The sequence below is a fragment of the Streptococcus sp. HMSC065C01 genome, assembly GCF_001813525.1.
GTDB classification, from domain to species: Bacteria; Bacillota; Bacilli; order Lactobacillales; family Streptococcaceae; genus Streptococcus; species Streptococcus parasanguinis_V.
The window spans coordinates 89028-133479 of record NZ_KV812859.1; the positions used below are offsets into that span (position 1 = coordinate 89028).

The 44452-nt window shown below is 42.9% G+C and carries 45 protein-coding genes, 1 pseudogene and 1 riboswitch; of the genes and pseudogenes, 7 read left to right on the forward strand and 39 right to left on the reverse strand.

Annotation, left to right across the window (positions count from 1 at the left end; genetic code table 11):
• Positions 1 to 52: 52 nt before the first annotated feature.
• The 7 genes from HMPREF2918_RS09045 to trmL form a co-directional block, all read right to left on the reverse strand.
• Positions 53 to 2107 (reverse strand): cation:proton antiporter, encoded by a 2055-nt coding sequence (locus HMPREF2918_RS09045; RefSeq protein ID WP_070595313.1) that lies wholly within the window; start codon positions 2105 to 2107, stop codon positions 53 to 55.
• Between the two features lie 12 nt (positions 2108 to 2119).
• Complete coding sequence (locus HMPREF2918_RS09050; RefSeq protein ID WP_023918874.1) at positions 2120 to 2374, reverse strand: hypothetical protein; 255 nt, start codon at positions 2372 to 2374, stop codon at positions 2120 to 2122.
• Positions 2367 to 2924, reverse strand: a complete 558-nt coding sequence (locus tag HMPREF2918_RS09055; protein ID WP_070595315.1) for a tRNA 5-(aminomethyl)-2-thiouridylate-methyltransferase MnmM — start codon at positions 2922 to 2924, stop codon at positions 2367 to 2369. Before HMPREF2918_RS09055 ends, HMPREF2918_RS09050 begins: the two co-directional genes overlap by 8 nt.
• On the reverse strand, positions 2908 to 3867 hold the full coding sequence (locus HMPREF2918_RS09060) for a tRNA modification radical SAM protein MnmL/YtqA (protein WP_023918876.1): 960 nt from the start codon (positions 3865 to 3867) through the stop codon (positions 2908 to 2910). The genes HMPREF2918_RS09055 and HMPREF2918_RS09060 overlap by 17 nt, the downstream gene beginning before the upstream one ends.
• A 57-nt stretch (positions 3868 to 3924) precedes the next feature.
• Positions 3925 to 4575, reverse strand: coding sequence for a phosphatase PAP2 family protein (locus tag HMPREF2918_RS09065; protein ID WP_070595317.1), 651 nt, complete (start codon positions 4573 to 4575; stop codon positions 3925 to 3927).
• On the reverse strand, positions 4565 to 5122 hold the full coding sequence (locus HMPREF2918_RS09070) for an ECF transporter S component (RefSeq protein ID WP_070595319.1): 558 nt from the start codon (positions 5120 to 5122) through the stop codon (positions 4565 to 4567). Before HMPREF2918_RS09070 ends, HMPREF2918_RS09065 begins: the two co-directional genes overlap by 11 nt.
• Positions 5123 to 5339: 217 nt before the next feature.
• Positions 5340 to 5489, reverse strand: a riboswitch (FMN riboswitch).
• Between the two features lie 81 nt (positions 5490 to 5570).
• Complete coding sequence (trmL, locus tag HMPREF2918_RS09075; protein WP_070595322.1) at positions 5571 to 6113, reverse strand: tRNA (uridine(34)/cytosine(34)/5-carboxymethylaminomethyluridine(34)-2'-O)-methyltransferase TrmL; 543 nt, start codon at positions 6111 to 6113, stop codon at positions 5571 to 5573.
• 333 nt (positions 6114 to 6446) lie between these two features.
• Between trmL and trkA the strand changes: the two genes are divergently transcribed.
• Together trkA and HMPREF2918_RS09085 are read left to right on the forward strand one after the other, a co-directional pair.
• Positions 6447 to 7802 (forward strand): Trk system potassium transporter TrkA, encoded by a 1356-nt coding sequence (trkA, locus tag HMPREF2918_RS09080; protein ID WP_070595324.1) that lies wholly within the window; start codon positions 6447 to 6449, stop codon positions 7800 to 7802.
• 5 nt (positions 7803 to 7807) lie between these two features.
• A complete protein-coding gene (locus tag HMPREF2918_RS09085) occupies positions 7808 to 9247 on the forward strand; it encodes a TrkH family potassium uptake protein (protein WP_070595327.1) in 1440 nt (479 codons plus the stop codon).
• 75 nt (positions 9248 to 9322) lie between these two features.
• On the opposite strand, the gene yidD is transcribed toward HMPREF2918_RS09085, so the two are convergent.
• From yidD to HMPREF2918_RS09155, 14 genes are all read right to left on the reverse strand, one after another.
• A complete protein-coding gene (gene yidD, locus HMPREF2918_RS09090) occupies positions 9323 to 9565 on the reverse strand; it encodes a membrane protein insertion efficiency factor YidD (protein WP_023918885.1) in 243 nt (80 codons plus the stop codon).
• Positions 9562 to 10293, reverse strand: a complete 732-nt coding sequence (locus tag HMPREF2918_RS09095; protein WP_003005375.1) for a pseudouridine synthase — start codon at positions 10291 to 10293, stop codon at positions 9562 to 9564. Before HMPREF2918_RS09095 ends, yidD begins: the two co-directional genes overlap by 4 nt.
• On the reverse strand, positions 10283 to 10852 hold the full coding sequence (scpB, locus tag HMPREF2918_RS09100) for an SMC-Scp complex subunit ScpB (protein WP_003017403.1): 570 nt from the start codon (positions 10850 to 10852) through the stop codon (positions 10283 to 10285). Before scpB ends, HMPREF2918_RS09095 begins: the two co-directional genes overlap by 11 nt.
• A complete protein-coding gene (locus HMPREF2918_RS09105; RefSeq protein ID WP_070595328.1) occupies positions 10836 to 11555 on the reverse strand; it encodes a segregation/condensation protein A in 720 nt (239 codons plus the stop codon). The genes scpB and HMPREF2918_RS09105 overlap by 17 nt, the downstream gene beginning before the upstream one ends.
• Positions 11555 to 12286 carry a site-specific tyrosine recombinase XerD gene (gene xerD / locus HMPREF2918_RS09110; protein ID WP_009731506.1) on the reverse strand — a complete coding sequence of 244 codons (732 nt, stop codon included), beginning with the start codon at positions 12284 to 12286 and terminating at the stop codon, positions 11555 to 11557. The genes HMPREF2918_RS09105 and xerD overlap by 1 nt, the downstream gene beginning before the upstream one ends.
• Positions 12283 to 12744 (reverse strand): cyclic-di-AMP-binding protein CbpB, encoded by a 462-nt coding sequence (cbpB, locus tag HMPREF2918_RS09115; RefSeq protein WP_070595329.1) that lies wholly within the window; start codon positions 12742 to 12744, stop codon positions 12283 to 12285. The genes xerD and cbpB overlap by 4 nt, the downstream gene beginning before the upstream one ends.
• Positions 12741 to 13262, reverse strand: a complete 522-nt coding sequence (locus HMPREF2918_RS09120) for a metallophosphoesterase (protein ID WP_003008356.1) — start codon at positions 13260 to 13262, stop codon at positions 12741 to 12743. The genes cbpB and HMPREF2918_RS09120 overlap by 4 nt, the downstream gene beginning before the upstream one ends.
• On the reverse strand, positions 13235 to 14215 hold the full coding sequence (locus tag HMPREF2918_RS09125; RefSeq protein ID WP_070595332.1) for a nucleoside-triphosphate diphosphatase: 981 nt from the start codon (positions 14213 to 14215) through the stop codon (positions 13235 to 13237). The genes HMPREF2918_RS09120 and HMPREF2918_RS09125 overlap by 28 nt, the downstream gene beginning before the upstream one ends.
• The gene (racE, locus tag HMPREF2918_RS09130) at positions 14212 to 15006 is read right to left on the reverse strand and encodes a glutamate racemase (protein ID WP_070595334.1); all 795 of its coding nucleotides are present in this window, start codon (positions 15004 to 15006) and stop codon (positions 14212 to 14214) included. The genes HMPREF2918_RS09125 and racE overlap by 4 nt, the downstream gene beginning before the upstream one ends.
• 77 nt (positions 15007 to 15083) lie before the next feature.
• Positions 15084 to 15329 carry a YneF family protein gene (locus HMPREF2918_RS09135; protein ID WP_003005109.1) on the reverse strand — a complete coding sequence of 82 codons (246 nt, stop codon included), beginning with the start codon at positions 15327 to 15329 and terminating at the stop codon, positions 15084 to 15086.
• Positions 15330 to 15384: 55 nt separating this feature from the next.
• The gene (locus tag HMPREF2918_RS09140) at positions 15385 to 16635 is read right to left on the reverse strand and encodes a diaminopimelate decarboxylase (protein WP_003008367.1); all 1251 of its coding nucleotides are present in this window, start codon (positions 16633 to 16635) and stop codon (positions 15385 to 15387) included.
• A 95-nt stretch (positions 16636 to 16730) separates the two neighbouring features.
• Complete coding sequence (locus HMPREF2918_RS09145) at positions 16731 to 17417, reverse strand: Bax inhibitor-1/YccA family protein (RefSeq protein ID WP_070595336.1); 687 nt, start codon at positions 17415 to 17417, stop codon at positions 16731 to 16733.
• A gap of 28 nt (positions 17418 to 17445) precedes the next feature.
• Positions 17446 to 17937 carry an HDIG domain-containing metalloprotein gene (locus HMPREF2918_RS09150; RefSeq protein WP_003005617.1) on the reverse strand — a complete coding sequence of 164 codons (492 nt, stop codon included), beginning with the start codon at positions 17935 to 17937 and terminating at the stop codon, positions 17446 to 17448.
• 82 nt (positions 17938 to 18019) lie between these two features.
• Positions 18020 to 18766 (reverse strand): TrmH family RNA methyltransferase, encoded by a 747-nt coding sequence (locus HMPREF2918_RS09155; protein WP_070595552.1) that lies wholly within the window; start codon positions 18764 to 18766, stop codon positions 18020 to 18022.
• 73 nt (positions 18767 to 18839) lie between these two features.
• On the opposite strand from HMPREF2918_RS09155, the gene HMPREF2918_RS09160 reads away from it, so the two are divergent.
• A complete protein-coding gene (locus HMPREF2918_RS09160) occupies positions 18840 to 19118 on the forward strand; it encodes an acylphosphatase (RefSeq protein WP_070595338.1) in 279 nt (92 codons plus the stop codon).
• A 77-nt stretch (positions 19119 to 19195) separates the two neighbouring features.
• On the forward strand, positions 19196 to 20113 hold the full coding sequence (gene yidC, locus HMPREF2918_RS09165) for a membrane protein insertase YidC (protein ID WP_003008377.1): 918 nt from the start codon (positions 19196 to 19198) through the stop codon (positions 20111 to 20113).
• Positions 20114 to 20270: 157 nt separating this feature from the next.
• On the opposite strand, the gene greA is transcribed toward yidC, so the two are convergent.
• From greA to HMPREF2918_RS09255, 18 genes and pseudogenes are all read right to left on the reverse strand, one after another.
• Complete coding sequence (gene greA, locus HMPREF2918_RS09170; protein ID WP_003005389.1) at positions 20271 to 20753, reverse strand: transcription elongation factor GreA; 483 nt, start codon at positions 20751 to 20753, stop codon at positions 20271 to 20273.
• Between the two features lie 57 nt (positions 20754 to 20810).
• Positions 20811 to 22328, reverse strand: a complete 1518-nt coding sequence (mltG, locus tag HMPREF2918_RS09175; protein WP_176745998.1) for an endolytic transglycosylase MltG — start codon at positions 22326 to 22328, stop codon at positions 20811 to 20813.
• Positions 22329 to 22399: 71 nt separating this feature from the next.
• Positions 22400 to 22909: a GNAT family N-acetyltransferase gene (locus tag HMPREF2918_RS09180; protein ID WP_176745999.1), complete on the reverse strand. Its 510-nt coding sequence runs from the start codon at positions 22907 to 22909 to the stop codon at positions 22400 to 22402.
• A gap of 12 nt (positions 22910 to 22921) precedes the next feature.
• Positions 22922 to 23338, reverse strand: coding sequence for a GNAT family N-acetyltransferase (locus tag HMPREF2918_RS09185; RefSeq protein WP_070595347.1), 417 nt, complete (start codon positions 23336 to 23338; stop codon positions 22922 to 22924).
• Between the two features lie 81 nt (positions 23339 to 23419).
• Positions 23420 to 24754, reverse strand: coding sequence for a UDP-N-acetylmuramate--L-alanine ligase (murC, locus tag HMPREF2918_RS09190; RefSeq protein WP_003005130.1), 1335 nt, complete (start codon positions 24752 to 24754; stop codon positions 23420 to 23422).
• Positions 24755 to 24763: 9 nt separating this feature from the next.
• Positions 24764 to 25414, reverse strand: a complete 651-nt coding sequence (locus tag HMPREF2918_RS09195) for a divisome accessory protein ZapJ (protein ID WP_003017389.1) — start codon at positions 25412 to 25414, stop codon at positions 24764 to 24766.
• A gap of 55 nt (positions 25415 to 25469) precedes the next feature.
• Positions 25470 to 28568, reverse strand: a complete 3099-nt coding sequence (locus tag HMPREF2918_RS09200) for a pilus expression-regulating Snf2 family helicase (RefSeq protein ID WP_070595349.1) — start codon at positions 28566 to 28568, stop codon at positions 25470 to 25472.
• 608 nt (positions 28569 to 29176) lie between these two features.
• Positions 29177 to 30487 carry a ribosome biogenesis GTPase Der gene (der, locus tag HMPREF2918_RS09205; RefSeq protein ID WP_031575509.1) on the reverse strand — a complete coding sequence of 437 codons (1311 nt, stop codon included), beginning with the start codon at positions 30485 to 30487 and terminating at the stop codon, positions 29177 to 29179.
• Between the two features lie 57 nt (positions 30488 to 30544).
• Positions 30545 to 31259, reverse strand: a pseudogene (locus HMPREF2918_RS09210) (nitroreductase family protein).
• Positions 31256 to 32155 carry a primosomal protein DnaI gene (dnaI, locus tag HMPREF2918_RS09215; RefSeq protein WP_070595352.1) on the reverse strand — a complete coding sequence of 300 codons (900 nt, stop codon included), beginning with the start codon at positions 32153 to 32155 and terminating at the stop codon, positions 31256 to 31258. The pseudogene HMPREF2918_RS09210 and the gene dnaI overlap by 4 nt, the downstream one beginning before the upstream one ends.
• Positions 32156 to 33334 carry a replication initiation and membrane attachment family protein gene (locus tag HMPREF2918_RS09220; protein ID WP_070595354.1) on the reverse strand — a complete coding sequence of 393 codons (1179 nt, stop codon included), beginning with the start codon at positions 33332 to 33334 and terminating at the stop codon, positions 32156 to 32158.
• Complete coding sequence (gene nrdR / locus HMPREF2918_RS09225) at positions 33335 to 33808, reverse strand: transcriptional regulator NrdR (protein WP_003005476.1); 474 nt, start codon at positions 33806 to 33808, stop codon at positions 33335 to 33337.
• Positions 33809 to 33972: 164 nt separating this feature from the next.
• Complete coding sequence (locus HMPREF2918_RS09230) at positions 33973 to 34785, reverse strand: endonuclease/exonuclease/phosphatase family protein (RefSeq protein WP_070595355.1); 813 nt, start codon at positions 34783 to 34785, stop codon at positions 33973 to 33975.
• An 85-nt stretch (positions 34786 to 34870) separates the two neighbouring features.
• The gene (locus HMPREF2918_RS09235; RefSeq protein WP_141751598.1) at positions 34871 to 37066 is read right to left on the reverse strand and encodes a PTS transporter subunit IIBC; all 2196 of its coding nucleotides are present in this window, start codon (positions 37064 to 37066) and stop codon (positions 34871 to 34873) included.
• A 233-nt stretch (positions 37067 to 37299) separates the two neighbouring features.
• Entirely contained in the window at positions 37300 to 37998 is a 699-nt protein-coding gene (locus tag HMPREF2918_RS09240; protein WP_070595357.1) for a response regulator transcription factor, read from the reverse strand.
• Positions 37999 to 38007: 9 nt separating this feature from the next.
• Positions 38008 to 39432: an NADP-dependent phosphogluconate dehydrogenase gene (gene gndA / locus HMPREF2918_RS09245; protein WP_003008422.1), complete on the reverse strand. Its 1425-nt coding sequence runs from the start codon at positions 39430 to 39432 to the stop codon at positions 38008 to 38010.
• A 169-nt stretch (positions 39433 to 39601) separates the two neighbouring features.
• Positions 39602 to 41080 (reverse strand): flotillin family protein, encoded by a 1479-nt coding sequence (locus HMPREF2918_RS09250; protein ID WP_070595359.1) that lies wholly within the window; start codon positions 41078 to 41080, stop codon positions 39602 to 39604.
• Positions 41081 to 41204: 124 nt separating this feature from the next.
• Complete coding sequence (locus HMPREF2918_RS09255; protein ID WP_070595361.1) at positions 41205 to 41744, reverse strand: YceD family protein; 540 nt, start codon at positions 41742 to 41744, stop codon at positions 41205 to 41207.
• A 204-nt stretch (positions 41745 to 41948) separates the two neighbouring features.
• Here HMPREF2918_RS09255 and HMPREF2918_RS09260 point away from each other — a divergent pair, with 204 nt between their 5' ends.
• The 3 genes from HMPREF2918_RS09260 (at position 41949) to HMPREF2918_RS09265 (ending at position 44310) form a co-directional block, all read left to right on the forward strand.
• Entirely contained in the window at positions 41949 to 42809 is an 861-nt protein-coding gene (locus tag HMPREF2918_RS09260; protein WP_070588744.1) for a helix-turn-helix domain-containing protein, read from the forward strand.
• Positions 42810 to 42919: 110 nt separating this feature from the next.
• Positions 42920 to 43096, forward strand: coding sequence for a hypothetical protein (locus tag HMPREF2918_RS11400; RefSeq protein ID WP_162837396.1), 177 nt, complete (start codon positions 42920 to 42922; stop codon positions 43094 to 43096).
• The gene (locus HMPREF2918_RS09265; RefSeq protein WP_049483334.1) at positions 43093 to 44310 is read left to right on the forward strand and encodes an MFS transporter; all 1218 of its coding nucleotides are present in this window, start codon (positions 43093 to 43095) and stop codon (positions 44308 to 44310) included. Before HMPREF2918_RS11400 ends, HMPREF2918_RS09265 begins: the two co-directional genes overlap by 4 nt.
• Positions 44311 to 44452: the final 142 nt, after the last annotated feature.

The following is a 44452-nucleotide window of genomic DNA, read 5'->3' on the forward strand; positions in this document are numbered from 1 at the left end:
CAAAAATAATTGAGAGGCTAGGATTTTTGTCCTAGCCTCTTTTACTCTTATCTCAACGATTCCGTGCATACTCGATCAAATCGTATGGAAGCGTATTGGCACTTTCTCTTAGGGAATAGCTTTCTAATTCATTGACATTTTGCCGCATACGGCGCGCTTGCTTAGCGGTAATCAGGTGTTGCGCTTCATATTCAAAAATAATCTTACGCTCCAAATAATAGCCTCTCAACATTTCATCGATATTATTTGGTTTCACGCGATTAATAACCCGCTCCACAAAGGCCCCACTGGTAATAATAGCTGTCTCTCTCAGACGAGATTCTTGTAGGAAAGAAATCAAACTGCTCCGATAAACCCCCTTGAGGTCTTCCAAACTTTCGATGATGATTTCCGTATTGGCCAGATAAAGGGCCGCAATCTGGTCATAATCAATGGCCTCTAACTTGCTGTCTTCTCGGGCCCACCAGTTTCGCAAGCCAGACCCAAAAGTTAAGATCTCATGAACTAATAAACGCAAAAGGCGGAAAGACACCAAGAGGTAATAGGTTAAGCGAGACGAAAGATTGCGATTGACACGTTGCTCCATATTGCGAAGATAGCGTTGATAGACGCGGTAGCCCCGCTCTCGAATCTTCCCTTCTTCATAAGCCTGTTCCAAGCCGTCACTTTCAATACTCAAAATCAGGAGCTTCAACTGTTCCCAGTCCTTTTGAATGAGCCTGTTTTCTTGGCCCAGAATCAAGTTTTCTATGCGACCATGGTAGTTATCAATCGCCGCATACAAGGGTCCCTTGTGCTTGCTATTCTTTAGGTCTGCTTCTAATTCCATGACGACATCATTTAAAATCGCGATCTGCATCAGGTAGTCATTGGTTTCTTCCTTTTCTTCTGATAATTTTGGAAGTACCACTAAGCCAGCAATAAAGCTGACAAGGGTAACTCCTGCCACTAAAAAGAGTAGGATAGGGTATTCTTTTTCGATCTTGGTTGGAATCAAAAGAATCGTCGCAATCGAAACCGTTCCCTTCACACCCGAAAAAGTCAGCAATAAGGCATCTTTTAGATAATTTCTCAACGATTTTTTTAGTCGAGCCGTTCGGAACCAATAAAAGAGGTAAACCATGACAAAACGAATCAAAAAGAGCAAGGCTGTCAACAGAAAGACAGAAAGAACTAAAAGAAGATTATTGTAAATGGGACTACTTAAGATGGGCTTGGAAATCATTTCCAATTCCATTCCTAAGATGACAAAGACCGACCCATTTAAGATAAAGTTGACCGTATTCCAGACAGTATGACTCACAGTATCTACCCGCGCTTCAAGGAGGGTAATGTGCTTAAAGCGACTGGCTTTTAGGATCCCAGAGACAACCACTGCAATAATGCCAGAGACATGGAGTTCTTCTGCTAGGAAGAAGGTCAACAGAGGGAGGCTCAGTTCTAATAACAATTCACTGGCAATATCACTAGCGCGAACACTCAAGAGCAAAGTTTGCAACCAACGGTTCACAAAGGCCGTCAAGATCCCCACCGCAAATCCTCCAATGATGGAGATTCCCAAGGAAACCCCTGCCTCTCCAAGAGAGAAACTTCCGGTCGCAAGGGCTGCCAAGGCCACTCGAAAGGCGACTAGACCAGAGGCATCATTTAGTAACCCTTCGCCTTTTAAGATATTCGAAACCCGCTTTGGAAAGCTAAAGCGCTCAGACAGGGAAGCAAAGGCTACTAAGTCTGTTGGTCCAAGGGCTGCCCCTACTGCCATACAGGCTGCTAAAGGAAGGCTCAGCCACAAGGAGTGAGCTGCCCAGCCCAAACTAATGGTGGAGATAAAAATCACTGGGAAAATCAAATAGAGGATGACCCGCCAGTGCTTTAAGACGGAAGTGATATCTGCTTCTTCTGCTTCTCGAAATAAGAGAGGACCAATGACCAAGGCCAAAAAGAGCTCGGTATCCAGATGAAAATTTTCTTCCGGCACAAAGACGGCCCAACCAATCCCTAGTAAAATTTGAATCAAGGGCAGAGGAAGGCTCGGCACAAGTTTATTTGTGGCATTTGAGACGATCAAAATCATCGAAAAGATCACTGCATAAAGGAGTAGTTCCATATCACTCCCTCCCTAACGTTCTTGGCAGCAGGTCTCAAATTGCTGTTTTAACTCCGCAATCTTTTGGTCTGTCTTGGTTACATCCTTGTGCTCAATCTTCTTTTGGCACCGTTCCATCTCAAGCGAAACCAATTTCTTTTTTATTTTGAGCATCTTTTTGGTCATATGAGCTTCATCATAAAAACCTATTGCACGCTCGTGGATGGTTGATTCGACAAAATGATGTCTCAATCCTTCGATTTTATTCTTTAAATATTCTTTATCCATGACGGTAGCTTTCTAATTTTTCGATCATGACCAAAAAGGGTGGCTGATTCACTTGATTCAGTGTCCGGTAGATAGTCGCTGTATAGTCTTTTTGAGGCAGATGACTAACAAAGTCCAGCACTGCATCACGCTCGATGTCTCCTCCCTCATGACCATAATAGATCATAATAGCCATTCGCCCACCTTTTTCTAGGCGAGCACAGATTTTTTCCATCGCTTCAATCGTGGTAGCTGGAAGAGTAATGACCGATTTATCTGCAGATGGCAGATAACCCAGATTAAAAATAGCTGCTTTGATGGTCTCCACATATTGGTCCACATGCTGGTGGCCATCCAAAATCAATCGGACATGTTGAAGTCCCAACTTCTCCAATCTTTCTTGAGTATTTACAAGTGCCTGCTCTTGAATATCAAAGGCATAGACCTGGCCTGCTAGTTGGGCTAAAAAGGCCGTATCATGTCCATTTCCCATGGTCGCATCCACCACCACATCTTCTTTGGTGATGACTTCTGCTAAAAATTGATGGGCCATTTCAAGTGGTCGAAGCATCGGCAGTCTCCTTTTCTTCTAGCTTACATCCTTGGGTACTTCCACGACGACGCATTTCAGTTTCAATGGCGTTTAGGACTTCCCATTTGTTGAGGCTCCACATAGGGCCAATCAACATATCTCGTGGCGCATCCCCGGTAATCCGGTGGATGACAATGTGTTTGGGGATGATCTCCAACTGGTCACAGATGACCTTGACATACTCCTCCTGGCTCATGAGTTGAAGTCGTCCTTCATGATAGTCCCGTTGCATCCGTGTATTGGTCATCAAATGCAAGAGGTGTAACTTGATGCCATCAATTTCATTATCGGTCACACAACGGCGAACATTTTCCACCATCATCTCATGCGTCTCCCCAGGAAGGCCATTGATCAAATGGGAGACGATCTCTGCCTTGGGCACCTGTTTGCGAATACGCTTGACTGTTTCAACATAGAGATCATAACTATGGGCCCGATTGATCAATTCAGAAGTCGCTTCATAAGTCGTCTGAAGGCCCAACTCGATCGTCACATGCATGCGCTCTGTCAGCTCTGCTAGGTAGGCCAAGGTCTCATCTGGTAAACAGTCCGGGCGCGTACCAATGTTGATTCCTACCACTCCTGGTTCATTGATGGCCTGTTCATACCGCTCTCGAATGACTTCCACTTTATCGTGGGTATTGGTGAAATTTTGAAAATAGACCAGATACTTCTTCACATCTGGCCATTTCCGATGCATAAAATCAATCTCTTTGTAAAACTGTTCTCGGATTGGAGCTTCTGGGGCCACAATGGCATCTCCTGAACCCGAGACCGTACAAAAAGTACAGCCACCGTGGGCGACTGTTCCGTCTCGATTGGGACAATCAAAGCCTGCATCAATTGGGACTTTAAAGGTCTTTTCTCCAAATAAGGTTCGATAATAATCATTCAAGGTATTGTAGGATTTCATACCCTTCATTATAGCAAAAAAAGAGTCGAACTCAAAACGCGAGTTCGACTCCTAGTTGTTAGATGCTTATTTTTGCTTGCCTGTAAAGCGCCATTGAAATCGCAAGCGATCATACAAGGGATACTCAAACTGTAAGACAGCAAGACCCAAAATCATACTGCCGAGAACGTCTGATGGGTAGTGGACCCCGACATAAACCCGGGAAACCACAATGGTCACGATTCCCAGAACCAGCAAGCCTTGAAGGCAATAGCAGGCTGTTTTATGTTTTACATGTTGGCTGATGATGATGATCAAACTTCCCAAAACAAGGGTAGACGCCAGTGAATGACCACTCGGAAAAGAAAATCCTTTTTCCTCTACTAGATGAAGAATACTTGGTCTCGGTCTCTGGTAGATATTCTTTAGAAGAAGAACCAAAAGACCAGTCAATACCAGATTGCTTCCAAGAAAAAGAGCTTCACTGTACCATTTCTTGTAAGCAAAGACCGCTAGCAGAAGACCCACCCAGATGACAATGATCTTGGTATCCATGACGTGGGTCACCTTGGTAAAGAAGGCCGTCAGTGCTGCAGGCAGATCGCCTCGAATAGCAGATTGAATGGTGCTATCAAAGCCTGTTAATTGTTGCGGGTAAAAGCGAATCACATACCCAAGAATGACAAAAATGAGAAGGGCGAAGCTTGCCTTCGCCCAATGTTGTTGTTTATTTTTCATATTTTTTCAAAATCGGTTGCAATAAGGTATAGATCAACCCAAATGCGATGGCCCAAATCACTCCTTCGATCAGGTTAAACGGTGCAACCATTGCAGCTAAATAGTGGACAAGCCCTAGTGTTTTCGAAATATTATAGTTCATAAAACGAGCATACAAAGGGATTGCATAGACATAGTTCACCAATACCATCGCGATACTTAAGCTGATCGTTCCAACAATCGTTGCCAGGACAAATCGACCATGGGTCCGTTCCTTGTTCCAAATCCATGCAAAAGAAAGGACAAAAACAAGAACTCCAATGATATTGATTGGTAATCCAATCAAGGTTTCAAGCCCCTTATTATTTAGGGCTAATTTAAGGACAGATCGGATCAAGGTTACCCAAACGGCACTTTTAAAATCCAATAGGACCAAGGCCAACAAAATGGCGATGATACTCAAATCAATTTTGAAGAAATCTATCAAGAAAGAAAATTGATAGAACATCAAAATAAAAGATAAAGCGGATAAAACAGCCACTAGGGTCAGTTTACGTGTATTTGTCATAACAGGTTCCTCCAATTTTTTAAAAATTAGAGAAGCTGGAAAGACGTCTACTCCATCATTCTACTCTAAACTATTTAAACAAAGCTTAAACTCGAAACCATTCTAGTTACTCTAGCTGGTCTCCATCGAAACATGCCGTTAGTCAGTCCCAGCCACTAACGTTTTATTCCCATGCATCAGCTCTAAACAGATCAGAATAGCTGTCAGTCTATTCGTCTCTCGTCTTCTCCCATCCAGACTATACTGTCGGTTGTGGAGTCACACCACATCAGCTTGCGCTCGCGGACTTCTTTTAGAGTATGGAAAAGAACATTTCCTAGTAAAAGTCACCGCCGGTCGGGAATTACACCCTGCCCTGAAGACCCTTTTATGATAACAAAAAAAACTTGCCTAGGCAAGTTTTTGTAACTTTATAGATTACATCGTTCGGTCTTTTAGTTTTCATCGGCTATTTGAGCTTGTCGTGCTCATAACGATGGCTCAACTCCAGCCCTTTAAAGCCCTGCTGGCGAAGAGCCTCATAGACAATCATGCAGACGGTATTGGAGACATTTAAACTACGGACATGCTCGTCATTCATCGGAATGCGAATGGCCTTCTCTTCGTGCTGGCGCATAAATTCTTCCGGCAATCCTTTATCTTCGCGTCCAAACAAGAAATAATGGGACTTCCCATCCTGATAAGAAACGTCCGAATAGGTCTGATTTGCAAACTTGGACACTAGGTGTACCTGACCGTCGCGCGCCGCTTCCATAAACTCTTCTAGGCTATCATAAAAACGGACATCCAGCTTGTCCCAATAATCAAGTCCTGCTCGCTTCATTTTGCGATCATCGATCGGAAAAGCCATGGGACGAATGATATGCAAGGGGGTATTGGTCGCTGCACAAGTCCGTGCAATATTTCCCGTATTTTGTGGAATCTGAGGTTGGAACAAGACGATGTGGTTTTGAGCAGCTGACTCTTGGTAGTCCAGTTCTTCAATATTCATACTCGATCTCTTTCTGATAAAAAAATAGCCACACTGCCCGGAGTCAAGCTCAGCAAACAGCGTGGTTACAGCTTCATTAACTTAACTCACAACAGGTTTGAGGTAAATCAACGAAGGTACTTTCTAAGTATAACACTTTTGAAGCTCCTGTCAATAGTTTTTTTAGATTTTTTTAAGAAACTTTACCAAAGTTTTCAATCCCTCCTCGTTCTACTCTTTTGACGATTTTTCCTACTTGTTCTTAGCTTCTCAAAATTCCACCAGAAAATCCTTAAAAAAGATGAATTTTTCTTGAAAATAGAGTATGATAGAAGCATACTCTGGAGGTATTCTATGAAAATTATTGTTGTTGGTGGAGGAAAGGTCGGAACGGCCCTTTGTCGTTCTCTCGTTGCTGAAAACCACGATGTTATTTTGATCGAAAAAGACGAATCCGTTCTTAACCATATTACCAAACGGTTTGATATCATTGGAATTTTAGGAAATGGGGCAAACTTCAAGATCTTGGAGCAAGCAGATGTTGAAGACTGCGACATCTTCATTTCCATGACCGAGTACGACGAAGTGAACATGGTTTCTGCTGTTTTGGCTAAAAAAATGGGGGCCAAAGAGACCATTGTTCGGGTGCGGAATCCAGAATATTCCAATTCCTACTTCAAGGAAAAAAATATATTGGGCTTCTCCCTGGTTGTCAATCCTGAATTACTGACTGCTCGTTACATTGCCAATATTATTGATTTCCCAAATGCGCTTTCTGTGGAGCATTTTGCCAATGGTCGGGTAGCCTTGATGGAATTTAAGATCAAGCCAGATAGCAATCTCTGCAATATGAGTCTCTCCCAATTCCGGAAGAAATACGGAAATGTCATTGTTTGTGCAATCGAGCGTGGCAACGAACTCACCATTCCAAACGGAGACTTTGTCTTACAACCTCAAGACAAGATTTTCGTAACAGGTAATCGGATCGAGGTCGTTCTCTTCCACAACAATGTTCGCCCTCAGGTCATTAAGAGCATGATGATCATTGGTGCTGGAAAAATTGCCTACTACTTACTCAATATTCTTCAAGATGTGCGCCGCAAGATCGATCTCAAGGTCTTAGAGGTCAATCGCGAACGGGCGGAATTCTTTAGTCAGGAATTTCCTGATCTCTATGTCGTCCATGGAGACGGAACTGCTAAAGACATTCTTTTAGAAGAGAGTGCCAATAACTTCGATGCTGTGGCTACTTTGACAGGGGTCGATGAAGAAAACATCATCACCTCCATGTTCTTGGATTCTGTCGGCGTCAAAAAGAACATTACCAAGGTCAACCGAACCAGTCTGTTGGAGATCATTGGCGATCAAGATATGACCAGTATCGTAACGCCAAAACGCATCGCCGTGGATACTATTATGCACTTTATTCGCGGACGTTACAATGCACAGTTCTCAAACCTAGAAGCCCTGCACCATGTCGCAAACGGTCGGATTGAAACCTTGCAGTTCCAAATTAAGGAAGACAATAAACTAACCCAATATCCCCTCTCTGAATTGAAATTGAAAAAAAGCGTCTTAATCGCTGCCATTATTCGAGATGGTAAGGCGATTTTCCCTAATGGAGATGACCGTTTGATGGTAGGAGATCGGATTATCGTAACCACCTTGATTCAAAATGTCACTAAAATCTACGATCTACTTGAGAGGTAAGCCATATGAATAGAAGCATGATTCGTTACCTCTTGTCCAAACTCCTCTTAATCGAGGCAGCACTCCTGATCGTTCCCATAGTGGTCGCTGCAATCTATCAGGAACCTGCCAAGGTTTTTGTCTCAATTGGGGCAACCATGGCCATCTTACTTGGGCTGGGACTACTTGGTAGTTTTCATAAACCAAAGGACTTTCACATCTATGCTAAAGAAGGAGTCCTGATTGTAGCCCTCTGTTGGATCCTCTGGTCCTTCTTCGGGGCCCTTCCCTTTGTCTTTTCGGGGCAAATCCCCAACATTATCGACGCCTTCTTTGAAGTCAGCTCTGGCTTTACAACAACAGGGGCAACGATTTTAGATGATGTGGGTATCCTCAGCCACTCTCTCCTCTTTTGGCGTAGTTTCACCCACTTGATTGGGGGGATGGGAGTATTGGTCTTCGCCCTTGCGATTATGGACAATAATAAGAACAGCCACCTTGAAGTCATGAAGGCGGAGGTTCCTGGTCCAGTGTTTGGCAAGGTCGTTTCCAAATTAAAAAACACAGCTCAAATCCTCTACTTCTTGTACTTGGGCTTGTTCTTCCTTTTTGTGGTTCTTTATTTCCTTGCTGGCATGCCCCTTTATGATAGTTTTGTCATCGCCATGGGGACGGCTGGGACCGGGGGCTTTACCGTTTTTAACGACGGAATTGCCCACTACAATAGTAGTTTAATCACCTATTTGGTCAGTATCGGGGTTTTAGTCTTCGGGGTTAACTTTAACCTCTACTACTTCCTCATGATCCGAAAATTCAAGGCCTTCTTTAAAGATGAGGAATTGCGGACCTATATCACCATCGTCCTCGTGTCCAGTGTCTTGATCGCTTACAATGTCCTTCATCTCTATGCCAATGTCGCTAAGAGTTTTGAGATTTCCTTCTTCCAAGTTTCCAATATCATCACCACCACCGGTTTTGGTTATGGAACGACGGAAAAATGGCCTCTCTTTTCTCAGTTCATCCTCTTGATGCTGATGGTCATCGGTGGTTCTGCTGGATCGACCGCTGGGGGGCTTAAAGTCATTCGGTGCTTGACCTTATGGCGAATCGCAAAAAATCAGGTTCTTTCGACCTTGTCTCCGAATCGCGTTCTGACCTTGCATGTCAATGATACGGTATTGGATAAGGATACACAGCATCAGATCCTCAAGTACTTTACAATATACAGTTTTATCACGATCGGCCTACTCTTTGTAGTCAGTCTAGACAATAATAACTTCATGACGGTTGTCAGCGCTGTCTTTAGTTGTTTCAACAACATTGGACCTATGATTGGAACAGGTCAAACCTTCTCCATCTTTAGTCCGATTTCAAAACTGTTACTTTCCTTAGCCATGATTGCCGGACGGCTTGAAATCTATCCAATGATTCTACTCTTCCTCCCTAAAACATGGTCTAAACGCTGATAGACAACTCTTTTACAAAATCAACACCCTTAGAAAAATAATTTCTAAGGGTGTTTCTGTTTATTTGCGATCGTCCTATTTTGATTCTTCATTTCGCTTCAGACTAAAATGGTCTGGCAAGGGGTCTGGTCCTACTTTGGTTCCAGGATGGCAACGTAGAATCCTTGCAATCCCCATCAAGACACCTTTCACACCAAAACGTTCAATCGCTTGGATCATATAATTGGAACAGGTCGGTTGAAAGCGACAAGAAGGCGGAAATAGGGGAGAGATCCATTTTTGATAGCCTCTGACCAGCGCAATTAGGATTGTTTTCATGCTTTTTTAGATTTAGTCACTGCTAGATTGTGCAACTGGCTGATTTCTTTTTTGTTCAAGCGACGGTATTCACCCGGACGTAGCCCTGAGACGTCCAAATTTCCAAATTGGGTTCGGGAGAGTTTATCTACTAAAAGTCCCACAGCTTCAAACATCTTTTTAACCTGGTGGTTACGCCCTTCATGAATGGTCAACTGAACCACTGAACGGTTCTTTTCGACATCCACTTTTAAGATCTCGTAAGTCGCTGGCTTAGTTTTCTTTCCATCAATGGTCACCCCTCGCGTCAAGGGACGCAAGTTTTCCTTATTGGCAATCCCTTTGACACGCGCCACATAGACCTTATCAATTTCATTTCGCGGGTGAATCATCTCATCTGTAAAATCGCCATCATTGGTTAAAATCAAGACACCAGATGTATCCCAGTCCAAACGTCCTACTGGGTAGATGCGCTCTGGTACTTGAGATAAAAGGTCAACGACTGTTGTCCGCCCTTTATCATCCGATACACTAGAGATGACGCCACGTGGCTTATTTAAAAGATAGTAGACCTTTTCTTCGTTATAGATTGGAGTCCCTTCTACTTCAACCTGATCACCGGTTTTAATGATAGTTGCTAATTCACGCACGACTTGGCCATTGACTGTCACCAAGCCTTGCTTGATCAGTTCTTCGGCCTTGCGACGACTAGCTACGCCTGCATGGGCAATATATTTGTTAATTCTCATCTAGTTCCTCTGTTCTCTCTGAAAATAATTGACCCTCTTCTGGATCGATGTCCACTTCCTCAACCTTTGGCAATTCCTCCAAATGATTGATCCCCATATAATCCAAAAAATACTCCGTCGTGACATACAAATTAGGACGCCCGAGGACTTCTTTTTTTCCGTCTTCGCGGATCAGATCAAATGACAGTAGTTTGGTAATGGCACCACTGGAATTGACGCCTCGAATATCATCGACCTCCACGCGGGTGATCGGTTGCTTATAAGCAATAATTGACAAGGTTTCAAGGGCAGCCCGAGACAAACTTTGGTTCATAGGCGTTCTAGAATAGTCTCGTAAAACCGAAGCGTAGTCTGCCTTTGTCACCAATTTATAACGGGAAGCTGTCTCCATCAAACAGAGACTCGTATCTGTATCCTCCTGGTATTTTTGGGCCAATTTTTCTAAACTTTGCACCACACCTGTTGGGGGTAAAGAGAGAAGATCTGCGATTTGTCTGGCAGTAATTCCCTCTTCACCCGCTACAAATAAGAGTGCTTCAATTTCAGCTAATTTGCTCATGTTCAATCCTATTTAAGTAAATTTCTCCAAAAGCCCTATCCTGTACCACTGTGACCTCTTGAATCTTGATTAATTCAAGGGTTGCAAGAAATAGGGTAATGACCTCTTGGAGATCCGCTGCTTCTAGAAACAAGTCCTGTAAGAGAACTTGTGAGCGATCGTGGAATCGGTGACGCAGCTGGTCCATCAGATCCTCAATCTTGTATTCATCCTTGACAATGGTTGTATGGTTCTGGCGGAATTCTTCTTTTTTCTTGGTCAATAGTTTTGAGAAAGCCAAGAAGAGATCCACCGTGGTGCGATCATGGAGTAATTCGGTATCGTCATAAATCAATTCCATCTTTGGTTTTGAATAATAGAGGGCGCGCTCCTCGTGCTGTGAGGCCATCAACTCTCCTAATTGCTTGTAAGTACGGTACTCTTCCAATTGAGAAAGGAGGTCCTGCTCGAGATCCTCTGCTTCATCCATCTCCTCTGCAACCTTAGGAAGAAGTCTTCGACTCTTGATCAAGGTTAGTTGACTAGCCATCAGCATGTATTCTCCTGCTACCTCTAGTTTCATAGCCTGGAGGGTCGCCAGATAAGCCAGATACTGTTCGATCACCTCAATCAAGGGAACCTCATAAATATCCATCTGGTATTTAGAGACCAAGTGGAGCAAGAGGTCCAAAGGCCCTTCAAAATCTTTAATTTTAATATCCATTATTTATATTTTTCTAATGTCACCATGGTTTTTAGGCCCAATTCACGCGCAATACTAAAAAGATCCACACCGAGTTCTCGTTGTTTCAAAATATATTGCTCACGAATCGATTGTGCCGAAAGGTCTTGATTCCCTTTTTCGATCAAGAAGGCTTCTAATTGTCGAAATCCCCACTGACGGGAGTATGATTTTCCTTTATTATCAAAGAGATAAATACCATCTAGGAAGAGTTGCAACTCATCCAGTAACGGCTCTGGAACCTTTAAAACCCGTTTTTGGCCATCTTTGCCCACTCGAATGACGTGAAAGTCCAGCTGAATATCTTCGACTTTGACTTGGAGGATCTCGCTTGGCAATAAGCCCATCTCCAGAATCAACAAGGCCATCAAGCGTCCCTGAGGGTTAGTTGATTCTTCCCAAAAATGGGTCAGATCCAACAATTCCCGATCATGGGTCTTGGCCGGTTGAATTTTAGGCAATACCAAACGATGGTATTCAGAAATAAAGCGTTCTTGATACAAATAATATAAAAATTGGTTGACGGCAGATAATTTTCGTTTTTGAACCGCCGGTTTAAAATCTTTAATCGAAGCTTGGTAAATTCTCAAATTTGTCGGTGTCACTTTTCCATGGATCGACTCAATAAACTGGTCCAAATCATAGAAATAGGCAGACTGAGAATTTTCACTTAATTCTTTTTGATCAATAAAACTTGCAATAAATTCTTTCATTTTGGAATCATCTCGTATTCATTTGAAAAATCATGCATTAGCGAATTGATGGCTTTAAGAATCGATTTCCGCGTAATAATCCCTTGGAAATAACCTTCTTCATCCACCACTGATAAGAAGGAGTCATCTACCAACTTGTGAAGGACTTCTGTCAAATTGAAGTCTAAGCCGATGACTCCGACCTCCTTCTTTGCAACGTCTACGATATCCATCGAAGCAAAAGTCTCCTCAGGAATCTCGTGTTTCAATTGATAAGATAGAATATCCGTTAGGGAGATCGTTCCCACAAACTTGCGTTCATCCGTCACTACCGGGATACGACTATAGCTAATCTGGCTCAACAGCAAGACCGCATGGTCTACATTGTGGGTATCAATCAAGACCGCTAAATTTTTGGCAGGAGTTAAGAACGTCTCTTCCTGCGCCAGCAAGAAACGTTCAAATTCCTTTGCTATCATCTGCTAAACTCCTTTGTCAATTCAGGGTACAATTCATGATCTCGCGTATAATACTCTACCTTGAAGTTCGAATCGGTAATCTCTATCTTGGCATACAAACACTCTCGAATCAGACCACGTGGTTGACTAACGGATCCAGGATTCACAAAGAGGGTTCTTCCTTCCTTCCAAGCATCTGGGATATGAAGGTGGCCGTATAGACAGATATCTGCTTCCTCCTCTTGGGCCCACAGATCCAATTTTTGAAAACTAAAATTGATCTGGAAGAGATGCCCATGGGTCTGGATGATCCGTGTCGGCCCTAGTTGGGTCACCAAGCGTTCCGGATAGCCATCATAAAAATCCATATTTCCTTGGACAACGTGGATCCCTTCCCAGACAGGATCGTCACTTTTTAGTTCAGAATCCCCATTGTGAAAGATCCCATCGACCTGACCTAGGTATTTTTCTTTAATAGCTTCAACAATGGAGCGGTCTCCATGCGAGTCACTCATAACGATGATTGTTTGCTTTGCCATGATGGAAATACCTCCAATAACTTTTTAACAGCTAAAGCACGATGTGATTGTGTATTTTTTTCTTCTAGCGTTAATTCAGCAGCAGCACGGCCCGTTTCCCCAACTAAGAAGAGAGGGTCATAGCCAAAGCCATGTTCCCCTTTGGGCTCAAAATTAATATACCCTGGCCAATCTGCTTCCACCACTAGGCTTTCCTTGCCTGGTCTTGCAACCACCAAGGTCGTATGGAACTGAGCTGAACGATCTTTCAAGTCAAAAACCATGGCCAATTCGTGCAACAATTTCGCATTGTTTTCCGCATCTGTCGCACCAACTCCCGCAAAGCGAGCTGACCAAACTCCTGGTAAGCCTCCCAAGATATCCACCTTCAAACCTGAATCATCCGCTAAGACTGTTTTCCCAGTTAGCTCTGCAATGGTTTCAGCTTTTAGGCGGGCATTCTCTTCAAAGGTCATCCCTGTCTCTTCGACTTCTGGAAGCTCTGGGTATTGATTGAGATTTTCCACTTCAAAGCCCAGCTTTTCAAACATATTGCGGAATTCTTTGGTTTTTCCCTCATTTCGAGTCGCAATGAGAATCGTATCTTTGACCTTGTCTTGACCTAAGAAGGCTTCCAAATCCACCCCATCACTTGGCAAATGCAAGTAAAGCAATTTCCCTTTTTCAACCAAGAGCAAGGCTCCTTGACGCTGTACGATCTCAAAAGCTCTTCCCTTGACTTCATTCAAGATTTCGGTCAAAAAGGTCAGAAAACGAAAGGCTGAACCATAGCGCATCACCGATAGATTGAGAGGGAATCCTTCAGGATCCTTGGCAAAGAGAAGTTCCAGCTGATCTAACAGAGTGGAAGCTTCCGCAGGTACTTGACTAAATTGGTTGTAGTCTGCATCATCTCCCCATTGGGCAATATACCAATCTTGGGGATCTTTGTATTCAAATAGTTTGTCACTCATAAATTTACATGCTCCACATTCACTGAACGTTCTAGCCATTTTTCGGCAATCGCTGCAAAGCTATTGGCATTTGCAGTGGTATAAAAGCTGTGGGTCTGCTCTAAGAGTTCGCGACTCTTATTGAGCTCAAAATAGTTTAATAAGACGGAAATATCCCGAACACACTCTGCCCCACTATCAATCAATTTGACATCCGGTCCCATCACATTTTGAATGATCGGTTTTAAAAGGGGATAATGGGTGCATCCCAAGACCAAGGTATCAACCTTTCCAACTAGTGGTTTTAGGGTTTCATAAACCACCTTTTTGGTCACACTGGATGCCAACTCGTTTGATTCCACTAAAGGAACAAACTTGGGACAAGCTAAACTGCTGACTTCCATGTCTGGTGCTAGACTTTGAATCTTCTCTTTATAAATTCCAGAAGAAACCGTCATCGGTGTCCCAATGACCCCAATTTTTTGATGGGTCGTCGATTTAATGGCTGCAGAAGCTCCGGGCAAGATCACTCCCAAAACGGGAATATCAAGTTTCTCCTTGACTTCTTCCCAAACCACTGCCGTCGCTGTATTACAGGCTAAGACAATCATCTTGACATTTTTGGTCAGAAGGAAGTTCACCATCTGCCAAGTATACTCGCGAATTTGGTCTGCTGGTCTAGGACCATAAGGTGCACGCGCTGAATCTCCAATATAGACGACATCTTCGTGAGGAAGCTGACGGAGCAATTCGCGGACAACAGTCAGGCCCCCTACTCCAGAATCTAAAAAACCAATCGGTCGGTTATCCATATCTCTTCCTTCCAAAAGGAGGGACTAAGAAATTCCTCCAAGCCCCTCTCATTTATTATCGTGAGATTGCCCCACTCTTATTTTTTCTTGTTTTTCGCCATTGCTGATTTTTGTTGGTTGACAATTTGGCGATAGACTTGTTGAACTTTTGCTTCGCTTGGACGTTGGCCGCTGGCACCTAAAAGCGTACGGACTGCTTCCACATTCAAACGTGGGTTTGATGCAAATTCTTTTTCAAATTGACGACGAAGCAAGAACATTCCTGCAACCATCCCACCAAAGAAAGCTAAAATAATCAACAAAATTCCTAAAAAGAGATTCATACAATTTTCTCCGATCCATTATTTTTACATAACTATCATTATATCAGACAATCGCTTATTTTTCAATGTCAAAGCCGTAGAGTGTCGCAAGATAATCTTCTGGTTTTTCTGCTCGACGAATCAAACGGGCCTGCCCATCTTCTTGAAGCAAAACTTCTGCAGAACGCAACTTAGCATTGTACTGATAGCCCATTGAAAATCCATGGGCTCCCGTGTCATGGATCACGAGCAAATCTCCAATCTCCGTCACGGGTAGTTCTCGTTGTTTCGCAAATTTATCGTTATTTTCACAGAGACTTCCCACGACATCGACCACTTCAGTCGGTCCATCTGGACGATCCATATTGGTAATATGGTGATAAGCACCGTACATAGCCGGTCTGAGAAGATTCACAGCTGAAGCATCGACGCCCACATAGGTCCGGTAGGTTTTCTTTTTATGAGTGACTCTGGTTACCAGGAGGCCGTGTGAAGCCAGCATAAAGCGACCAAGCTCGGTATAGATTTTCACATGACCAAGTCCTGCCGGTTTGAGAATCTCATCAAAAACGCGATGCACACCTTCCCCAATAATAGCAATATCATTTGGTTCTTGCTCTGGCTTGTAATTGACCCCAACTCCACCAGAGAGGTTGATGAAGCCCAAGTGGACACCTGTTTTCTCGACGACTTCCACTGCCAATTCAAAAAGTTGACGCGCTAACTCTGGATAGTAGTCATTGGATACTGTATTAGAAGCTAATAAAGCGTGAATGCCAAACTCTTCCACACCCAGTTCTTTCAACTCGATAAAGGCTTGGATCAATTGCTCCTTGGTCATTCCAAACTTGGCTTCTTCCGGATTGTCCATAATATCGGTTCCTAGTTCAAAAACTCCACCAGGATTATAGCGGCAAGAAATGACCTTGGGGATGCTGGTCACAGACTTCAAGAAAGCAATGTCTTCATAGGCATCCAGATTGATAGTTGCCCCTAACTCTCTAGCATAGACAAATTCATCAGCTGGCGTGTTGTTAGAAGAAAACATGATTTCTTTTCCACTAAAGCCGAGTTTATCTGCCATTAATAATTCCACGTAGCTGGCAGTATCGACACCACATCCCTCTTCTTGCAAAATTTTTAGGATCGATGGGTTAGGAGTCGCCTTGATGGCAAAATATTCCTTAAATCCTTCATTCCAAGCAAAAGCTTGATGGAGGGCACGAGCCGTTTCACGAATTCCCGCTTCATCATAGAGATGGAAAGGGGTAGGGAATTCTTGGGTCAGGCTTTCTAATTGTTCACGGGTTACAAAAGGTGTTTTCATAAGCGCTCATTTCTATACTTTAGTCACTATTAGTATAGCACAAGTCGGAAGACAAAAAAAGCCGAGGCAACTGCCCCAGCTCAATCTCTCTTTGATTAGTCGTTTCTTCCGAAGATACGAAGAAGGCTGATAAAGAGGTTGATAAAATCAAGATAAAGTTCCAAAGCCATCGCTACTGCCCAGCCTGTAGCAGGTTGACCATTTGTTTGATCATAGACATAGCGAATCTTTTGGTTATCCCAAGCTGTCAATCCTGCAAAGAGGAAGACAGAGATAATACTCAAGATATAGTCCATTCCAGAACTTCTCAAGAACATATTCACAACAGAAGCGATGATCACACCGATCAAGACTCCCATCAAGGCACGTCCCATACCAGACAGGTCTTTTTTCACGACGCGTCCGATAGCTCCCATGACAATAAACATCAAGGCACTGACCAAGAAAGCCTTATAGACAGTTGCTTGCATGTAGCGAGCAATGATAAAGCTCAACGTAAAGCCATTCAAAGCTGAGTAGATCAAGAAGATCGGAAGAGCAGACGGGCTATTTTTAACAGTCTTCCCACTTGCAACAAAGACCAAGATCAATTCTACAACGACTGCTGCATAGTAAACCATTGGTGCTGTTGTCAAGATTTGAACGAAGAAATCTTGAAAGACCGTCATCATAAGACCAGAGACAAGGGCTGAAATCCCAACACCGATCCCAACTAATGAGTAGATTTTGTTATAAAAAGCATTCAATCCACTTTGTTCTTGGATTACTGAATCATTATACATATAAACAAGTTCCTTTCAAATTTGTTTACTATGATTTTAACATTTTTCGATGAAAAAATCTCCTTTTGGCCATCTTTTTACGCCAAGGTTCTGAAGCTTCCTTAACAGCCCAGTATTTATCCACCATAGTCACTACGAAGGATTCTTTGTAGCGAGGCGGGGCAAGGGTAGCACCCCACATATGTTTAATAATGATGTCTTCTTCCTTGGCATTGAGATCTGTGATCTTTCGTGCATTTCTCACGGCAATGCGGGGATGAATCCAGGCGTGACTTTTCGTAAACTTGGTCTCGCGCCAATCATAGTAAAAGAGGTCATGCAGGAGGCCACCCCGAGCCGTACTTTTAGCATCCCAACCAAATTTTTTAGCCAGTTTATAACTGGTATAGCTAACATGAATGGAATGCTCCAAACGATTGGAATGAATATGGTGGGGAATGTCAGCTAATTTTTGAACCTTAGGATGCTGGATCAGATGGCCTACATAGGTCATGTATTCTTTGTCACGATGATATTGCATAAGATAACCACCTTTCGTTGATAAGCTCTCCCAATAAGATCTCCATCAACTTCTTCTTACAGGTTAAGTATACTTCTTTTTCTCAAAATTTCCTTAAAGAAAACATCAAAATTCCTGCTGCCACTGCAACATTCAAACTCTCGGCCCGACCTGGCATAGGAATATGAACCAGCTGGTCTGCTTGTGCCGCCATTTCCTGGCTGATGCCATTTCCTTCATTCCCCATAACCAGAATAAACTGATCGGTCTGAGGAAGCTGACGGTAGTCAATGGAAGCTTCTGAAAGCGTCGTTGCGAGAACTGCTAGATGAGATTGCGCAGCTCGTTCCAATAGTTCTTCTCGATCCAGTTTCCAGATAGGAATATGGAAATGACTGCCCTGCATGGATCGAAGGGTCTTGAGACTGTATAGATCTGCGGAGGCTTTCGAAAGCATGACGCCATCAAAACCTGCTGCATCTGCTGTTCGAATCATAGTCCCTACATTGCCGGGATCCTGTACATCCTCCAAATAAAGGTAGCGACCTTGTAACTGATCTGGAAGGACTGGTTGCTCCAGAGCGATCTCTGCGACAATCCCTTGCGGAGTCTTCGAATCTGCCAAGAGACTTAAGATCTCCGGGGTCACGACGGTGACTTTTTGGATGTTCTCTACCCGGTCTAAATAGGCTTCTAAAACAAAGACCTGTTGAATCTTCGCTTGATTTTCTACTGCCTCTTCAAACAGATGCCAGCCTTCAATGAGATAAGAATCTGTCCGGTATTTTTTTTGATGTAATTTTTTAGCATTTTTGATTACATTATTGGATTTAGACGTTATAATATTCATAGAACTATTATAGCACAAAGAAAAAGAAGAAATCATGCCTCAGATAGATTTCTTCGAGTCAAGGAGGTCGTACATGCAAAAGGTAAAAATGATTGCCCAAGGACGGGTTCAAGGGGTTGGCTTTCGCTGGGGAGTGTACAGTCTTGCTTTAGAGATCGGTGGGATTACTGGCCGTGTCTGGAATAACGACGACGGAACGGTTGGCATTCTGGCCCAGGCAGATTCTAGTAGCCAAATGGCTAAATTCATTCAAGAAATTCGCAAAGGTCCTACACCTTTTGCACATGTGACTTATTTAGATGTTACGCTCGCAAACTTTGAAAACTATACAGACTTTAAAATTGCAAATTAAGACTAGAGAACTATTGTGTATTTTCAAAAAAAACAGTAGAATAGAAAGGTAACATTAAAAAAAAGAAGGAACTATTTGTGAAAAAAAATAAACTTGCATTACTTGCATCGATGGGACTAGCTTCGCTTGTCTTCTTGTCAGGATGCGTGAGTGTCGATCGGAAAACTGGAAATCCGACTGGACTGATCTGGAATCTTCTTGGCCGTCCAATGGGCGAAGCCATCAAATTCTTTGCCAACAACCTTGGCTTGGGCTTTGGGATCGGGATTATTATCGTCACCTTGATCGTGCGGTTAATCATCTTGCCACTTGGTTTGTACCAATCATGGAAGGCAACCTACCAATCTGAAAAGATGAACTACTTAAAACCTATCCTTGGGCCAATCCAAGAGCGCATGAAGAACGCTAGCACACAAGAAGAAAAGCTATTGGCGCAACAGGAATTAATGGCTGCTCAACGTGAAAATGGAGTTAGCATGTTTGGTGGAGTTGGGTGTTTGCCACTCTTGATCCAAATGCCATTCTTCTCTGCTCTCTTCTTTGCAGCTCAGCACACCAAAGGGGTAGCAGATAGTAGCTTCCTTGGCATTGCTCTCGGCAAACCAAGCTTGCTCTTGACAGCAATCGTAGCAGTTCTTTACTATATCCAAAGTATGCTCTCTCTTCATGGAATTGAAGATGAAACCCAAAAGGAAAGCATGCGTAAAGCATCACTGATGAGTCCGATTATGATCGGTGTCTTCTCATTGATCTCTTCAGCCGGAGTGACTCTTTACTGGGTAGTCGGTGGGGTGATCCAAATTATCCAACAATTTGTCATCAACTACTTGATTCGTCCAAATCTTCGCAAACGGGTCGCTGAGGAATACAAAAACAATCCTCCAAAAGCGACTAGTCACCGTGTGAAAAAAGACGTCACACCAACTGCGACCACACAAATTCAACACAAACCAAAAAACAACCGCAATGCAGGAAAACAACGCAATAGAAAGTAGTACAAACTACTAATTCTAGCGGTATACAGTAGCACTTGAACCCAAGGTTCAAGTGCTTTTTTGATACCATTCAGTCAGTCAACGAAAAATTTTCACTCTCACAAAAAGATTAAGAGCACAAAAAAACAAGCCCTCTTGGAGGGCTTGCGTTTTATAGTTACGCTGTTTTTTCTACGTTCAAAATTTTCACTTGGTAGCTTCCAGCTGGTGTCTCAACCGTGACAACGTCACCTGTCTTCTTACCAATCAAAGCGTGACCGATTGGGCTTTCGTTAGAGATCTTTCCTGCAAAGGCATCTGCCCCTGCTGAACCAACGATGCTGTATACTTCTTCATCTGTTTCGCCAACTTCTTGAACTGTAACGGTTTTTCCGATCGCTACTTCGTCTACTGCAACAGCGTCACTATCGACGATTTCTGCATAACGGATTTTTGTTTCCAAGCTAGAGATTTGACCTTCAACAAAAGCTTGTTCATCTTTTGCCGCTTCATACTCAGAGTTTTCTGAGAGGTCACCATATGAACGAGCGATCTTAATCCGTTCCACCACTTCAGGTCGACGGACCAATTTCAATTCTTCTAATTCTTGTTCCAATTTTTCTTTTTCTGCTAGGGTCATTGGGTATGTTTTTTCTGCCATTATTCTTCTCTTTCTATTATTTGAATGAAAAAGCTGTGGACGCGCCACATGCTTTTTCTAGTTTGAACTTGCTTGTGTCAATTTACTATTGACATGTTCTTCAACATTTTTATTGTGTTCTTCGTATGTCTTAGCGAAGAAGACTTCACCATTTTCGACATTTGCGACAAAATACAAGTAGTCTGTCTTACTTGGATTCACCGCTGCTTCGATCGCTGATACTCCAGGGTTATCCACTGGACCAGGCATCAAACCGGTATTCTTATAAATATTATAAGGTGAATCTAGCTCTGTATCGATCGTTGCATCTTCTTTTAAGGTCGTCTTTTGACCAAGTTTCCCTTCGGCATAAAGAATTGCAATATTACTTTGCAAAGGCATGTCTTGGTTCAAGCGGTTATAGAAGACACTCGCGATATCTTTGCGGTCCTGATCCGTCGCCCCTTCTTTTTCAACCAAGGAAGCAAGAGTCAATACTTCGTTTACATTGATGTTCTTGCTCTCAAGTGTTTCATAGTATGGGCTTAAGTTTTGATCCATTGCCGCAAGCATCTGATCGATCATCTCTTTCACTGTGGTATCTTTCCCATAGTTATAAGTAGCTGGGAAGAGATAACCTTCTAAACGGTAGCGAACACCAGAATCCTTACTTGGCAGATTCGCCAAGAGCTTAGGATATTTGGCCACCATCTTCTCAATAAAGGCATCGTCTTGGACAGCCTTCAAGAAATCTTCTTTCTTAAATGGAGTCTTGCCTGCCTTCTTAGTGGAGACATCGGCGGTGATAGCCGTCGCAATCTGATCAATCGTATAGCCTTCTGGAATCGTGACCTTTCCAAGAACTGGAGCCTGAGGAGTTTTGGTTCCCTCTTCTTGCAGTTTTTGGATGATGGTTTCTAGATCCATGCTCTTTTGCAGGTTGAAATAACCGGATTTGAAATTGCTATAGTTCTTGAACTTGGTATAGTAGTTAAAGAACTGGCCATTTTTCACGAGTCCTTTTTTCTCAAGGATCGCGCCAATCTCACGATTACTTGAACCTGCTGGAATCTCAACCGTTACGAATTCTGTTGCATTTTTATCCATCGGCTTGACAGCTGAATGGATATAGGTCACAGCAAAGATCCCAGTAGCCACGATCACAATCAGCAAAAGGCTGACCACTGTCCGCACAATTCGTTTAGCGATTTTATTTTGTTTCTTTTGTTTTTGTTGGCGCTGGTTACGAGAAGAGCGCGATAAGCTTTCCTCTACCGGTTCCTGACTTGGTTCTTTTGGAGCAGGCTTTGTAAGCTCACTCTTTTCTTCCACAGCAGGAGTCGCCTTTACCGGCTCCACTGGTTCTTCTTTGGGAGCCGACGCAGATTCTTCTACTTTTGGAGGTGGTGTTGCTTCTTCCTCCTCTTTCAGTGAAGAAGGGGTTTCAATGCTTCGATCAGGTAGATCATACTCTTTTTCGATCTTTAGAAGTTGCTCATTGGCCTCTTCTAAGTCTCTGAGGATCTGCTCTTTGAAGCTTAATAACTTCTCACTGTCTTGTGATTTATCAGTCAAATAATTGACCTCCCTCATCATAATCCTTAATATTATATCTTAAAAGATTTAGAAAAGCAATACAAATCGCCCTTCTTCTTCAAAATACCTATTTAATCAAGGTTTTCATTTTCCCAGACCAGATTGTACCAAACTTCACCCGCATATTGGGATTCTGAAAGACCTTCATTAGTAAATCCTTGCTTTTCGTAATAAGGAATCAAATAATCATGACAGGTCAAATTGATCCCTTGACGGCCATCCTTAATCGCAATCTCTTTCATTGCCTCAAGCAAGAGGGTTCCAACCCCTAGCCCTTGGGCTTCTTTAGCAATGGATAGACTCGTAATGGAAATAAAGCCCTGTTCTAACTGACTTAGATCTTCAACCTCTGAAAAAGAGGAATCGATCAAATAGCGTTCCGGTCTAACAGGTCCTTCTAAATAGCCTAAAATCTGACCTTGGCACTCTGCTACAAGAAATGTCGTTTGAATCTTTTCGATGTGATCTTTTAAAATCTCACGCGCAATCGCTTCTTCTTCTGAGAAATTCTCAAGCTCAATGCGCTCGATGGCATCCAAATCCTGCAGCTTTGCCTGTCTAATGTGAATCTTTTCTTTCATCATTTACTCCTTCTATCGTTCCCAAACCATATGGACACCTCGATCAGACTCAGCTTCATCTCGAAATCCTTGCTGGGAAAAATAAGATAGTAAGTCTTCTGGGCAATCGATCCAAATGGCTTTCTTTTCCTTTTGAACAGCTAGATCCTTTAAAGCAGCGATCAAAATAGAGCCATAGCCTTGACCTTGAAAGGCTGCTCTCACTGCTAGTCGCAATACAATTAGGTCTCCTTTTAAAGGCTGGTCTTCTGTCGCCAACAAGTAAGCCACAGCATCCCCCGCCTGCTCTGCAAGCAAAGAAATGGCTTCCTTCGAACCTAGCACTTCCTCAAGAGTGACCTTGTGCTTCTTTCCTTCATTGTCATGAAGTTCTTCTTCTAGCAAGCCCAGCTGTTCTTGATCAGCTGGGGTGATTGATCGAATCATCATCCTGCTTTCCTCATCTCATACTCCTTCAGTGGACAGATAAATTTGAGTCTGGAACCAATCGATTCCAGACTCAATCATCTCTTATTGTACACTATGTGTCAAACTAGATAATAAACGCTCAAATGAGTATTCATAGGTTTGAATATCTCCTGCTCCCATAAAGACATAGACTGCATTATCATGGTCAAGAAGAGGAGAAACATTCTCAGCTGTAATAATCGCTGAGCGTTTGACAATTTTTGCTTCCAAATCTTCAACTTTCACATCGCCGTGATCAACTTCACGCGCAGAGCCATAGATCTGTGCCAAGTAAACAGCATCTGCTTGATTCAAGGCTTCTGCAAATTCATCTAACAAGGCAATGGTCCGTGTAAAGGTATGTGGTTGGAAAATGGCCACAATCTCTTTGCTTGGGTATTTTTGACGGGCCGCATCCAAAGTTGCAATAATTTCCGTTGGATGGTGCGCAAAGTCATCGATGATCACTGTTCCATTGACTACTTTTTCAGTAAAGCGACGTTTCACGCCAGCAAAGGTCTTCAAATGCTCGCGGACTAAATCTAAGTCAAATCCTGCAATGTAAAGCAAACCAATGACTGCTGTAGCATTCATGATATTGTGGCGACCAAAAGTTGGGATATGGAATTGCCCCAAATCTTCTCCACGGAAATGAACGTTGAAGGTTGAACCAGTCGTTGAACGAAGCAAGTTGCTTGCCACAAAATCGTTCGTCTCCTTATCAAAACCATAGTAATAAATTGGTGCTGATGAGGTAATCCGACGCAATTCTTTGTCTTCTCCGTAGATGAAGAGTCCTTTGCTGATTTGTTTGGCATAATCGTTAAAGGCATTAAAGACATCTTCCAAGCTCGTGAAATAGTCTGGATGGTCAAAGTCAATATTGGTGATGATGCTGTATTCAGGATGGTAAGGCATAAAGTGGCGTTCATACTCATCTGATTCAAAGACAAAGTATTTGGCTGCTGCAGAGCCACGACCTGTCCCGTCACCAATCAAATAACTGGTATCAGTGATATTTGATAAGACGTGAGAAAGCATCCCTGTTGTTGAGGTTTTTCCGTGTGCTCCGGCAACCCCCATGCTGACGAAGTCACGCATAAATTCACCAAGGAATTCATGGTAGCGTTTATAGGTTAGGCCATGCTCATCTGCATAAGCAATTTCCACATTGTTATCTGGACGGAAAGCATTCCCAGCAATGAGGATCTTGTCGCCTTCCAAATTTTTCACATCAAATGGATAAATTTGAATTCCTGCTTGTTCCAAGCCACGTTGCGTAAAGTAATACTTCTCAACATCTGACCCTTGAACCGTATGTCCCATTTGGTGAAGCATGAGGGCTAAAGCACTCATCCCTGCTCCTTTAATTCCAATAAAATGGTATGTATTAGACATGTTTTCTCCTTATTCTTGATCTAGATGGGTTAAATCCAATTCTTGTTTGATTGGCTGTGGTTTCAACTTGTGCTGATCTTTATTGTATATTTGGCTAGTCTTTAAGAAATCATAATTGTTTTTCTTTTCAGTCGGTTCTGCCACTTCTGGTTCTCCTGCAGATTCGAACTCTGCAAGGATCAATTGATCTTGTCGCAATCGTTTGCTATATTTCAATAATTCACCCGGATTTTCCTTTTGGAAGGGAGCCGTTGGCTGACCAGGTTTCCGTTCTGAAATAAACGGTTTTTTCCGCTTACTTGTAGTAGCTGCTGGATCCGTTGTCAGATAGGGGGCTGTGCGTTTCTTTTTCAGATCTTCACGCGCACGCTCTCTCGCTTCCTCTGCATAACGGTTGGCAGGACTTTTTTTATCAATCGGCTCTTTAAAATCAGGTTTTCTTACTGGCCGTCTTTTCGGTAGGGGCTCTTCTAGTGGTTGGTGGTAAGGATGCTTAGGTTTGGTATTTTCAGCAATCGGTTGCCATTCCAAATAATTTTTATCCACATAGTCGCCTGTAATGTTACTAATCAAGTCTGTTTCATCATACAGGTTCATGTGGGGCATCTCTGTTAACATCAACTCATTATCCCCTACTTGAGGAAAATATTTTTCTGTCATGCTTTCTTCCTTTCGACACTCCATTAATTATAAACTATTCACAGAATTTTTCAAGCTATTCTGACTGAATTCCAAGAATCTCACGAATTTCCTCAACAGATAAGCTGGACCGTGTTTCCGTTCCATCTAAAATTGTTGAGACCAAGTGTCTTTTAGATGCTTGAAGTTCCTGGATTTTTTCTTCAATCGTGCCACGAGTAATCATACGGTAAACTTCAACATTTTGTTCCTGTCCCATTCGATGGGCACGTCCAATAGCCTGGTCTTCCACTGCAGGATTCCACCACAAATCGACTAGGATGACGGTATCGGCTCCCGTGAGGTTCAAACCGACTCCTCCAGCCTTCAAAGAAATGAGAAAAGCATTACGCTCACCTGCATTAAAGGCATTGGTCATTTCTTGACGATCTTTGGCCGGAGTGGATCCCGTGATTTTGAAGGAGGTCATGCCAAGCTGGTCAATTTCCTGCTCTAGGATATCCAGCATGCCTCTAAATTGAGAGAAGATCAAAACCCGGTGTTCGCCATCCTTGATTTGACCCAAAAGATCTCGAAGGCTCTCCAATTTCCCACTATCTCCTTGATAGTCTTCCATAAAGAGGGCGGGGGTATCACAGATTTGGCGAAGGCGCATGAGACCAGAGAGAATTTCCACCTTGCTCCGATTTAGTTCTTCCTCACTAGAGGTTCGAACCCGATCTTGAATTTGTTTTAATTGAGCCAAATAGATCGTTTTTTGACTTTCATCCAATTCATTGTGGTAGATTGTTTCAATCAAGTCCGGTAATTCTTGGAGCACTTCATCTTTTTTCCGTCTCATGACGAAAGGTTTGACAAATCGCGCAATAGTCTCAGGACTCAACTTTTGAAATTCTTTTTTAGCTGGGAAGAGCCCTGGAAGGACAATTTGGAAAATAGACCAGAGTTCTCCCACATGATTTTCAATCGGTGTCCCAGATAAGGCAAACACATGCGGAACCTCAAAGCCACGTAAGTGTTGGGCAATCTTGGTTTGGGCATTTTTCATGACCTGGGCTTCATCTAGAATCAAGTACTCATACTGATTCTTCTGGTATTCCTCCACATCTTGACGGAAAGACGCGTAACTAGTGATAACTACCTGTGGATTGGTTGCGATGAGTTCATCTCGGTGCTGCTTGAGACCATAGACGACCGCCACCTCCATCTGAGGAGCGAATTTTGAAAATTCTTGTTTCCAATTGTAGATGAGACTAGATGGAGCTAGAATCAAGATTTTAGTTTCTTTTTTTGCAACACTGGTCAAGAAGGAAATAGTCTGCAGGGTTTTCCCAAGCCCCATATCATCCGCTAAAATACCACCAAAACCATAATGATTTAACATGGAGAACCATTTGACCCCTATTTCTTGGTAATCCCTTAGGGTCGCTTGGATTGTCATCTGAGGGAGTTGGAAGTCTTCTGGATGAGTCAAATCATGAGCTAAAATTCGAAATTCTTCTGAAAAATGAACATTGTCTTGATCTGCCAACAAATCAGATAGCTGATAAGCGGCAATCCGGCGGGCTTGTAGTTTCCCACCCTTGCTCATTTTCGCCCGCAGATCTGCTAGGGCTCGACTGATTTTCTTGGTTTCTTCATCAAAGACAAGAACTTTACCTGTATGGCTGACAAAATAGTCTTTTTGCCCTACTAGAGCTTTGAGGACCTGGTCCACTTCGGCTGGATCCACACTTTCAAAGTCAAAACCGATCTCCAGTAGACTGCCATTGGTTTTAACATCAATTTTTGGACGCTCCACTTGATAAAGATCTAAAAGGCTATCAGAGAGGGTAACCTCTCCTAAGGCTTCAAAAGCCGGGATCTGTTGGTGAAAGAACGGATAGATTTGCTCACTTGATAACGGACTTCTTTGGGAAGAAAAGTCGTCTGTAAAACCTGCTGCTAGCATGGTTGAAAAGACTTCTTGCTCCTTATCGAAATCACTGGAATAAGGAAGATTAAGGAGTTCCTCACGCGTGGTCACCACACGATCCTGGTATTGAAAGACAACATCCAGTAAAACAGTCTGGTCCTGTGCTAGATCAAAATGAAATTCTGGAGTGAAATCGTGGATTAAAAAGCTGGTCGGAGCTGTTATTTGCCCCAGTTTTTTGAACTCTTTTAAACTATAGGAAAGCTTTGTTTGATCCGTTGGATCAAAATGCAGTCGTTTTTTGCGATCCTGATCCATTGGTAAGTCTTGAATCGCCTTCCATAGGGTTCGCTGTTGGGGCGTCAGGTGATAGAAGACACCATTTCGAAACAGGTAAACAGCAGACTCGACAACCTTCACTTGTGGCTCAGTAATGATCAATTCGTAAAAATCACCATGGTCTTCCACCTGAAAATGAAAGAGATCTTCCTCCCCATGGACATCCTGAAAATAGACTTCAGAAAAATCATACATGCTGTATTGCAAGAGGAAGGAATCCAAATTCATTAGTAATTCTACAGCTTCTTCAAAGAGAGTCGGTGGAAAATAAAGATGGCGCCCAGCATTGGGAAAGAAATCTTGCTCTTTCGAGCCACTATCTGTGACCAAGCCTTGTAGGAAATTGATCACATCCTGACTAGGCCCATCAAATTCTAAGTAAGAAATGGGTTCATAGTAACTTTTGCCAATTGCAAAGTGGCCTTCTTTCTGAAGGGTCTGCAAAAAAGCTAGCACATCTCTGATCACATAAGAACGCTCGTCTGGCAAGCGACGAATGCGAAGAGTCCATAAGAATTGACCAGAGTATTCATCCTCCTGCCCGACTGCTGATAAGACATAGCGTGTTGCTTTCTTTTCGATTTTTGGAAGGACCTGGTCTAAAAACAAACTTCCAAAAGAGACCTTCTCCTGCGTTTCTTCAGTCGCCGTGGCGTCTTCTTCAAGGCTTGTAAGAGCTGCTTTCCCACTGTCATCATTCTTCAAAAAAGCTTCCACAGCTGCTAGATGTGTACAGAATTTTTTCTTTTGAAAGAAAGCACAGCTACAAAAAACAGCATCGTCATCCAAACTGTACCGCAAGCTTTCTTCTTCCACCCGAAAATACAGGTATTTTTCTTTTACTTCCTGAAGGGAAACTTTCCCAGCTTCATAGAGAAGGCTCCCTTGTGAACGAACCTTCCCAGGAATTAATTTTGCCATGTTTACCACCTTAGATTAATCCCTTTATTATACCATATTTAAGAAAAAATTAGAAAAGATAATTTTACTATTAAAAGGATTTTAACTTACTTTTAGAAAAAAACTGAGACAGTATTGTCCCAACTTTTCACCTGATTTCGTAATAGAGTTACCTCAATCAGCTATCCATGATTTTTCTCTTTTAACCGTCTGAGCGAACAATAGACAGAATAGATAAATAGAGAGGAGAAAGATCCCGATAGCCCACAGAAAAAGACAAAAAACACGACCTATTTTTTAATAAAATCCCCAACAATAGGATCAAGAGCTCCAAGCTTACGATCGAACCGAGAAACAAGAGATACAGATAGATTTTAAATAATAAGTACACAAACCTAAAGCTCTCATGATCTTCATGAGTTTACTCTACTCATCCTTAAAAAAGCATAAGGAATAAAGAATATCCGGACTATGAAACTACGCATCTGACTATTCTCCACTTCATTTTACCAGCTTATTAAAAAAAGCAACGCTTATGCGCTACTTTTAGTTGTTTTCATAGTTGGAAGAATGAGCATTTTATCATTTGAAATATCCTTCTCCACTTTGATCCATTTGTCTCGTATTCCCTACTTCCGTTTCCGCGCAATCAAATGGATTGGAGTTCCTTCAAAAACAAAGGCCTTGCGAATTTGGTTCTCCAAGAAACGAAGGTATGAGAAGTGCATCAGTTCTTCTTCGTTAACAAAGACCACAAAAGTTGGCGGCTTGGTTGCCACTTGTGTCGCATAGAAGATCTTGAGGCGTTTTCCTTTATCGGTCGGAGTTGGATTAATGGCAATGGCATCCATAATCACATCGTTCAAGACAGCTGAAGGAATCCGTGTATTTTGACTCTCACTGATCTGTTTGATCATCTCTGGCAACTTGTGCAAGCGTTGTTTGGTTAAGGCAGAGACAAAAACAATCGGCGCATAAGAAAGGTATTGGAATTGATCACGAATGTCATCTTCCCACTGCTTCATGGTATGGTTGTCTTTTTCAATAGTATCCCATTTGTTGACAACAATGATCATCCCTTTACCAGCTTCATGAGCAAAGCCAGCGATCCGCTTGTCATACTCCCGAATCCCTTCTTCGGCATTGATAACCATCAAAACCACATCTGAACGGTCGATGGCACGCATGGCACGCATGACAGAATATTTCTCAGTGTTTTCATAGATTTTACCAGATTTGCGCATACCGGCTGTATCGATCATGGTAAATTCTTGGCCATCTGCATCGGTAAAATGGGTATCGATGGCATCCCGTGTAGTTCCAGCAACAGGGCTTGCGATGACCCGGTCTTCTCCAAGGATCGCATTGATCAAGCTTGATTTCCCAACATTTGGGCGACCAATCAAGCTAAATTTGATGATATCTGGATTTTCTTCTTCTGTGTCATTCGGAAGATTTTCGATGATGGCATCGAGCACATCCCCAGTTCCGATCCCGTGGACAGAGGATACCGGTAGTGGCTCACCTAGTCCTAAGGCATAAAAGTCATAGATATCATTGCGCATCTCTGGGTTATCCACCTTGTTGACTGCAAGAATCACCGGTTTATGGGTCTTATACAAGATACGAGTGACATATTCATCCGCATCCGTGATCCCTTCTTTCCCAGAAACGACAAAGACGATCACATCTGCTTCGTCCATAGCAATTTCTGCCTGATGCTTGATTTGCTCCATAAATGGGGCATCTACGTCATCAATTCCCCCCGTATCAATGATACTAAATTTTCGATTCAACCACTCAGCTGTTGCATAAATGCGGTCACGAGTGACTCCTTCTACATCCTCAACGATGGAAATCCGCTCACCGGCAATCCGGTTAAAGAGTGTAGATTTTCCGACATTGGGACGGCCTACAATCGCAATAGTTGGTAGGGCCATGATTTCCTCTTTTCTAATGAAAGGCGAGACCTCGGTTCAAGAACGCCTCTCTTCATTTCATAATAGTTTGTGTTTTTCTAGTAATTTTTTGGTCTCTTCTTGTTCAGGTTGACCAAATTGAGCTGCAAGGCGCTCGCTCCAGCTGTCTGTTGCACGCGCCTCCAGCATAATCTGCCTGAACCTTGTCATAGGCAGTCACAACTGATGGATCTTGTTCTTGGTATTCTTCTTCAAAAGCAACCTGCTCCAATGGCAAACGTGGTTTCACTGCATGCTGCTGATTAGGTACTCCGAGAGCAATCCCAAAAACAGGATAGGTATAGTCTGGCAGACGGAAGAGTTCTGCGACTTCTTCTGAACAGTAGCGCAACATGCCGATAATCACTCCACCATAGCCGAGACTTTCAGCTGCTAATAGCGTATTTTGAGCTGCTAGAGCCGCATCCACTGAGGTGATCAGTAAGTTGTCCACCCCTTCAGGATGGAAATCCTGCTCATGAAGTTTGACAGCTTTTTCAGCGCGGTTTAAATCTCCAACAAAGAGGAGAAAGACATCTGATTGGCGAATCGCTTCTTGAGGAAGCAAGTCGTAAAGAGCTTCTTTCTTCTCCTTGCTTTTGACCACAATCACAGAATAAGACTGAAAGTTTTTCCAACTTGATGCCATCTGCCCAGCTGATAAAATTTCCTTGAGGTCAGCTTCTTTGATGGCTTCTTCCTTAAAACGGCGAACAGAAAAATGAGATTTCATTAAACGGATGGTTTCATTCATCGGCGATTGACTCCTTCCAGATGGATTTCCTTGGCTAAAAATTTTACGCGCTCCATGACACGTTTGGCCTGCCAGGTTTCATCTCCATTACGCGAAGTTGCAAAATGACGTTCCAACTCTTCAAAATTAAAGTTAGAAGTAAAGAAGGTTGGGAGATTTTCCTGCATTCGGTGCTGCAAAATCACCTGTAAGATTTCATCTCGCACCCAGGCTGACATCTGTTCCGCACCGATATCATCGAGAATTAAAATTTCGGCTTTTTTCACCTGATCGACGGTTTCTTTGACCAAGCCTGAACTGATGGCATTTTTAACATCGATCGCAAAACTTGGAAAATGAAGTAGGGTAGTAGAGGCCTGGCGTTTTTCGGATAAATCATGAGCCAAGGCTGCCATCATGTAGCTCTTTCCTACTCCAAAATCACCATAGAGGTAGATCCCCTTTTGATATTCCGGATAGTTGGCCACAAAATTGGCTAATTCTTCAAAGGCCTCAAATCGTCCCTTATCATCGAGCTCTACCTTAGCTAGACTCGCCTCTTTCAAGGTTGAAGGGAGATTGATCAAGTTGAGACGTTGGTTGATCGCAGCTCGTTTTTGGGCTTCGATTAACTCTGGTGTTTCCTCATAAGCGACATCCGCATAGCCCTCATTCATGGTGAGGATGGGTTTATAACCTTTGGCAATATAATCTGGATCTCCCAATAAGAAACGGTTGCGTTCACTAATGTATTGATTAAATTTTGAAATACTCCGTCGAATTTCTTGTTCAGACAAAGACTGGTCCTTGATAAAGGCAGCTACTTCTTGGTCTGCCAAGATCTGTGCGACCAAATCCTCATAGTTAAATTGACGCGCACGGTTCATGTGAGACATGGTTTGACCTACACTTTCCATCTACTCACCTCCTTGATTCAGTTTTTCTAACAGACGTTGTTTCTCTTTAGCAAGATCCACCTTTTCTGCTTGGCTGGTTTGATTTTGATAATTTGGTTGACTCCACTTGGGAACATTGCTGTGCTTGCCCTTGGCTGATGTAGGACTCGTCCCCTTGTTTCCTTGACCCTTAGCTTGTTCCTGGCGTTCTCGAACTTTTAAAATCGCCAGTCCTGCACTGTTGACCCCTTGATAAGAAAAATCATTTCCTACCTTCAAAGCATACTTTTCATTGAGATTAGCAGACTGGGTCTTATTAAAGGTCAACAATAAGATGATATTGATCACCTCATCTAGTAAGCCTAGATCAGCTAACTTGGATAAAGTCTTGCGTTCGCTCTGCGTAATGGTCGCATTGCGCGCCTTCTTAATCTCCGCTAGAAATTGTAGGCTGGATTTTGCCTTAGCTTCCCTCAGAATAGTTTCTTCCTGACGGCTATAGGACATGCGGGGTTGCTCTTGGCTAGCCTGAGCCAACTTTTGCTTCATTCTCTTTGGAGAGACAATCCGGTCTACAGCCGTTTCTTTTGCTAGGAGATAGGTTTCATACCAGGTCCATTGTTGCTCTTCTGCGATGGCAAAGAGGGCTAGGGTTGCCTCTCCTTCATCCGCAAAACGAAGCCCATCACGCCCCATCATTCGCTTAAACATCTCCATATCAAACTGCTGTTTCTTGCTTGGAAGAACGGTCGTCTCCCCAGCATCTAGTCCAAAGACTTGCGAGAAGGAAACTTGCCGTCTAGTCCCTAAAGAGCGTGCTGGGAGCAAATCCTCCACGGCCTTTTCCCCAATCTTTTTTTCAAGCAAGCGTTTAAAAACAGCATTCGAAAAAAATTGTTCTGAGGCAAGAGGAGCATGTAATTGGATGGCGATCCCAACTTCTTCCTCATAGAGATCGATCAACCCCATAGCAATTAAGCGATCAAAGGCTAGTAGCAACTGTGGAAATCCTATATTCAAGTGATTGAGGATTTGAGCAAGTAAATATTGTTTTTCACCCTGATCATAAGAGGCCAGCAGATAACGATAAACTGCTACCGTTTCCGTCTCCAAAATAGGCAGGTAATACTGCTCCAATGCAGCCCCTGCCGGTGGAAGAAGATTATTTTTTAAAAATGCGAAAGGCGTATTGGGCTTCATCTATTTTTCCTTTTTCTTCTTGGTTCCCTTCGTAATTTGTTTCAAGAGGGTTTCTAACTCACCGACATCCTTGAAACTCCGGTAAACACTAGCAAAACGGACATAGGTGATCTCATCTAGATCTGCTAACTCATCCATGACCAACGAACCAATATACTCACTGTTGATTTCATTATCACTTTGGCTGCGAACCTTTTGCTCTATTCGGTTTACAATTTCTTCGATTTCGTCACTAGAAACAGGCCGTTTTTGAGCCGAGCGGATAATACCGTTAAAGATTTTATCACGAGAAAATTGCTCGCGTGTCCCATCCTTTTTGACAACCACTAGGGTCCGCTCTTCCACTCGCTCGTAGGTAGTAAAGCGATAATGGCACTCTTCGCATTCCCTGCGACGACGGATGGTGTTCCCATCTTCAGCTTGTCGACTATCCACCACACTAGACTTACTTCCACCACATTTTGGACAACGCATTTGCTACCTCCTTAAACTGTTTTAACACTTCATTTTACCATAAATTGAATCGTAAAGAAAGCAGAAGAACAGGAGAATCCCCTATGCTTGCTCCTCATTGATCCATAAAAAAGAGTCGAAGGACGATTGAATAAAATCGTTTTCCTTTCGACTCTCCGTTAATATTAAAGTGACAATTCAGCTTCTAAGCCATAGTGATCACTGACATGGGCTTTGTTTTGACCATCAAAAATGACATGTAGACGCTGGATGTCCCATTCTGGACTTGCAAAGACGTAATCGATTCGCAATGGAACTTGATTGTCCGTCCAGCCATCGATTCCAGGGCCTACAGTATAAGTCCCCTTTGTTTCTTTGGCTTCGATAAAGCTATCTTGAAGCTTAAGGGAACTGGATAGAATCGTTTCATACCCTTCTTGACCAGCAGGATTATTGAAATCACCAGCTAGAATAAAGGGTTTGCCTACTTGGCTGAAGTAGTTCTCAATGCGTGGCCACTCAAATTGGAAACCTTTGTCCCACCAAGAAAGATGGACGCTGGCAACAGCAATCTCTTTGCCATCCACACTCGTATGGGCGACGGCCACTCGACGAGTATGGTAGTCCGTTGGATCATCCATATTGGATACCAAAATCTCATCCGCCTTCAAGGGTTGACGCGAAAGAACAGCTACACCCTCATTGAGGTGATCATAGCCAATATGGTTGTAGGCCCAAGTCCAATAATAGTGGAGTCCTTGAGCAGCTAACTCTTCTACCAATACGCGAACAAAGTGATCCTTGTGAATCGCTACAGATGATGGCAAAGCTTGATAATACTCATCTGTTTCGACTGTTTCTGAGGCCATTTCTTGATTGACCTCTTGGAAACAGATCACATCATATTGCGCTTCTAAAATTTGTTCCTTGAGGGTTTCAAATTTTTGCTGAGCATTCTCTTCCATCCAACTATGGGAATTTAATGTTAAAAATTTCATCCCCTGATTTCTCCTTCTCTCCAAATCAAGAAACGGCAAGAGGCCGGGTGCACTGCCCCAACCTCATTTTCTTTGCCGACGTCTCTTATAATTCTACTGTTGCAACTGGCGCATTTGCAGCCAATTTACCAGTATGTTCGACCTTAACGGATTTAATCGCATCTGCATTTGTGAAGACAACAATTGTTGATGTTTCACGACCTGCTTCACGGATCGCATCAAGGTCTGCTTCCACCAAGAGGTCTCCAGCGGCCACTGTTTGACCTTCAGAAACTTTAACCTCGAACGGTTTTCCTTCAAGACTAACAGTATCTAGACCGATGTGAACCAAGACTTCCAAACCATTATCTGTTACCAAACCAAGGGCATGTTTGGTTGGGAAGACGCTGGTAACTTTACCAGCAACTGGTGAAACGATGTGGCCATTTTCAGGCTCAACTGCAAATCCGTCTCCCATCATTTTTTGTGAGAATACAGGATCTTTTACATCTTCGATGTTAATCACTTCACCATCTGCAACAGAGTGCACTTCATCAGTTACCCCTTTAAAGGTTGCTTCAGCTTTTTGAACTGCTGTCATTTGGCTAGGAAGTGTTTCAGGAATGACTTCACCTGAATCAAGAACGTCTTGGATATCAGACTTCAATACGTCAGCTTTAGGTCCGTAGATCGCTTGGACACCTTGTCCTTTCATGACAAGACCCATAGCGCCTTCAGCTTTCCATTGTTCTTCTGTTCCGACTTTTTCAGCGTCCTTAACGGTTACACGAAGACGAGTCATACATGCGTCAACATCTACGATATTGGCACGTCCACCAAGAAGGTTGATAATGTTAATGACTTGTGAGCTTGCTGAGCTTGTAGCAGCACCTGCTGCTGCACCATCTCCTGCAGGGGCATCATCATTTTGTTCATAGTTACCGTTACGTCCTGGAGTCGCATAATTGAATTTCTTAATCATGAAGTTAGCAATGAAGTACATGATAAATCCAAAGAGGACTGTTACCCATACAAAGTTAAAGATATCTAGTGCCAAACCAGCGTTGATGGCCATTGGTGTACGTGTCAAGAACTCGATTGAACCGAATGAGTGAACACGAAGGTGAACCAAGTCAGCCATTGCAAAGGCAGCACCTTGAACAAAGGCGTAGATCAAGTACAATGGTGTTGCAATGAACATGAACATGTATTCAATTGGTTCAGTAACACCTGTCAAGAATGTAGCAAGGGCAGTTGCAAAAAGCATCCCTTTGTATTTTTCTTTCTTATCTGGGTCCACATTGCGATAGATAGCAACTACAACCCCCATCAAGATACCAAATGATCCAATCATTTGACCAACTTTGAAACGAGCTGGTGTGTACGCATGAAGCAAGTGTTGGTATTGGCTAGGATCTGCCTTCTTCAAGTTAACAAGGTCTGTTACCCAAGCTAACCAAAGTGGATCTTGTCCAAATACAGTTGTTCCTTTGGCAGCACCTGTAAGAACTTGGTAGCTACCACCCAATTGAGTATAGTTGATTGGAATGGTCAACATGTGGTGAAGACCAAACGGCAAGAGAAGACGTTCCAAGGTACCAAACAAGAATGGTGCCAATACTGGAGCTGTTGATTGTGAGTTGGCGATCCAGACACCGAATCCATTAATTCCTGATTGAACCACTGGCCACAAGGCTGCCAAAACCAAGGCTGTAAGAGCTGAACGAACGATAACAACGAATGGGACAAAGCGCTTCCCGTTAAAGAAAGAAAGGGCTTCTGGAAGTTTACGGTAGTTATAGTATTTATTGAAAGCAGTTGCTCCAACAAAACCTGAGATAATCCCTACAAACACCCCCATATTAAGTGCCGGTGCTTCAAGGACACTAATGAAGTAGTCTGCAACTTTAATTGATCCACCTAAGATCGTATGAACGGTAGCATCCTTATCAGCCAACATTGCAGATGTAACTCCAAAAACTGCACCGGTAATACGGTTAATCAAGATGAAAGAGAGACCAGCCGCAAAGGCACCCCCAGCACGCTCTTTGGCCCAGCTACCACCGATAGCGAGTGCAAAGAGGATGTGAAGGTTACCGATAACCCCCCAACCGATTTGTTCGAGAATCCCACCTGTAATAACAAGTGGAGATAAATTCGGGTTGATCATAGGGATTGATTTCCCGATTGAAATCATCAACCCAGCAGCTGGCATGACAGCGATAACGACCATCAAGGCCTTACCAAACTTCTGCCAGAATTCAAAGCTAAATAAACTTTTGAATGATCCTTTATTCATCATTCAACCTCCTTATATTGTTTAAGGCTTTTGTTTTTAAGAAAACGTTTGCGCTTAATTTGTTTCTAGTATACCACATTTTAAAAATTTGTAAAGCCTTACATTCATTTTTTTCTCTAAATTTTATCTTTTTTTATCTTTTTTTAGCCAAATCCTTTTTAAAACCCATCCTTTCCAAACGCAAACGTTTCCCTTGGGTCATAAAAATATTCGAACCCTCTAAGGGTTCGAATATTTTATTCTAATGTGTCTTGCATGGCATAGCCAATCCCACGAACGGTCTTAATATAGCTTTTTTGACCGGGTAGATCAATTTTCCCACGGAGATAACGGATATAGACGTCCACAATATTAGTCTCACCTGTACTCTCGTACTTCCAGACACTCTCCAATAACTGATCTCGTGTCACCACCCCTTTGCTTCCCATCAGAGTCGCTAAGAGATCATACTCTCTGCGGGTTAAACTAATCATGTCTTTCCCACGATAGACGGTATGGTGTTCCACATCAATGCGCAAATTGCGGTATGATGTTGGGATTTTCATCTGGCTACAATGTTGGTCAATATAATCACGTCCTCTAAAAATGGCTGTGATCTTATCTACCAAATCGCTGATAATAAAGGGTTTGACCATATAGGAAACGGCAAAGCGCTGAATACTCTCTTTGTGCTCAGCAATTTTTTCGCGGCTATCCAAAACAATCAAAACAGAAGCTGGACGAATCCGACTGATTTCCTCTGCGAATGTTTCACCAGACATATCTGACAAATCGTAATTAAACAAGATCAGATCATATTTGGTCGCAGCAATCAAGGCCAGACCCGCTTTTCCATCCTCGACCACATCAACTTGATACCCCTCTTTTTGAAGTTCCAAATCAATGAAGCGAGCGATTTTCTTCTCATTTTCTACTAGTAGAACTCGTTTGACCATAGAGCAAGATTATTTTTCGTCGTACCAAGAATAGTGGAAGGTACCTTCTTTGTCTTTACGTTGGTATGTGTGAGCACCAAAGTAGTCACGTTGTGCTTGGATCAAGTTCGCTGGAAGGTCCGCTGAACGGTAGCTATCGAAGTAAGTGATGGCTGCTGAGAAGGTTGGTACAGGTACACCTGCTTGAACAGCAAGAGCTACAATGTCACGAACTGATTGTTGGTACTTAGCAGTGACATCCAAGAAGTACTCATCCAATAGAAGGTTAGCAAGATCTGCATCGCGGTTGTATGCATCTGTGATCTTTTGCAAGAAACGAGAACGGATGATACATCCATCGCGCCAGATAGATGCGATGTCCGCAAATGGCAAGTTCCAATTGTTTTCTTTAGAAGCGACGCGCAATTGAGCAAAACCTTGTGCGTATGAGATGATTTTTGAGAAGTAAAGGGCTTGACGGATTTTTTCAATCAATTCAGCCTTATCTCCTTCAAATTTGAATGCAGCTGGTTTTGGAAGAACCTTGCTTGCATGAACACGTTCTTCTTTGTAGGCAGAGATGTAACGGGCAAATACTGACTCAGTGATGAGTGACAATGGCACACCAAGGTCAAGCGCTGATTGGCTAGTCCATTTACCAGTTCCTTTGTTTCCTGCAGCGTCCAAGATGTAGTCTACGATTGGTCCATCTTGACCTTCGTCGTCTTTGCGTTTCAAGATATCCGCAGTGATTTCGATCAAGTAGCTGTCCAATTCACCCTTGTTCCATTCAGTGAAGATTTCAGCCATGTCTTCTGCAGAAAGGCCAAGCAAGTGTTGCATGAGGTCATAGCTTTCTGCGATCAATTGCATATCCCCGTACTCGATCCCGTTGTGGACCATTTTCACGTAGTGACCAGCTCCATCAGGACCGATGTAAGTCACACATGGTTTTCCATCTTCAGGCGCTTTTGCAGAGATTTCTTCAAGAACGTCAGCTACCAAGTCATATGCTTCTTTTTGTCCACCAGGCATGATAGAAGGACCTTCAAGGGCACCTTTTTCACCACCAGATACACCTGTACCGATAAAGTTGATCCCTGAGTTCGCCAACTCTTCGTTACGACGGATAGTATCTTTATAGAAAGTGTTTCCTCCGTCGATCAAGATATCACCTTTATCCAAGTGTGGAAGAAGGGCTTGGATGGTTGCGTCTGTACCAGGTCCTGCTTGAACCATAAGCATGATACGACGTGGTTTTTCGATTGAGTTTACGAAGCTTTCGATATCATAGCTTGGCACAAAGTTTTTATCAGGATGGCAAGCAATCACATCTTCTGTTTTTTCTTTACTACGGTTAAAAATGGCAACTGTGTAGCCACGAGATTCGATATTAAGGGCAAGGTTACGACCCATTACGGCCATACCAACAACACCAAAGTTTGCTTTAGTCATGTGACACTCCTCTTTATAGTTTGCCTTTATTCTACCATTTTTCCTCCTCAAAAGAAAGCAGAAAATAGCTTCCCACCTTCTCTAAGAGGGAGAAGATCATGCAAATCATTTGATCTTAAAAACAAAAGTGCCCGAGAAACAGTTCTCAGACACTTCTTGATGAATGGCATTAATCTTCTTTAGAAGCTAACTCCTCTGCTTCAATGACCGGTTGTTCTCCTTCTTTGAGTTTATTGACCGTCATATTGACCCCAAGAGCTCCTGCTAGCAATTGACGAATATCAAATCCAGCTCCTTGAGAGACTTGGTCAATACTTTGCATAATATCGCCCACCATCTTAGAAGCATTGCCTTCCCCGTACATGGTGATCTTATCAACCTTGGTTAATGGTTCTGCGACAGCACGCGCAATTTCAGGCAACTTGTCAACGACCATTTCAGTAATGGCTGCTTCTTGCATTTTCTTCATCGCTTCGGCCTTTTGGTCTAAACCTTTGGCTTCGGCTTCCAGTCTCAAGCGAATGGCTTCAGCCTCGGCACGACCTTTAGCCTCAATAGCTTCGGCCTCTTGCAATTGGGCAAATTTCTCAGCTTCGGCTTGAGCTTTTCGAGCTTCGGCTTCTTTTTGTGTTTCGAAGAGTTCTGCTTCCGCCTTGCGTTGGCGTTCAATCAATTCTGCTTCTGCAGCTTGTTGACGTGCATATTTTTCAGCTTCAGCTTGTTTGCGGATGTTGGCATCCAATTCTTGCTCACGAACCTTAACTTCGCGCTCTTTGACTTCCGCTTCTTTTTCCTGTTTCATGATATTGGCTTCGGCTGCCACGCGCTCTTGTTCACGACGTTGCACTTCTGCCTCAATCCCTTTAGCGGCATCTGCTTTTGCTTGGGCAATATCTGCTTCTTGCTTGAGGGCTGCTTGTTTGAGTTTTAATTCATTTTGTTTTTGCGCGATTTCAAGATCGGCAGCGACGCGTTTGTCGTTAGCCAATTTATCTTGTTCTGCTTCGACTTCCTTGCGTTCGCGTTCCGCTTTGGCTTTGGCAATCAAGGCATCTTTCTTGATGGTTTCAACATTTTCAATCCCGAGATTATCGATGACTCCCCCTTCATCAGAGAAGGATTGAACCGTAAAGGCGATGACTTCCAGACCCATTTTAGCCAAGTCTGGTGCTACGTTGTCCTGCACTTTTGAGGCAAACTCTTGACGGTCATTGACCATCTTACGGAGTTCCATCTGACCGATCACTTCCCGCAAGTTTCCTTCCAAGACATCTTGGACAGAATTGGAAATATCTGTCGTATTCCAGTTCAAGAAGTTTTCTGCAGCCCGGGCAATCATTTCATCGGTTGTACCAATTTTTAATTTAACAGCTGCATCAGCACGGACGTTAATGAAGTCCAGTGTTGGGACTGCTTCTGACGTCCGAACATCTGTCGAGAATTGCTCAATATCAAGATAAGAGCGTTGTTCGACAAAGGGAATCATAAAGCCAGCTTTCCCACGCAAGTGACGTTGCTTCCGAAGACCGGTAATGACCACGACTTCGTTGGGTTTAGCATTGACATACCCTTTGACCAACAAGATCAATACAAGAATGGCTACGATTACAACAGTAATCAACCAACCTGGAATAAATAAAGTATCCATACTTTTTCTCCTTTTTTAGAGGTCTCCCCTCTGTTGTTTATTAATCCTAGTATATCAAAAGAAGGCCTTTCCTCAAAGAAAAGACCTGTATTTATGTCTAAATTTATCAAATGCAATCTCTAGCTTATTCTTCGTCAAACAAGCCATTTAGACCAGCGAAAGGACTGTTTTCTTCTTTCTTAATCGCTTGAGCGGCTTGGTATTCTTCTTCGGATAGGATTTTCCAATCATTGCCTTCGATAAAACCTTGTCCAGCCTCTTCTTCTGGAGTGAGAACCTTGAGAGGAATATTGAGCAGGATATTATCCGCTACGCTTTCACTCAGGTCAATCTTCCCACCTTCGATTGGAAGGATCAGATCTTCCTCAAGAGCTTCGATATCTGCGTCAGACTGTACATCCTCCGCAAACACTTCTGTTACAGGATAGCTTTCTTTTATCTCAACAGGCTCCATGCTTCGGCTAGATGCCAAAACGATGGTATAGCTCAACTGGTAATCCAAGACATAGAGGCCTGTATCATAGGCTACTCGTCCTGTCGCTGTCACATTCTTTAAATCAAGAATTTCTGGATTACGCTTTTGCAATTCTTTGAGCAAATCCAACTCTTGATCAAAGGCTAGTCCTTCAGGATTTTTACGGATTTCTTGTGTAAATAGGTTCATTCTTTTGTCCTCAAATCTTCTAGATACTACTAGTATATCATGAAGCTGCCCCTCAACCAAGAAGTCTCCTCAAAAATTTGTTATAATCATGAAAAAAGATACAGTAACTAGGCAAATGGGTGTTGTACACAAGGTCCCACCATCTCTTGGACAAAAGAGGGTCACTTGCTAGGGCATTGAGCAATGTTAGATAGAGGAGAATTCATGAAAGATATCGGAGCAGTTTTTCGGCAAATACGTGAAAGTCGCCACATCTCTTTAGAGGAGGCTACGGGTGGCGAATTTTCACGCTCCATGTTATCTCGATTTGAAAGAGGGGAAAATGACCTGACGACCCAACGTTTTTTTCAGGCCCTTCAACAGATCAAAACCAGCCTCAGTGAGTTTTCCCATCTAGCTGGAATCGATCAGCACTCTTTTATTCCCAAATTGTTGAAAGAGCACTATGAAAACATGAGCTTGGAACACGATCAAGCCTTGTACCAAAGCTACCAGCAAGCCTATCAGAAATATCAGAAAAAAGAAGACTTCTTAGCCAGCATTATTCTCAAAGTCCAAATGCTTGGCTTCTATCCTGAAGTAGAGCTCACCGCTAGCCAAGAGGAACTCGATTTCCTCCATGATTATCTCTTCTCTGTCACAATCTGGGGAAATTTTGAATTAAACCTGTTTTCTCTGACCTCTCCACTTTTCTCTAGTCGCCTCTATCGACAATACACAGAGGAGTTGGTCCAAAGGGAGGATTTCAAGCTTCTCCTAGATTCCTCTCGTCCTGCCATCAATTCTATTTTCCTTAATGGCTTTTTTCTGGCCATTAGTTCAAATGAATTTGAAGATGCATGTTTTTTTGACCACCTAATTAACGACCACTTTTACTCTGAGAACGAAGCCTACCTTCGGACGGTTTATCTCTACGCCAAAGGAGAATTTCTCTATCGAAAGGGAGAAAAAGAAATCGGTCTTGAAAAGATGGAACAGGCCATCCAGGTTCTCTCTATTCTGGATTGTAAGGACAGTGCCAACTACTACAAACAGGGCCTGCAAGAACTGATCAATAAATCCTAAAAACTCACAGATCTACTCTGTGAGTTTTTGTTGAAAATATGCAACATTAATTTTTTCTTGCTTTTTAGGTTTACAATAGGATCATCAAGTAAAGAAAGAAGGTTCTTCCCATGATGACCAAACTAAAAAACCACTTCCTCCGCTTTCTTCTCTCACATACCAGCGTTTATCTGAAGGATCAGGAACTTCTTCTCTCTGATGATGAGAAACTAGACCTCTTCAAACAGATCGTTCGATCTATCAAACAAGTCCTAGCAACTGATCACGTGAAGGAGGAAGGCTTATGAAACTCTTAGCTCGTAATAAAATTTTTGCCTTACTCAGCCTTTCTCGCTTTTTGAATACCCTTGGTGCTGCCATCTACAATCTGGTCTTTGTGGTCTTTGCTGCCAGTATGCCGCAACCGAGCCTGGCAGTTGGCATTGCCAATCTCATTGTATTTATTCCTAGCCTCTTTACCATTTTTGTTGGTATGAAGGCTGACCGCACGAAGAAAAAAGCTAACTGGTTGATCCGCATTGGCTATCTTCAAGCCATCCTCTTCATCCTTATTGCTCTCATGACCAAGATTCCGGGTTACCTAGCCTTTTCGATTGTTTGCTTTTTAAACATTGTTTCAGATTGTTTGAGTGATTATCGCGGAGGCTTGCAACTCCCCATCATGAAAAAGAACATCCTCGACGAGGATTTGATGGAGGCCTATTCCTTCAACCAACTGCTTAGCATGGTCTGTTCGATTTCTGGACAAGCTCTAGGAGTTTGGCTGTTAGCTATCAGCCATCAAAATTTTGCCCTGGTCGCTTCGATCAATGCCGTGACTTTTCTCCTGTCTTCCACTTGTCTCCTGATGAGAAAAAAGCAGCTGACACATGCTCCCGTCATTGAGCCCAAAAGTAAGAAATCTTTGGTACACGATTGCCAAGAGATGTACCAGAACGCAAAAAGTATTTTTGCAGATGAGGAGGTTCACCACTTTGGCAAGTTGCTCTTCTCATTGGTTCTCATCAATGCCCTAGGGGGATCCATCTCTGGTATCTACAATTTGCAACTGCTTCACTCCCCCTTCTTTCAGTTGAGTTTTAGCCAATCCCTCTTGATCTTAGAGGCTGTGACTATTTTAAGCATGGTCTGGGCTAGCTTGACACCCCATGACTATTTTTCCAAACAATCGCTCCATCATATCCTCCTGTGGATCGCAGGTGGGCTGACCATGCTTGGGCTCACAAATATCCTGGTACACTGGGACATTCTTTCTCTTCTACTCATCACTTTCCTTGGTTATCTTGTAGCAAAAATCAACCCAAAAGTTTCCAGTCTTTTAATGAGCAAATTGCCTGCTGAAAAATTAGCTTCTACCTCTAGCTTTTTGGGACTGATGGTCAGCTTTGCCATGCCACTTGGGACAGCTCTCTTTTCTAGTCTAGCTATCTGGAGCCTTCCCCTAGCTTGGGGGACCTTTGCCATGCTTGGTTTCACTACCCTCCTCTTAACAACCAAATAAAAAGTCCACCGTTTGGTGGATTGAGCTTAAAGACAAAGTTATCTTTTATACAATTCTATTAACTTCTATAAAGATAAATACTTTTTATTCTTTAGAGTTATTCAATCATCTACTGAAACTTTCCGCCGTGAGAAAAGTGCTA

Bases quoted from the DNA above. Each gene is read 5' to 3' on its own strand.
- HMPREF2918_RS09045 (WP_070595313.1), bottom strand. From the start codon at position 2,107: ATGGAACTACTCCTTTATGCAGTGATCTTTTCGATGATTTTGATCGTC.
- HMPREF2918_RS09050 (WP_023918874.1), bottom strand. From the start codon at position 2,374: ATGGATAAAGAATATTTAAAGAATAAAATCGAAGGATTGAGACATCAT.
- HMPREF2918_RS09055 (WP_070595315.1), bottom strand. From the start codon at position 2,924: ATGCTTCGACCACTTGAAATGGCCCATCAATTTTTAGCAGAAGTCATC.
- HMPREF2918_RS09060 (WP_023918876.1), bottom strand. From the start codon at position 3,867: ATGAAGGGTATGAAATCCTACAATACCTTGAATGATTATTATCGAACC.
- HMPREF2918_RS09065 (WP_070595317.1), bottom strand. From the start codon at position 4,575: ATGAAAAATAAACAACAACATTGGGCGAAGGCAAGCTTCGCCCTTCTC.
- HMPREF2918_RS09070 (WP_070595319.1), bottom strand. From the start codon at position 5,122: ATGACAAATACACGTAAACTGACCCTAGTGGCTGTTTTATCCGCTTTA.
- trmL (WP_070595322.1), bottom strand. From the start codon at position 6,113: ATGAATATTGAAGAACTGGACTACCAAGAGTCAGCTGCTCAAAACCAC.
- trkA (WP_070595324.1), top strand. From the start codon at position 6,447: ATGAAAATTATTGTTGTTGGTGGAGGAAAGGTCGGAACGGCCCTTTGT.
- HMPREF2918_RS09085 (WP_070595327.1), top strand. From the start codon at position 7,808: ATGAATAGAAGCATGATTCGTTACCTCTTGTCCAAACTCCTCTTAATC.
- yidD (WP_023918885.1), bottom strand. From the start codon at position 9,565: ATGAAAACAATCCTAATTGCGCTGGTCAGAGGCTATCAAAAATGGATC.
- HMPREF2918_RS09095 (WP_003005375.1), bottom strand. From the start codon at position 10,293: ATGAGAATTAACAAATATATTGCCCATGCAGGCGTAGCTAGTCGTCGC.
- scpB (WP_003017403.1), bottom strand. From the start codon at position 10,852: ATGAGCAAATTAGCTGAAATTGAAGCACTCTTATTTGTAGCGGGTGAA.
- HMPREF2918_RS09105 (WP_070595328.1), bottom strand. From the start codon at position 11,555: ATGGATATTAAAATTAAAGATTTTGAAGGGCCTTTGGACCTCTTGCTC.
- xerD (WP_009731506.1), bottom strand. From the start codon at position 12,286: ATGAAAGAATTTATTGCAAGTTTTATTGATCAAAAAGAATTAAGTGAA.
- cbpB (WP_070595329.1), bottom strand. From the start codon at position 12,744: ATGATAGCAAAGGAATTTGAACGTTTCTTGCTGGCGCAGGAAGAGACG.
- HMPREF2918_RS09120 (WP_003008356.1), bottom strand. From the start codon at position 13,262: ATGGCAAAGCAAACAATCATCGTTATGAGTGACTCGCATGGAGACCGC.
- HMPREF2918_RS09125 (WP_070595332.1), bottom strand. From the start codon at position 14,215: ATGAGTGACAAACTATTTGAATACAAAGATCCCCAAGATTGGTATATT.
- racE (WP_070595334.1), bottom strand. From the start codon at position 15,006: ATGGATAACCGACCGATTGGTTTTTTAGATTCTGGAGTAGGGGGCCTG.
- HMPREF2918_RS09135 (WP_003005109.1), bottom strand. From the start codon at position 15,329: ATGAATCTCTTTTTAGGAATTTTGTTGATTATTTTAGCTTTCTTTGGT.
- HMPREF2918_RS09140 (WP_003008367.1), bottom strand. From the start codon at position 16,635: ATGAAAACACCTTTTGTAACCCGTGAACAATTAGAAAGCCTGACCCAA.
- HMPREF2918_RS09145 (WP_070595336.1), bottom strand. From the start codon at position 17,417: ATGTATAATGATTCAGTAATCCAAGAACAAAGTGGATTGAATGCTTTT.
- HMPREF2918_RS09150 (WP_003005617.1), bottom strand. From the start codon at position 17,937: ATGCAATATCATCGTGACAAAGAATACATGACCTATGTAGGCCATCTG.
- HMPREF2918_RS09155 (WP_070595552.1), bottom strand. From the start codon at position 18,766: ATGAATATTATAACGTCTAAATCCAATAATGTAATCAAAAATGCTAAA.
- HMPREF2918_RS09160 (WP_070595338.1), top strand. From the start codon at position 18,840: ATGCAAAAGGTAAAAATGATTGCCCAAGGACGGGTTCAAGGGGTTGGC.
- greA (WP_003005389.1), bottom strand. From the start codon at position 20,753: ATGGCAGAAAAAACATACCCAATGACCCTAGCAGAAAAAGAAAAATTG.
- mltG (WP_176745998.1), bottom strand. From the start codon at position 22,328: ATGATGAGGGAGGTCAATTATTTGACTGATAAATCACAAGACAGTGAG.
- HMPREF2918_RS09180 (WP_176745999.1), bottom strand. From the start codon at position 22,909: ATGAAAGAAAAGATTCACATTAGACAGGCAAAGCTGCAGGATTTGGAT.
- HMPREF2918_RS09185 (WP_070595347.1), bottom strand. From the start codon at position 23,338: ATGATGATTCGATCAATCACCCCAGCTGATCAAGAACAGCTGGGCTTG.
- murC (WP_003005130.1), bottom strand. From the start codon at position 24,754: ATGTCTAATACATACCATTTTATTGGAATTAAAGGAGCAGGGATGAGT.
- HMPREF2918_RS09195 (WP_003017389.1), bottom strand. From the start codon at position 25,414: ATGACAGAAAAATATTTTCCTCAAGTAGGGGATAATGAGTTGATGTTA.
- HMPREF2918_RS09200 (WP_070595349.1), bottom strand. From the start codon at position 28,568: ATGGCAAAATTAATTCCTGGGAAGGTTCGTTCACAAGGGAGCCTTCTC.
- der (WP_031575509.1), bottom strand. From the start codon at position 30,487: ATGGCCCTACCAACTATTGCGATTGTAGGCCGTCCCAATGTCGGAAAA.
- dnaI (WP_070595352.1), bottom strand. From the start codon at position 32,155: ATGGAAAGTGTAGGTCAAACCATGTCTCACATGAACCGTGCGCGTCAA.
- HMPREF2918_RS09220 (WP_070595354.1), bottom strand. From the start codon at position 33,334: ATGAAGCCCAATACGCCTTTCGCATTTTTAAAAAATAATCTTCTTCCA.
- nrdR (WP_003005476.1), bottom strand. From the start codon at position 33,808: ATGCGTTGTCCAAAATGTGGTGGAAGTAAGTCTAGTGTGGTGGATAGT.
- HMPREF2918_RS09230 (WP_070595355.1), bottom strand. From the start codon at position 34,785: ATGAAATTTTTAACATTAAATTCCCATAGTTGGATGGAAGAGAATGCT.
- HMPREF2918_RS09235 (WP_141751598.1), bottom strand. From the start codon at position 37,066: ATGATGAATAAAGGATCATTCAAAAGTTTATTTAGCTTTGAATTCTGG.
- HMPREF2918_RS09240 (WP_070595357.1), bottom strand. From the start codon at position 37,998: ATGGTCAAACGAGTTCTACTAGTAGAAAATGAGAAGAAAATCGCTCGC.
- gndA (WP_003008422.1), bottom strand. From the start codon at position 39,432: ATGACTAAAGCAAACTTTGGTGTTGTTGGTATGGCCGTAATGGGTCGT.
- HMPREF2918_RS09250 (WP_070595359.1), bottom strand. From the start codon at position 41,080: ATGGATACTTTATTTATTCCAGGTTGGTTGATTACTGTTGTAATCGTA.
- HMPREF2918_RS09255 (WP_070595361.1), bottom strand. From the start codon at position 41,744: ATGAACCTATTTACACAAGAAATCCGTAAAAATCCTGAAGGACTAGCC.
- HMPREF2918_RS09260 (WP_070588744.1), top strand. From the start codon at position 41,949: ATGAAAGATATCGGAGCAGTTTTTCGGCAAATACGTGAAAGTCGCCAC.
- HMPREF2918_RS11400 (WP_162837396.1), top strand. From the start codon at position 42,920: ATGATGACCAAACTAAAAAACCACTTCCTCCGCTTTCTTCTCTCACAT.
- HMPREF2918_RS09265 (WP_049483334.1), top strand. From the start codon at position 43,093: ATGAAACTCTTAGCTCGTAATAAAATTTTTGCCTTACTCAGCCTTTCT.